The organism is Micromonospora sp. NPDC049201 (assembly GCF_055586805.1).
This window is the reverse complement of record NZ_JBVJHM010000005.1, coordinates 57,672-115,342: the sequence shown is the minus strand read 5'-3', so window position 1 is coordinate 115,342 and position 57,671 is coordinate 57,672. Positions and strand designations below refer to the sequence as shown.

Here is a 57,671-nt window from a genome sequence, read left to right as displayed (position 1 = left end):
GGTTGCGCAGGTCCACCGCGGTCAGCGAGTCGAACCCGAGTTCCTGGAACGCCCGGTCGGCCGGCACCGCGCCGGCCCCGGCGTGGCCGAGCACCTGCGCGACCAGGCCCCGGACCAGCAGGTCGACCTCGGCGCGGGCCTCGTCGTCGGTGAGTCGGGCGAGCCGGTCGGCCCAGCCACCGCTCCCGGCGAGGCGCCGGCCGGCGGGGCGGCCGACGAGCATGGCCAGCATCGCGGGTACGGGTGCGCCGGCGGTCGCCGCGCGCAGCGCCGGCACGTCGATCACGGTGGGCACGAGTTGCGGTCGACCGGTGGCGAGCGCGGCGTCGAACAGGTCCAGACCGGTCTCCACGCTCATCGGCGTCAACCCGGCCCGCGCCGACCGCTGCCGTTCCCCCTCCGACAACGACGCCGCCATCCCGGCGGTGTCCCACATCCCCCACGCCAACGACACCGCCGGCAGACCCTCGTGCCGACGCCACACCGCCAGCCCGTCCAGGAACGCGTTGCCCGCCGCGTAGGCGGCCTGGCCGGGTGAGCCGAGCACCCCGGCGACGGACGAGAACAACACGAACAGGTCCAGGTCGAGATGCCGGGTGGCCTCGTGCAGCCACCACGCCGCCGTGGCCTTCGGCGCGAGCACGTTCGCCAACCGCTCCGCGCTGATCGACGACACCACCCCGTCGTCCAACACCCCGGCGGTGTGCACCACCCCGGCGAGCCGACCCGCCACACCCGCCACCAGACGCGCGACCTGATCCCGATCGGTCACGTCACACGCCACCACCGACACCGACGCACCCAGCCCGGTCAACCGCTCGACAAGCGCGTCCGCACCCGACGCGGCCGGCCCCTGCCGCGACACCAGCACCAGCGACCGCACCCCGTGCCCGGTGACCAGGCGCTCCGCCACCAACGCGCCCAACGCCCCGGTGCCGCCGGTGACCAGCACCGTGCCGGTGCCGATCTCGTGCCCGACGTGGTCCGGCACCGACGCTTCGTCGGTGGCGGCCAGACCGTCGACCGCCGGCGTATGCCCGGCGGGCGCGGCGCGGACCAGGCGCGGCGTCAGCACGACGTCGCCGCGTACCGCCACCTGCCCGCCCGTCGCCGGCAGGTCACCCAGCACACCGGCCAACACCGACAGCACCCCACCGTCGACGTCCCGATCCAGATCGGCCAACACGATCCGCTCCGGATGCTCCGACTGCGCCGACCGCACCAACCCCCACACCGCCGCACCCGCCAGATCGGTCACCCGATCGTCGCCCGCCGCCACCACCGCACCCCGGGTCACCACCACCAACCGCGACTCGGCCAACGACTCCGCCGCCAACCACCCCTGCACCACCGCCAACACATCCGACGCCACCACCCGCACCGCGTCAGGCACCTCCACGTCGGACGGCCCCGCCACCGGCAACACCAGCGTGTACGGCAACCCCTCCCCCGCGTCGACCACCGCCGACACATCCGGATACGACAACAACCCGTCGACGGACGCGCCGAGCACCGCCCACCCGGTCGCCTGACCGGCCGACGTCTCCGCAGACTGCCAGCGCACCTCGTACAGGGACCGGGTCGCGGCGCCGGAGGTGGGCAGGCCGGTCATCTCGCGCAGGACCAGGGAGTCCACCGACACGACAGGTGCGCCGTTCTCGTCGGCGGCGACCAGCCGGACCGCGTCTCCGGTGCGGGACAGTCGGACCCGCAGCAGGGTGGCACCGGTGGCGTGCACCTGGACGCCCTCGAACGCGAACGGCACCCGAGGGCCGCCGGTCCCGCCGTCCGGCAGCAGCCCGATCGGGTGCAGGGCGGCGTCCAGCAGCGCCGGGTGGAGCCCGAACCGGGCCGCGTCGCCGGTCATGTCGTCCGGCAGGGCGATCTCGGCGTACGCCTCGCCGTCGCCGGTCCAGGCCCGTCGCAGACCCCGGAACGCCGGCCCGTACGCCAGGCCGTGCGCGGCGAGCGTGTCGTACCAGCCGGTCAGGTCGACCTCGGTCGCGTCGACCGGCGGCCAGGTCCCGACGGCCGGTTCGGCGGCGGTGGGCGGTTCGAGGATGCCGTCGGCGTGCCGGGTCCAGCCCGCCTCGGGGTCGTCGTCGGGGCGGGAGTGGACGGTGACGGCGCGGCGGGTGCCGGCGCCGTCGACGCGTACCTGGATGCGCAGGCGGCCGGTGTCCGGCAGGACCAGCGGCGTGGCGACGGTGAGTTCGCGGAGCCGGGACACGCCGGCCTCGTCGCCGGCCCGGACGGCGAGCTCGACGAGCGCCGCGCCGGGCAGCAGCGTGGTGCCGGCCACCGCGTGGTCGGCGAGCCAGGGGTGGGTGGCGAGGGAGAGCTGGCCGGTGAGGACCACCTCGCCGTCGCCGGCCAGGTCGACGGTGGCGCCGAGCAGCGGGTGCGCGGCGTCGCTCAGCCCGGCCCCGGACACGTCGCCCCGGCGGCGGCCGGTCGTCGGCCAGTAGCGCCGGTGCGCGAACGCGTAGGTGGGCAGGTCGACGCGGGTGGCGCCGGTGCCGGCGAACCAGGGCGTCCAGTCGACGCGGACGCCGTGCACGTGCAGCTCCGCCAGCCCGGCCAGCAACGCGTCCGACTCGTCCCGGTCCCGGCGCTGCACCGCGGTGGCGACCACGGTCTCGTCGTCCGGCAGGATGCCGGCGGTCATTGCGGTGAGCACGCTCTGCGGGCCGATCTCCAGGAACGTGTCCACCCCGGCCGCCCGCAGCGCGGTCACGCCGTCGGCGAACCGCACCGCCTCCCGCACGTGCCGCACCCAGTAGTCCGGCGTGCGCAGGTCGTCGCCCGCCGCCAGCGCGCCGGTCACGTTGGACACGACAGGCAGCAGCGGCGCGGCGAACGTCAACCCGTCGAGGACCGTGCGGAACTCGGCAAGCATCGGCTCCATCAGCGGGCTGTGGAACGCGTGCGACACCGTCAGCCGGCGCGTCCGCACACCCCGGTCTCGCCACGCCCGGTCGACCTCGTCGAGCGCGTCCAGGTCACCGGAGACCACTGTCGACGAGGGGCCGTTGACGGCCGCGACGCCCAGCGTCAGGTGGTCCGCGATCGACGCGGCCACCTCGGCCTCCGGCGCGGCGACCGCCAGCATCCCGCCACCAGCCGGCAACGCCTGCATCAGCCGACCCCGCGCCGCGACCAGGGCACACGCGTCCGGCAGCGACAACACACCCGCCACGTACGCGGCGGTCACTTCACCGATCGAGTGCCCACCCACGAAGTCCGGGGTGACACCGAACGACTCGACGAGGCGGAACAACGCCACCTCGACCGCGAACAGGCCCGCCTGCGTGAACCGGGTCTGATCCAGCAGCTCACCGTCGCCGAACAGCACCGGCTTCAACGGCTGCGGCAGCAACGGATCAAGCTGCGCGCACACCTCGTCCAACGCGGCGGCGAACACACCGAACGCCTCGGACAACTCCCGGCCCATGCCGGCACGCTGCGCACCCTGCCCGGAGAACAGCACCGCGACCCGGTCCCGCTGCTCCCGACCACCGACGACCACCGCGCCGGACGGCTCACCAGCGGCCAGCGCCCGCAGCCCGGCCAGCAGGCCGTCCCGGTCGGTGACGGCGAGCACGGCGCGCTGTTCCAGCGGGGTACGGGTGGTGGCGGACGACCATCCGACGTCGACCGGGCGGAGCGTCTCGTCGCCGGCCAACCAGGCCGCCCACCGGCCGGCCTGCGCGGCGAGCGCCGCGTCGGTACGCGCCGACAGCAGCACCGGCACCGGCCCACCGGTCGACTCACCAACGCCCGCCGGCTCGATGACGTCCGCCGGCTGTTCCAGGATGACGTGGGCGTTGGTGCCGGAGATCCCGAACGACGACACCGCCGCCCGACGCGGCCGGTCCACCGCCGGCCACGGCGTCGCCTCCGTCGCCAGGCTCACCGCTCCGGCCGTCCAGTCGACGTGCGGGGACGGCTCGTCCACGTGCAGCGTCGACGGCACCACTCCGTGCCGCATGGCGAGGACCATCTTGATGATCCCGGCGACCCCGGCCGCCGCCTGCGTGTGACCCAGGTTCGACTTGACCGACCCGAGCAGCAGCGGCGTCTCCCGGTCCTGCCCGTACGTGGCCAGCAGCGCCTGCGCCTCGATCGGATCCCCGAGCGTGGTGCCGGTGCCGTGCGCCTCCACCGCGTCCACGTCCGACGTGGTCAACCGCGCGTTCGCCAGAGCCTGCCGGATCACCCGCTGCTGCGACGGCCCGTTCGGCGCGGTCAACCCGTTCGACGCGCCGTCCTGGTTCACCGCCGTACCCCGCACCACCGCCAGAATCCGCCGACCCTCACGGCGCGCGTCGGCGAGCCGCTGCACCAGCAGCACGCCGACGCCCTCGGACCAGCCGGTGCCGTCGGCGGACGCGGCGAACGAGCGGCAGCGGCCGTCCGGGGACAGTCCCCGCTGCCGGGAGAACTCGATGAACGTGCCCGGCGTCGCCATCACCGTCACGCCACCGGCGAGCGCCAGGTCGCACTCGCCCGAGCGCAACGCCTGCCCGGCCAGGTGCAGCGCGACGAGCGACGACGAGCAGGCGGTGTCCACGGTGACCGCCGGGCCCTCCAGCCCGAACGTGTACGCGACCCGGCCGGACAGCACGCTGCCGGAGGTGCCGGTGCCGACGTAGCCCTCGGCGTCCGGCGGCAGGTCGGCCAGCCGGGAGGCGTAGTCGTGGTACATGACCCCGGCGAACACGCCGGTCCGCGAGCCGCGCAGCGCCGCCGGGTCCACGCCGGCGGACTCGAAGCTCTCCCAGGACGCCTCCAGCAGCAGCCGCTGCTGCGGGTCCATGGCGACCGCCTCGCGGGGCGAGATGCCGAAGAAGTCGGGGTCGAAGTCGGCGGCGCCGGCGAGGAAGCCGCCGTGCCGGGCGTACGAGGTGCCGGCGTGGTCGGGGTCCGGGTCGTAGAGCGTGTCGAGGTCCCAGCCCCGGTCGGCGGGGAACTCGACGATGCCGTCCCGCCCCGACGACAGGAGCTGCCAGAGCTGCTCCGGGTTGTCGACGCCGCCGGGATAGCGGCAGGCCATGCCGACGATGGCGATCGGCTCGTCGGTGTCGACCGCCCGCACCGCCGCGCGGCGGGCGCTGATCCGGCCGGACACCTGCTCGTAGAGGTGCTCGGCGAGCGCCGCCGGGCTGGGATGGTCGAAGACCAGCGTGGACGGCAGCCGCAGCCCGGTGGCCGCGTTGACCCGGTTGCGCAGGTCCACCGCGGTCAGCGAGTCGAACCCGAGTTCCCGGAACGCCCGGTCGGCCGGCACCGCGCCGGCCCCGGCGTGACCGAGCACCTGCGCGACCAGGCCCCGGACCAGCAGGTCCACCTCGGCGCGGGCGTCCTGCGGGTCGAGGCCGGCGAGCCGGTCGGCCCAGTCGCCGCCCGCGCCGGCCTGCCGTCGGGTCGCGGTCGGACCGACCAGGGTACGCAGCACCGCCGGCACCGGGCCGGCGCCGAGCGCGGACCGCAGCGCCGGTACGTCGACGACGGCCGGCACGAGCGCCGGACGGCCCTCGGCGAGCGCGGCGTCGAACAGGTCCAGACCGGTCTCCACGCTCATCGGCGTCAACCCGGCCCGCGCCGACCGCTGCCGTTCCCCGTCCGACAACGACGCCGCCATCCCGGCGGTGTCCCACATCCCCCACGCCAGGCTGATCCCGGGCAGTCCGTCCTGCCGGCGTCGCGCCGCCAGCGCGTCCAGGAACGCGTTCCCCGCGGCGTAGGCCGCCTGGCCCGGCGAGCCGAGCACCCCGGCGACGGACGAGAACAACACGAACAGGTCCAGCTCACGGTCGCGGGTCGCCTCGTGCAGCCACCACGCCGCCGTCGCCTTCGGCGCCAACACCGCCGCCAGCCGCTCCGGGCTGATCGACGACACCACCCCGTCGTCCAGCACTCCGGCGGTGTGCACCACCCCGGCCAACCGGCCCGGCACACCCGACACCAACCGGAACACCTGATCCCGATCGGTCACGTCACACGCCACCACCGACACCGACGCACCCAGCCCGGACAACCGCTCGACAAGCGCGTCCGCACCCGACGCGGCCGGCCCCTGCCGCGACACCAGCACCAGCGACCGCACCCCGTGCCCGGTGACGAGGCGCTCCGCCACCAACGCGCCCAACGCCCCGGTGCCGCCGGTCACCAGCACCGTGCCGTCCCGCACCACCCGCTCGGCACCGTCCGACGCCGGGTCGGTCGGGGCCGGAACACCAGGCGTCGAGGCGGCGCGGACCAGGCGGGGCACGAACACCCGGCCGCCCCGTACCGCGAGTTGACCGCCGGTCGGGTCGGTGACCGCGTGTGCGAGCACGGCGAGCGTCCGGTCGTCCGGGTCGGCGTCGAGGTCGGCCAGCACGATCCGGCCGGGGTGTTCGGACTGCGCGGAGCGCAGCAGACCCCACACGGCGGCACCGGCCAGATCGGTCACCGGGTCGTCGTCGCCGACGGAGACCGCGCCCCGGGTGAGGACCACGAGCGGGGTGCCGGCGAGCGCGTCGGCGGCCAGCCAGGACCGCACGGTGCCGAGCACGTCGGTGGTGACCGCGCGCACCGCGTCCGGAGTCGGCAGGTCGGCGGCGGGCAGCGGCAGGACCAGGGCCGAGGGCGGCACGTCCGCCTCGACCGCCGCGGCGACGCCCGGGTACGCCGGCAACCCGAGGTCGGACCCGGCCGGGTCGGCACCGGTGCCGAGCACGGCCCAGCCGGCCGGCGCGTCGGCCGGGCTGACGTCCTCGGGCTGCCAGTGGAGCGCGTACAGGGACCGGGCCGCGATGTTCGGGACGACCGTGCCGGTCAGCTCCCGCAGCGCCAGCGTGTCGATCGACACCACGGGCGCGCCGGCGGTGTCCACGGCGACCAGGCGGACGGTGGTGCCGGTGCGGGTGAGCCGCACCCGCAGGGCGCGGGCCCCGGTGGCGTGCACCTGGAGGCCCTCGACGGTGAACGGCACGCGCGGGCCGTCGCCGGTGAGCAGCAGCCCGACCGGGTGCAGCGCGGCGTCCAGCAGCGCCGGGTGGACGCCGAACCGGGACGCCTCACCGGCCGCGTCGTCGCCGAGCGCGACCTCGGCGTACGCCTCGCCGTCGCCGGTCCAGAGCCGGCGCAGGCCCTGGAACACCGGTCCGTAGGTGAGGCCGTGTCCGGCCAGCGCCGGGTACCAGTCGGTGAGGTCCACCTCGGTGAGCCCGGCGGGCGGCCAGGCGTCGACGGCGGGTTCGACGGCGGACGCGGGTTCCAGCACGCCGTCGGCGTGCGCGGTCCACTCGACGTCGCCGTCGGGCTGGGAGTGGATGGCCACGGGACGGCCGCCGGTGGCGTCGGGGGCGCCGACGCTCACCTGTACCCGCACGCCGCCGGTCTCCGGCAGCACCAGCGGCGCGGTGAGCGTGAGGTCGCGTACCCGGGGGGTGCCGGCCTCGTCGCCGGCCCGGACGGCCAGTTCGGTGAGCGCGGTGCCGGGCACCAGGACGGCGCCGGCCACCACGTGGTCGGCGAGCCACGGGTGGGTGGCCGGCGACAGCCGGCCGGTCAGCACCACCAGGTCCGCGCTGGCCACGGTGACGGCGGCGCCGAGCAGCGGGTGGGCGGCGTCGCCGAGCCCGGCGCCGCTGACGTCGCCGCCGCGGGGGCGGCCGGTGGGCAGCCAGTAGCGCTGGTGCCGGAACGCGTACGTGGGCAGGTCGACGCGGGTCGCGCCGGTGCCGGCGAACCACTGCGGGAAGGAGACCGGGACGCCGTGCACGTGCAGGTCGGCCAGCGCGGCCAGCAGGGCGGCGGTCTCGTCGCGGTCCCGGCGCTGGGCCGCGACCGCGAGCGCGTCGGGCAGGATGTCGCCGGTCAGCGCCGTGAGCACGCTCTGCGGGCCGATCTCCAGGAACGTGTCCGCGCCGGCGTCGCGCAGCGCGGTGATCCCGTCGGCGTAGCGGACCGCCTCGCGGACGTGCCGCACCCAGTAGTCGGCGCGGGTCAGGTCGGCCGGGTCGGCGAGCGCGCCGGTCAGGTTGGACACCACCGGCAGCAGCGGCGCGGAGAAGCTCAACCCGTCGAGCACGGCCCGGAACTCGGCGAGCATCGGTGCCATCAGCGGGCTGTGGAACGCGTGCGACACCGTCAGCCGGCGGGTGCGGACGCCCCGTTCCCGCCAGCCGCGCTCGACCTCGTCCAGCGCGTCGAGCGGCCCGGACACCACCACCGACGACGGCCCGTTGACGGCGGCGACGCCCAGCTCGGGAGTGCCGTCGAGGGAGGCCAGGACGTCCGGCTCCGGCGCGGCGACGGCCAGCATCCCGCCGCCGGCCGGCAATGCCTGCATGAGCCGGCCCCGCGCGGCGACGAGCGCGCACGCGTCCGGCAGCGACAACACACCCGCCACGTACGCGGCGGTGACCTCGCCGATCGAGTGGCCGCCGACGAAGTCCGGGGTGACGCCGAACGACTCGACGAGCCGGAACAACGCCACCTCGACCGCGAACAGCCCGGCCTGGGTGAACTGGGTCTGGTCCAGCAGGTCCCCGGCGTCGAACAGCACCGGCTTCAGCGGCTGCGGCAGCAGCGGGTCGAGCTGCGCGCACACCTCGTCCAGCGCGGACGCGAACACACCGAAGGCGGCGTACAGCTCGGCGCCCATGCCGGCGCGCTGCGCGCCCTGCCCGGAGAAGAGGATCGCGAGCCGGCCCCGGGTGGTCGCCGTACCGGTGTGCACGGTGCCGGCCGGCGTGCCGGTGGCGAGCGCGTGCAGCCCGGCGAGCAGGTCGTCGCGGTCGGTGGCGACGACGACGGCGCGGTGGTCCAGGGCGGCCCGGCCGGTGACCGACGACCAGCCGACGTCGACCGGCCGGACGGCGGTGTCGGCGGCCAGCCGGCGGGCCCAGCGGTCGGCCTGCGCGGCGAGCGCCTCCGGGTCGCGGGCGGAGAGCAGCACCGGCGCGGGTCCGCGTGGCGGCTCGGCGGCGACGGGGGCCGGCTCGGCGGGCGGCGCCTCGATGATGACGTGCGCGTTGGTGCCGCTCACCCCGAACGAGGAGACCGCGGCGCGGCGGGGCCGGTGCGACCGCGGCCAGGGCCGCGCCTCGGTGAGCAGGGAGACGTTGCCGGCGTCCCAGTCGATGTGCGGGGAGGGCGCGTCCACGTGCAGCGTGCGGGGCAGCACGCCGTGCCGCATCGCCATGATCATCTTGATGATGCCGGCCGCGCCGGCCGCGGCCTGGGTGTGGCCCAGGTTCGACTTGACCGAGCCCAGCCAGAGCGGTTCGCCGGCCCGCTCCTGCCCGTACGTGGCGAGCAGCGCCTGCGCCTCGATCGGGTCACCGAGCGTGGTGCCGGTGCCGTGCGCCTCGACCGCGTCCACGTCGGCGGTGGTCAGCCGCGCGTTCGCCAGGGCCTGCCGGATGACGCGTTGCTGCGACGGCCCGTTCGGCGCGGTCAGGCCGTTGGACGCGCCGTCCTGGTTGACGGCGGTGCCGGCCACCACGGCGAGGATGCGCCGCCCGTCGCGGCGGGCGTCGGCCAGGCGCTGCACCAGCAGCACGCCGACACCCTCGGACCAGCCGGTGCCGTCCGCCGACGCGGCGAACGACTTGCAGCGGCCGTCGGCGGCGAGACCGCGCTGCCGGGAGAACTCGATGAACGTGCCCGGGTTGGCCATCACCGTCACGCCGCCGGCGAGCGCCAGGTCGCACTCCCCGGACCGCAGCGCCTGCACCGCCAGGTGCAGCGCCACGAGCGACGACGAGCAGGCGGTGTCCACGGTGACCGCCGGGCCCTCCAGCCCGAACGTGTAGGCCACCCGCCCGGAGACGACGCTGCCGGAGTTGCCGGTGCCGAGGTAGCCCTCCACGCCCTCCGGCAGCTCCCCCAACCCGGCGGCATAGTCGTGGTACATCAGGCCGGCGAACACGCCGGTGCGGGAGCCGCGCAGCCGGGCCGGGTCGACCCCGGCGGACTCGAACGTCTCCCAGGACGCCTCCAGCAGCAGCCGCTGCTGCGGGTCCATGGCGAGCGCCTCACGCGGGCTGATGCCGAAGAAGCCCGGGTCGAAGTCGGCGGCGCCGGCGAGGAAGCCGCCCTCCCGGGCGTACGAGGTGCCCGGGTGGTCGGGATCGTCGTGGAACAGCGTGTCCAGGTCCCAGCCCCGGTCGGTGGGGAACGCGCCGATGCCGTCGCCGTCGGCCGCCAGCAGCTCCCACAGCGCCTCGGGGCTGTCGATGCCGCCCGGATAGCGGCAGGCCATGCCGACGATCGCGATCGGCTCGTCCACGCCGGTGACCGTTGCCGCGGCGGCGCGGGTCGCGGCGGTGGCGCCGGTGAGCTGCTCGTGCACGTGCGCGGCGAGCGCGGCCGGGGTCGGGTAGTCGAAGACCAGCGTGGACGCCAGCCGCAGCCCGGTGGCGGCGTTGACCCGGTTGCGCAGGTCCACCGCGGTCAGCGAGTCGAAGCCCAGCTCCTGGAACGCCCGGTCGGCCGGCACCGCGTCCGCGCCACCGTGGCCGAGCACCTGCGCGACCAGGCCCCGGACCAGCAGGCCCACCTCGGCGCGGGCCTCGTCGACGGTGAGTCGGGCGAGCCGGTCGGCCCAACCGTCGGCCGCCGCGCCGGCCTGCCGCCGGGCGGGCGTGCCGGCCAGGGCACGCAACATCGGGGGTACGCCGGCGGCGGCGCGCAGCGCCGGCAGGTCCAGCACGGCCGGCACGAGCGCGGCGGTGTCGGACGCGACGGCGGTGTCGAAGAGCGCGACGCCGACCGCCTCGGTGATCACGCCGAGCCCGGCGCGGGCCACCCGGGAACGGTCGGCGCCGTCGAGGCCGGCGGCCATTCCGTCGGTGTCCCACATGCCCCAGGCCAGCGCGTGCCCGGCCCGGCCCTGGGCACGGCGGTGGACCGCGAGCGCGTCGAGGTAGGCGTTGGCGGCGGCGTACGCGCCCTGGCCGGGGGACCCGAGCACGCCGGCGATCGACGAGTAGGTGACGAACAGGTCGAGGTCGAGGCCGGCGGTGGCCTCGTGCAGGTGCCAGGCGGCGTCCACCTTGGGGGCGAGCACCCGGGCCAGTCGGTCGGCGTCGGTGCCGGTGATCACGGCGTCGTCGAGCACGCCGGCGGTGTGCACCACCCCGGCGAGCCGGCCGGCGCCGGTGAGGTCGGCGACCAGCCGGTCGACCGCGTCACGGTCGGTGACGTCGCAGGCCAGCACCCGGACGTGGGCGCCGAGCGCGGTCAGCTCGTCGACCAGGTCGGTCGCGCCGTCGGCGTCGGGTCCGCGCCGGCTGACCAGGGCCAGCGAGTCGACGCCCCGATCGGTGACCAGGTGCCGGGCGAGCAGCGCGCCGAGCGCGCCGGTGCCGCCGGTGACCAGGACGGTGCCGTCGTAGGTGGCCGGGGCGGTCGCGGGTGGGGCGTCGGCGCGTACCAGTCGGGGGGTGTGGGTGGTGTCGCCGCGGACCGCGAGCTGCGCCGCGGCCGGGTCAGCGGCGGCGGCGAGCAGCGCCAGCACGCCGGCGTCGAGGTCGCGGTCCAGGTCCGCCAGGACGATCCGGCCGGGGTGCTCGGACTGGGCGGAGCGGACCAGGCCCCAGACGGCGGCGCCGGCCAGGTCGGCGGCCCGGTCGTCGGGCGTGGCCGGCATCGCGTCGCGGGTGGTCACGACGAGCCGCGCGTCGGCGGTCGCGTCGGCGGTCAGCCAGGCGCGCAGCGCGGCGAGCACGCCGGTGGTGGCGGCGCGGACCGCGTCCGGCGTCGGACCGGCCGGCGGCACCGGCAGCACCACCAGCGGGGGTACGCCACCGGCGGCGACCAGCGCGGCCACGTCCGGGTGGGCGGCGGCGTCGGGCAGGGCGGGCAGCGGCGCGCCGAGCACCGCCGTGGCGGGCGGGGTGGCCGGGGTGAGCGCCTCGGCCGCCCAGGCGACCCGGAACAGCGACCGGGCGGCGCGGGTGGCGGCCGGCGGCGTGACGCCGGTCAGCTCGCGCAGCACCAGCGCGTCGACGGTGACGACGGGCCGGTCGGTGGGGTCGACGGCGAGCAGCCGCACCGCCGAGCCGGCCCGGGTGAGCCGGACCCGCAGCGTCTGGGCGCCGACGGCGTGCACCTGGACGCCGGTGAACGCGAACGGCGCCTTCGGGCCGGTGGTGCCGTCGCCGGGCAGCAGCGCGGTGGGGTGCAGCGCGGCGTCGAGCAGCGCGGGGTGCACGCCGAACCCGCCGACCTGGTCGGGGCCGGCGGACGGCAACGTCACCTCGGCGTAGACGGTGTCGTCGCCGGTCGTCCAGGCCCGTCGCAGGCCCTGGAACGCCGGCCCGTAGGTCATGCCGTGGCCGGCGAGCGCGTCGTACCAGCCGGTGAGGTCGGTCTCGACCGCGTGCGGCGGGGGCCACGTGCCGAGGCCGGCCCCCTCGGTGGGAGCGGCGGCGCTGAGCAGGCCCTCGGCGTGCCGGATCCAGTCGCCGTCGGGGTCGTCGTCGGGCTGCGAGTGCACCGCGACGGTGCGCCAGCCGGCGTGGTCGCGGGGCCCGACCCGGACCTGCACCCGTACCCCGCCCCGGGCGGGAAGCACCAGCGGCGCGGCGACGGTCAGCTCGCGGACCCGGCAGGGGCCGAACTCCTCGCCGGCGCGCAGCACGAGTTCGACGAGCGCGGTGCCGGGGACGAGGACCGCGCCGGCGACCTCGTGGTCGGCGAGCCACGGCTGGGTCGACAGGGACAGCCGGCCGGTGAGCACGGCGGCGTCCTCGCCGGCCAGCCGGACGGCGGCGGTGAGCAGCGGGTGGCCGGCGGCGCCGAGGCCGGCGCCGGTGACGTCGGCGGCGGGCCCGGCCGGGCGCAGCCAGTAGCGGTCGCCGCCGAACGCGTAGGTGGGCAGGTCGGCGGCGGTGGCCGGGACGCCGGTGAACAGCGGGGTCCAGTCGACGTGCGCGCCGCCGGCGAAGAGTTCCGCCAGCGCGGTGAGTAGCGCGCGGGGCTCGGGCCGGTCGGCGCGCTGGGTGGCGACGGCCAGCCCGGACGGGTCGTCGGCGGTGTCGCGGACCAGCGCGGTGAGGACGCTGCGCGGGCCGATCTCCAGGAACGTGTCCACCCCGGCGGCGCGCAGCGCGGTCACGCCGTCGGCGAACCGGACCGCCTCCCGCACGTGCCGCACCCAGTAGTCGGCGGTGGTGATCTCGGTCGGGTCGGCCAGCGCGCCGGTCAGGTTCGACACGACCGGCAGCAGCGGCGCGGCGAACGTCAACCCGTCGAGGACGGTGCGGAACTCGGCGAGCATCGGCTCCATGAGTGGACTGTGGAACGCGTGCGACACCCTCAACCGGCGGACCCGCACACCCCGCTCCCGCCAGGTCCGCTCGACCTCGTCCAGCGCGTCGACCGGACCGGACACCACCGTCGACGACGGCCCGTTCACCGCCGCGATCCCCAGCGCGGGGTGTGCCTCGATCGACGCGGCCACCTCGGCCTCCGGCGCGGCGACCGCCAGCATCCCGCCGCCGGCCGGCAGCGCCTGCATCAGCCGACCCCGCGCCGCGACAAGCGCGCACGCGTCCGGCAGCGACAACACCCCCGCCACGTACGCGGCGGTGACCTCACCGATCGAGTGCCCGCCCACGAAGTCCGGGGTGACGCCGAACGACTCGACGAGGCGGAACAACGCCACCTCGACCGCGAACAGGCCCGCCTGCGTGAACTGCGTCTGGTCCAGCAGATCCCCGTCGCCGAACAGCACCGGCTTCAGCGGCTGCGGCAGCAGTGGATCGAGTGCCGCGCACACCTCGTCCAACGCGGACGCGAACACACCGAACGCCTCGGACAACTCCCGACCCATGCCGGCACGCTGCGCGCCCTGCCCGGAGAACAGCACCGCGACCGGGCCCCGGTCGGTGGCGCGACCGGTGACCAGGTTGTCGGCCGCCCCACCCGCGGCGAGCGCGCGCAGCCCGGCGGTCAACTCGTCGTGGTCGGCGGCGAGCAGCACCGCCCGGTGCTCCAGCGCGGTTCGCGCGGTCAGCGAGGTGCGGCCCACGTCGGCCAGGTCGGGGCGGTCCGGCGCGGCGAACGCGTCGGCCCAGCGGGCCGCCTGCCGGGCCAGCCCGCCGTCGCCGCGCGCCGACACCAGCACCGGCACCAGCGACGGCGGCGCGGGCCGGTCGGTCACCTCGGGCTCGACGGCGGGCGGCTGCTCGATGATGACGTGGGCGTTGGTGCCGCTGACGCCGAACGAGGAGACCGCCGCCCGGCGGGGCCGGTCCACCGCCGGCCACGGCCGGGCCTCGGTGAGCAGCTCCACCGCGCCGGCCGACCAGTCGACGTGCGGGGTCGGCGCGTCCACGTGCAGCGTGCGGGGCAGCACGCCGTGGCGCAGCGCCTGCACCATCTTGATCACCCCGGCGACGCCGGCGGCGGCCTGGCTGTGCCCGATGTTCGACTTGATCGAGCCCAGCCACAGCGGCTCGCCGGCCCGCTCCTGCCCGTACGTGGCCAGCAGCGCCTGCGCCTCGATCGGGTCGCCGAGCGTGGTGGCGGTGCCGTGCGCCTCGACGGCGTCCACGTCGGCGGTGGTCAGCCCGGCGGCGGTGAGCGCGGCCCGGATGACGCGCTGCTGGGACGGCCCGTTCGGGGCGGTGAGGCCGTTGGACGCGCCGTCCTGGTTGACGGCGGAGCCCCGGACCACGGCGAGCACCCGGTGGCCGTTGCGGCGGGCGTCGGAGAGCCGCTCCACCACCAGCACGCCCACGCCCTCGGACCAGCCGGTGCCGTCGGCGGCGGCGGCGAACGACCGGCAGCGTCCGTCGGCGGCCAGCCCGCCCTGGCGGGTGAACTCGACGAACGCGCCGGGGGTCACCAGCACGTTCACGCCGCCGGCCAGCGCCAGGTCGCATTCGCCCTGGCGCAGCGACTGCACGGCCAGGTGCAGCGCGACGAGCGACGACGAGCAGGCGGTGTCCACGGTGACCGCCGGGCCCTCCAGCCCGAACGTGTAGGCGACCCGGCCGGAGATGACGCTGTGCGCGCCCCCGGTGAGCCGGTAGCCGTCCAGGTCGCGGGTCTCGTCGCCGGCGCCGTAGCCGGACGGGGACGCGCCGACGAACACGCCGGTGGCGGTGCCGTGCAGCGTGTCCGGGTTGAGCGCCGCCTGCTCGAACGCCGCCCAGGTGGCCTCCAGCAGCAGCCGCTGCTGCGGGTCCATGGCGAGCGCCTCGCGCGGGCTGATGCCGAAGAAGTCCGGGTCGAACTCGGTGGCCCGGTCGATGAACCCGCCGTGGCGGGTGAACGAGCGGCCGGGGGCGTCCGGGTCGTCGGCGTAGAGCCGGTCGAGGTCCCAGTCCCGGTCGGTGCGGAACTCGGTGATGCCGTCGCGACCCTCGGCGACCAGCTCCCACAGCCCGTCCGGGTCGGCGACGCCGCCCGGGTAGCGGCAGCTCATGCCGACGATCGCGATCGGCTCGTCGGCGGTCGCCGGGCCGGTGGGGGCGTCGGCGGGGGCGTCGCCGGCGTCGGGCAGCCGCAGCAGCGTGGCGAGCTGACCGGCCAGCACGGCCGGGCTCGGGTAGTCGAAGATGACGGTGGTGGGCAGCGACAGGCCGGTGGCGGCGGTGAGCTGGTTACGCAGCTCCACCGCGGTCAGCGAGTCGAAGCCGAGGTCGCGGAACGCGCGCCGGGGGCGTACCGCGTCGCTGCCGGCGTGGCCGAGGACCGCGGCGGCGTGGTCGCGGACCAGGTCGGTGAGGCGGCGTTCCCGGTCGGCGCGGGGCAGGTCGAGCAGTTCCCGGCGCAGTCCGCCGGCCCGGTCGTCGACGTCGGCGGTGGCGGGCCGCTCGGTCAGCGCGTCCCGGGCCTCCGGGATGTCGGCGAGCAGCGGCCGGGGCCGGGCGGAGGCGTACGCGGGCGCGAACTGGGCCCAGTCGACGTCGGCCACGACCAGCGTGGTCTCGCCGTGCTCGACGGCCCGGCGCAGGGCCAGCAGCGCGGCGGCCGGCTGCATCGGGTTGAGGCCACGCCGGCTGAGCAGCCGCTGCGCCTCCTCGGTGGTGGCCATGCCGCCCTCGGCCCAGGCGCCCCAGGAGATCGAGGTCGCGGTCAGTCCTCGGGCGCGACGCTGCTCGGCGAGCGCGTCCAGGTAGGCGTTCGCCGCCGCGTACGCGCCCTGGCCGCCGCTGCCCCACACGCCGGAGATGGACGCGAACAGCACGAACGCGTCGAGCGGCCGGTCACCGAGCAGCTCGTCGAGGTACGCGGCGCCGGCGACCTTGCCGGCCATCACGTGGTCGAACACGTCCAGGTCGGTGTCGACGAGCGCGGTCAGCCGGGTGATGCCGGCGGCGTGCAGCACGGCGGTCAGCGGCGCGACGTCGTCCAGGCCGGCGACCAGCGCGGCGACCTGGTCCCGGTCGGCCAGGTCGCAGGCGACCACGCTGACCCGTACCCCGTCGGCGGCCAGCTCGTCGGCCAGCTCGCGGGCCCCGGCGGCGGCGAGCCCTCGGCGGCTGGTGAGCACCAGGTGCTCGGCGCCGTTGGCGGCCAGCCAGCGGGCGGCCTGGGCGCCGATCGCGCCGGTGCCGCCGGTGATCAGCACGGTGCCGCGCGGCTGCCAGCCGGTGAGCTGCCCGGCGGTGCGGGCGGTGGTGCGGGCCAGCCGGCGGACGAACGTGCCGAACGGGCGGACCGCGTACTGGTCCTCGTCACCGCCGCCGGTGAGGACGCGGGCCACCTCGGCCCAGGTCGCGGCGTCGGGCGCGGCGGGCAGGTCGAGCACGCCGCCCCACTGCCGGGGGTGTTCCAGGCCGATCACCCGGGCCAGGCCCCCGAGCGCGGCCTGGGCGGCGCTGGTGACCGGTTCGGCCGGCCCGGTGCCCACGCCGCCCTGGGTGACGCACCACAGCGGCGCGGCGCGGCCGGCGTCCTGGGCGGCCTGCACCAGCCGGGTGGTGGCGACCAGGCCGGTGGAGACGCCGGGGTGGCCCGGATGGTCGGCGTCGGCGAGCCCGAGCAGCGACACGATCACGGTCGGTTCGTCGGTGAGCGACGCGGCCAGCTCCGCGCGGGTGGCGTGGACCGGGTCGACGGGCAGCGTGCGCAGTGTCGACCCGTCGGGCAGCGCGGCGGCGAGCGCGGCCGACCAGGCGTCCGCCCGGTCGTCGCCGGCCGGCGACACCACCAGCAGGTCGGCGACGGCCGGGGCGGCGACGGCGGTGGCCGGCTGCCACACCACCCGGTACGACCAGCCGTCCAGCACGGCCCGCTGGAGCCGGGCGCGACGCCAGGACGACAGCAGCGGCAGCGCCGGGGCGAGCACCTCCGGGTCGGCGTCGCCGGCGGTGAGCGCGGCGACGTCGGCGCGCTCGACAGCCGACCAGAACTCCACGTCGACGACGTCCGGGCCGACCGGGCCGGCGGCGGTCGCCGCCATCCGCTCCGGCCAGTAGCGCCGCCGCTGGAACGCGTACGTGGGCAGGCCGGTGAGCACCGGCGCGGGAGCGAGGACCCGGGTCAGGTCCACCGGCAGGCCGTGCGCGTGGGCGTGGGCGATGCTGGTCAGCAGCCGCAGCCGGGCGTCGTCGCCGCGCCGCAGCGTGGACAGCGCGCGGCCGGTGGTGCCGGTGTCGTCCAGGATGGCCGCGACCGACATGGTGAGCACCGGGTGCGGGGACACCTCGACGAAGTCGGTGTGCCCGGCGTCGATCGCGGTCCGCACGGCGGTGTCGAACAGCACCGGCAGGCGCAGGTTGTCGGCCCAGTGGTCGGCGTCGAAGCGGGTGCCGTCGAGCCGGTCGCCGGTGACCGTGGAGATGATCGGCACGTCGCCGGGGCGCGGCGTCAGGCCGGCCAGTTCGGTGCGGAGCCGGTCGGCGACCGGTGCCACGGCCGGCGAGTGGGAGGCGTAGTCGACGGCCACCGGCCGGGCCCGTACGCCGTCGGCGACCAGCGTGGCGATCAGGTCGGCGATGGCCTGCGGCGGTCCGGCGACGGCGGTGGTGGCGGGGCCGTTGACCACCGAGACGGTGACGCCGTCGGGGAGGCGGGCGGCCAGTTCGGCGGCGGGCAGGTCGACGGCGGCCATGGTGCCGGTGCCGGCGACGTCGGCCAGCGCCCGCAGGCGCAGCGCCAGCACCCGGGCCGCGTCGGCGAGGGTGAGCGCGCCGGCCACGTGGGCGGCGACGATCTCGCCCTGGGAGTGGCCGATCACGGCGCGCGGGCTCATCCCGGCGTGCCGCCACAGCCGGGCCAGCGCCACGCCGACCGCGAACAGCGCCGGCTGGGCGATCTCGGAGCGGGTCAGCCACGAGTCGTCGCCGCCGGTGAGCAGGGCGACCACGTCGACGTCGAGCCAGCGGTCCAGTTCGGCCTGGCACTCGGCGAGCGCCTCGTCGAAGACCGGCGCGGCGCCGATCAGCTCGGCGGCCATGGCGGCGTGCTGCGCGCCCTGGCCGGGGAACACCCAGACCGGTCCCTCCCCCGGCTCGCCGGCCTGGCCGGTGACGACCGTGGCGGCGGGCGTGCCGGCGGCGACCGCGTCCAGGCCGGCGAGGAGCTGCTCGGGGTCGGCGGCCACCACGGCGGCCCGGTGCTCGAACACCGACCGGGTGGTGACCAGCGACCAGGCCAGCCGCGCCGGGTCGAGGTCGGCGTGGTCGCGGACGTGGCGGGCCAGTCGGGCGGCCTGCTCGCGCAGCGCGTCGGCGGACCGGGCGGACAGCGGCCACACGGTGGCGGCGCCGGCGACCAGGGGCGGCCGGTCGGTGTCGGGCGCCGGGGTGGGCGTCGGGTCGACCTGTTCCAGGATGACGTGGGCGTTGGTGCCGCTGATGCCGAACGAGGAGATCGCGGCGCGGCGCGGCCGGTCCACCACCGGCCAGTTCCGGGCCTCGGTGAGCAGCTCCACCGCGCCGGCGGACCAGTCGATGTGCGGCGACGGCGTGTCGACGTGCAGCGTGGCGGGCAGCCGGCCGTGCCGGATGGCCTGCACCATCTTGATCACGCCGGCGACGCCCGCGGCGGACTGGCTGTGGCCCAGGTTCGACTTGATCGAGCCCAGCCAGAGCGGGTCCCGGCCGTCGCGGTCCTGCCCGTACGTGGCCAGCAGCGCCTGCGCCTCGATCGGGTCGCCGAGCGTGGTGCCGGTGCCGTGCGCCTCGACCGCGTCCACGTCGCCGGTGTCCAGGCGGGCGTTGCTGAGCGCCTGCCGGATGACCCGCTGCTGGGAGGGGCCGTTGGGGGCGGTGAGCCCGTTCGACGCGCCGTCCTGGTTGACGGCGCTGCCGCGCAGCACCGCGAGGACCGGGTGGCCGTTGCGGCGGGCGTCGGCGAGCCGTTCGACGAGCAGCAGGCCGACGCCCTCGGCCCAGCCGGTGCCGTCGGCGGCGGCGGCGAACGACTTGCACCGGCCGTCGGAGGCGAGACCCCGCTGGCGGGAGAAGCCGACGAACGCGCTGGGGCTGGCCATCACCGTCACGCCGCCGGCGAGCGCCAGGTCGAACTCGCCGGCCCGCAGCGCCTGCGCGGCCAGGTGCAGCGCGACAAGCGACGACGAGCAGGCGGTGTCCACGGTGACGGCGGGCCCTTCCAGGCCCAGCGCGTACGCGATCCGCCCGGAGACGACGCTGGTGACGGTGCCGGTGAGCAGGTAGCCCTCGTCGGCGTCGGTCGCGCCGCCGTCGGCGGCGACGCCGTAGCCGTTGGCGGCGGTGCCGACGAACACGCCGACCTTCTGCCCGCGTACCGACGAGGGGGCGATGCCGGCGGTCTCGAACGCCTCCCACGACGTTTCCAGCAGCAGCCGCTGCTGCGGGTCCATGGCCAGCGCCTCACGGGGGCTGATGCCGAAGAACTCGGCGTCGAAGCCGGCCGCGTCGTAGAGGAAGCCGCCCTGCTGGGTGGTGGAGCGGCCGACCCGGTCGGCGGACGGGTCGTAGAGGTTGGCCAGGTCCCAGCCCCGGTCGGTGGGGAAGCCGGCGATCGCGTCGCCGCCGGCGTCCACCAGCTCCCACAACTGCTCCGGGGTGGACACCCCGCCCGGGTAGCGGCAGGACATCGCGACGATCGCGATCGGTTCCCGGGCGGCGGCGGTGAGCTGCTGGTTGAGCTGCTTGAGCCGGCCGGTCTCCTTGAGGGAGGCCCGAAGCGCCTCGACGACCTTGTCTGCGGACGTGGACATCATCTACTCCGTACGTGGGCGTCAGGACTCGGAGCCGTCGAGGGCCAGCCGGATCAGGGTGTCGGTGTCGAGGTCGTCGAGGTCGACCTCCGCGCCGTCCGGCTCGGGCGCGGGGCCGTCGCCGTCGGCGAGGCCGAGCAGCAGCTCCAGCAGCCCGGCCTCGCGGATGCGGGCGAGCGGGACGGTGGCCAGCGCCTCGCGTACCGCGGTCTCGGCCGGGTCCGCCGTCGGCGTGGTCGACGCCTCGGGCAGCAGCGTGGCGCGCAGGTGGTCGGCGAGCGCGGCCGGGTCGGGGTGGTCGAAGACCAGCGTGGTGGGCAGCGACAGGCCGGTGGCCCGGTTGAGCCGGTTACGCAGCTCGACCGCGGTCAGCGAGTCGAAGCCGAGGTCCTTGAACGCCCGCCGGGGCTTGACCCGCTCCGGGCCGCCGTGGCCGAGCACGGCCGCCGCCTCGGCGCGGACCAGTTCGACGAGCCGCCGGTCCCGGTCCTCGGTGGACAGGTCGCGGAGCTGGTCGCGCAGCGCCGCGCCGCCGTCGGCGGGGACCTCCACGGCGGCGCGGATCGCCTGCCGGGCCTCGGGCAGGTCGGCCAGGAACGGCCGGGGACGGCTCGACGCGTACGCGGGGGCGAACGTCGCCCAGTCCACGTCGACCACGGTGAGGGTGGCGTCGCCGCGCCCGACCGCGACGCGCATGGCGTGCACCGCGTCGGCCGGGGCCATCGCCCGCAGGCCGCGGCGGGCCAGTTCCCGCTGCGCGTCGTCGGTGGCCATGCCACCGTCGGCCCACGGTCCCCAGGCCACCGAGGTGGCGGCGAGGCCGCGGGCGTGCCGCCGGGCGGCCAGCGCGTCGAGGTGGGCGTTGCCGGCCGCGTAGCCGGCCTGCCCGCCGCTGCCCCACACCCCGGCGATGGACGCGAACAGCACGAACGCGTCGAGCGGCCGGTCGCCGAGCAGCTCGTCGAGGTGCACCGCGCCGGCGGTCTTGCCGGTCAGCACCCCGGCCAGCCGGTCCGGGTCGGTGTCGAGCAGCGGTGCCACGTCGTTGAGCCCGGCGGCGTGCACGACGGCGGTCAGCGGCACCGGGTCGGCGTCGAGGCGGGTCAGCAGCGCGGCGACCGCGTCCCGGTCGGCCACGTCGCAGGCGGCGATCGTGACGCGTACGCCGGACGCGGTCAGCTCGTCGCGCAGCTCGGCCGCGCCGGGGGCGGCGTCGCCGCGCCGGCTGGTGAGCACCAGGTGCTCCGCGCCGGCGCCGGCCGCCCAGCGGGCGACGTGCGCGCCGAGCGCGCCGGTGCCGCCGGTGACCAGCACCGTGCCGCTGGGCTGCCACCGGTCGGCGGCGGCCGGCGCGGCCGGGGTGGCGCGGACCAGGCGGCGCGCGTAGAGGCCGCCGCCGCGCAGCGCGAACTGGTCCTCGTCGCCGTCGCTGGTGAGCGCGGCGGCGAGCTGGGCCGGGTCGGTGTCGCCGGCGGGCAGGTCGAGCAGGTTGACGCGCAGCCGGGGCAGTTCCAGCCCGGCGACCCGGGCCAGGCCCCACAGGCCGCCCTGGGCGACGCCGTGCACCGGGTCGCCGCCGTCGGTGGCGACCGCGTCCCGGGTGAGGCACCACAGCGGCGGCGTGTCGCCGGTGTCGTGCAGCGCCTGGATCAGCAGCAGCGTGGCGGCGGTACCGGCGGGCAGCGCCGGATGGTCCGGGTGCGGCGCGTCGTGCAGGCCGAGCAGCGAGACCACGCCGTCGACCGGCCCGTCCGCGAACGCCTTGCCGAGCGCGGCGGCGAGGTCGGCCCGGGTGGTGCCGGCCGGGTCGACGGTGACCGGGCGCAGTTCCGCGCCGGCCAGCGCGGCGGCGACGTCGGCGGTGGCGGGTTCGCCGGCCGGAGCGACGACCAGCCAGGCGCCGCCGGCAACGGGCCGCTCGTCGCGGTCGAGCCGCTTCCAGGTGACCTGGTACGCCCACCGGTCGGCCGGGGTACGCCGGGTACGGGCCCGCCGCCACGTGGTGAGCGCGGGCAGTGCCGGGGCGAGCGTGTCGAGGGCGTCGTCGGCGAGGTGACCGGCGAGCGCGGTGAGGTCGCCGCTCTCCACGGCGGCCCAGAACTCGGCGTCGGAGGCGTCGGTGCGGGTCGGCGTGTCCGGCCAGAACCGCTCGTGCTGGAACGCGTACGTGGGCAGGTCGACGCGGGTGGCGCCGGTGCCGGCGAACCAGGGCGTCCAGTCGACGCGCACACCGTGCACGTGCAGCTCCGCCAGCCCGGCCAGCAACGCCCCGGTCTCGTCCCGGTCCCGGCGCTGCGCCGCCACCGCGACCACGGTCTCGTCGTCGGGCAGGATCTCGGCGGTCAGCGCGGTGAGCACACTCTGCGGACCGACCTCCAGGAACGTGTCCGCCCCGGCGTCACGCAACGCGGCGACCCCGTCGGCGTAACGCACCGCCTCCCGCACGTGCCGCACCCAGTAGTCGACGCTGGTGATCTCGGTCGGGTCGGCCAACGCGCCGGTCACGTTCGACACGATCGGCAGGGCCGGCGCGGCAAACGTCAGCCCGTCGAGGACGGCCCGGAACTCGGCAAGCATCGGCTCCATCAGCGGGCTGTGGAACGCGTGCGACACCGTCAACCGACGAACCCGCACACCCCGCTCCCGCCAGACGCGCTCGACCCCGTCCAGCGCGTCGACCGGACCGGACACCACCGTCGACGACGGCCCGTTCACCGCCGCGACCCCCAACGCGGGGTGCGCCCCGATCGACGCGGCCACCTCGGCCTCCGGCGCGGCGACCGCGAGCATCCCGCCGCCGGCCGGCAACGCCTGCATCAACCGGCCCCGCGCCGCGACGAGGGCGCACGCGTCCGCCAGCGACAACACACCCGCCACGTGGGCAGCGGTCACCTCACCGATCGAGTGCCCGCCCACGAAGTCCGGGGTGACGCCGAACGACTCCACCAGACGGAACAACGCCACCTCGACCGCGAACAGACCCGCCTGCGTGAACTGCGTCTGATCCAACAGCTCGGCATCACCGAACAGCACCGGCTTCAACGGCTCCGGCAGCAACGGATCAAGCTGCGCGCACACCTCGTCCAACGCGGACGCGAACACACCGAACACCTCGGACAACTCCCGACCCATGCCGGCACGCTGCGCGCCCTGCCCGGAGAACAACACCGCCAGTCGCCCGCGCGGGCCGGCCGGGCCGGTGGTCACCGCGCCGGAGGACGTGCCACCGGCCAGCGCGCGCAGCGCGGTCAGCAGTTCGTCCCGGTCGGTGACGCCGAGGACGGCCCGCTGCTCCAGCGTCGGCCGGGTGGTGAGCGCGGACCATCCGACGTCCACCGGGCGGAGCGTCCCGTCGGCGGCGAGCCAGCGCGCCCAACGGTCGGCCTGCGCGGCGAGCGCCGCGTCGGTACGCGCCGACAGCAGCACCGGCACCGGCCCGCCCGCGGTCGCGTCGCCGGTCCGGTCAGGAACCGCCTCGCCGGTCCGGTCCGCGCCTTCGGGCAGGGCGTCGCCGGCTCCGGGCATGCCACCGTCGGCCGTCGGACTCGCCGGCTCGATGACGTCCGTGGGCTGCTCCAGGATGACGTGCGCGTTGGTGCCGGAGATCCCGAACGACGACACCGCGGCCCGACGCGGCCGGTCCACCGAGGGCCACGGCGTCGGCGCCGTCGCCAGCGTCACCGCCCCGGCCGTCCAGTCGATGTGCGGCGACGGCTCGTCCACGTGCAGCGTCGGCGGCATGATCCCGTGCCGCATGGCGAGGACCATCTTGATGATCCCGGCGACGCCGGCGGCGGCCTGGGTGTGCCCGATGTTCGACTTCACCGACCCGAGCAGCAGCGGCGTCGACCGTTCCTGCCCGTACGTCGCCAACACCGCCTGCGCCTCGATCGGATCCCCGAGCGTGGTGCCGGTGCCGTGCGCCTCGACCGCGTCCACGTCGGCCGTGCTCAGCCGCGCGTTGGCCAGGGCCTGCCGGATCACCCGCTGCTGCGACGGCCCGTTCGGCGCGGTCAGGCCGTTCGACGCGCCGTCCTGGTTCACGGCCGTGCCCCGCACCACCGCGAGGACCCGGTGGCCGCGACGGCGGGCGTCGCTGAGCCGCTCGACGAGCAGCATGCCGACGCCCTCGCCCCAACTCGTGCCGTCGGCGCCGGCGGCGAACGACTTGCACCGCCCGTCGGGGGCCAGTCCACGCTGGCGGGAGAAGCCGACGAACGCGCTGGGCGTGGCCATCACGGTCACGCCGCCGGCCAGTGCCAGGTCGCATTCCCCGGCCCGCAGCGCCTGGGCGGCCAGGTGCAGCGCGACAAGCGACGACGAACACGCGGTGTCCACCGTGACGGCCGGTCCTTCCAGCCCGAAGACGTACGCGACGCGGCCGGAGGCGACGCTGCCGGCGGTGCCGTTGACCAGGTAGCCCTCCAGTTCCGCGGAGGCGTCGAGCCGGCCGGCGTAGTCGTGGTGGATCAGTCCGGCGAAGACGCCGGTGGTCGTGGTGCGGTCGTGCGGGTCGAGGCCGGCGGACTCGAACGCCTCCCACGAGGTTTCCAGCAGCAGCCGCTGCTGCGGGTCCATGGCGAGGGCCTCGCGGGGGCTGATGCCGAAGAACGCCGGGTCGAAGTCGGCCGCGTCGGCGAGGAACCCGCCGTAGCGGGTGGTGGAGGTGCCGGCGCGGTCGGCGTCCGGGTCGTAGAGTGCGTCGAGGTCCCAGCCCCGGTCGGCGGGGAACTCGGCGATCCCGTCGCCGCCGGTGGAGACCAGGTCCCACAGTTGGTCCGGGGTGGTGACGCCGCCGGGGAGCCGGCAGGCCATGCCGATGATGGCGATGGGGTCGTCGTCCTCGGTGGCGGTGGCCCGGGTCGCGGCGGCGACGGCGGCCGGCCGGTGGCCGAGTCGTTCGTGCAGGTGTTCGGCGAGGCGTTCCGGGGTGGGGTGGTCGAAGACCAGCGTGGCGGGCAGCCGCAGCCCGGTGGCCGACGCGAGCCGGTTACGCAGCTCCACCGAGGTCAGCGAGTCGAACCCGAGGTCCTTGAACGCCCGGGTGCCGGGCACCGCCTGCGCGGACGCGTGTCCGAGCACCGCCGCGGCCTGCGCCCGGACCAGCTCGACGAGCAACGCGGTCGCCTCGTCCGGGGCCAGGTCGGCGAGCCGCTCGGCCCAGCCGGCGGTGTTCGTGTCCGCGGTGCGGGCCTGCCGGCGTACGCCGGTGGGGGCCAGCAGCCGCAGCAGCGGCGGGAGCTGCGTCCGGTCGCCGGTGATGCGCAGCCGGGCGGCGACCACGGCGGGCAGCGGTTGCGCGGCGGCGGCGTCGAGCAGGGTCGCCCCCTCGGCGACGCTGAGCCCGGTCATGCCGATCCGGCCGAGTCGCTGCCGGTCGCCGGCGTCGAGCCGCCCGGCCATGCCGCCGGTGGCCCACGCGCCCCAGCCGATGCTGGTGGCGGGCAGTCCGGTCGCGTGGCGGTGGGCGGCGAGCGCGTCGAGGAACGCGTTCGCGGCGGCGTAGTTGCCCTGCCCGGGTGAGCCGAGCGTCGCCGCGATGGACGAGAACAGCACGAACTCCGCCAGGTCGTGACCGGCGGTGGCCCGGTGCAGCGCCCAGGCGGCGTCCACCTTGGGCCGCAGCACCCGGTCGACGGCGTCGGCGTCCAGCGACGAGATCGTGGCGTCGGCGACGACGCCGGCGCAGTGGTGGACGGCGGTCAGGTCCACACCGGCCAGCAGCGCGGCGACCTGGGTGTCGTCCGCCACGTCGACGGTGGCGACCCGGACGGTCGCGCCGGCCGTCTCCAGCTCGTCGACGAGGGCCGCGTAGGTCGGGTCGTCGGCCGGCGCGCGGCGGGCCGCGAGGAGCAGGTTCCGGGACCGGCCGGTGGCGACGAGGTGCCGGGCGACGATGCCCGCGAGGGCGCCGGACGCGCCGGTCACCAGCGTGACCCGGTCCGGGTCGACCGGCGCGGGCACGGTGAGCACCACCTTGCCGACGTGCCGGGCCTGGCTGAGGTGCCGCAACGCGGTCCGGGCCTGCCGCACGTCCCAGGTCCGGACCGGCAGGGGCCGCAACGCGCCGCTGGTGAACAGCGCGAGCAACTCGCCCAGCATCTGGCCGATGCGCTCGCCGCCGGCCTCGTTCAGGTCGAACGACCGGTACGTGACGCCCGGATGTTCCCGCGCCACCACCGCCGGATCCCGCAGGTCCGTCTTGCCCATCTCGACGAACCGGCCGCCGCGCGGCAGCAACCGCAACGACGCGTCCACGATTTCACCGGCGAGGGCGTCCAACACCACGTCCACACCGGCACCACCACTGGCGGCCAGGAACCCGCCCTCGAACTCGGTGGTCCGCGACGACGCGATCCGCTCGGCCGCCACGCCCAGCCCCCGCAACGTCCCCCACTTACCGGGACTCGCCGTCGCGTACACCGTCGCACCGAGATGACGAGCGATCTGGATCGCCGCCATCCCCACCCCACCAGCACCGGAGTGAATCAACACCGACTCACCCGAACACAGGTCCGCCAGATCCCGCAACGCGTACCACGCCGTCAGGAACACCACCGGCACCGACGCCGCCTCGACGAACGACCAACCCGCCGGCACCCGCGCGATCCGATCCCGCCGCGCCACCACCACCGGACCGAAACCCGGCTCGAACAACCCGAACACCCGATCACCCACGGCCAACCCGGACACCCCCGGACCGACCTCCAGGACCACGCCCGCGCCCTCACTGCCCATGACCGCCGACGCATCCGGATACATGCCGAGCGCGATCAACACGTCCCGGAAGTTCACCCCGGCCGCCCGCACCGCCACCCGCACCTCACCGGCCGCGAGTGGGGCCGGCGTGGCCGGCACGATCTCGACGCCGTCGAGCGTGCCGGGCCGGGCGGCGGCGACGTGCCAGGCACCCGCCGCCGGCGCCGCCAACTCCGCACCCGCCGGTCGCGTCAACCGGGGTACGCACACCAGGTCGCCGCGCAGCGCGAGCTGACCGCCCACGGTGGCGGGGTCGGCCACCACGGCGGCCAGCACGCCGAGCGCGTGGCGGTCGAGGGCGGCGTCGGCGTCCACGAGCACGATCCGGTCCGGGTGTTCGGACTGCGCCGAGCGCAGCAGTCCCCACACCGCCGCGGCGGCCGGGTCGACGGCCCGGTCGTCGCCGGTGGTCACCGCGTTCCGGGTCACCACCACCAGCCGCGATTCGGCGAGCGCGTCCGCGGCCAGCCACGCCTGCACGGCCGCCAGCACCGCCGCCGTCAGCGACCGCACCCGAGCCGGCAGGTCCCCGTGGACGCCCGCCCCCTCGGCCGCCCGATCGACCGCACCGTCCACGCCCGCCACGCCGTCGGCCACCGCATCGACCACGCCGCTGCCCGCCGTGCCGGTCAGGGCGTCGGCGGTGCGCGCCGGGAGACCGATCGGCAGCAGGATCGCGTCGGGGGCGGGCGTGCCGGCCTCGACGGCTGCCACCAGCGCCACGACGTCCGGGAACGCCGGCACCGCCCCGGCCGGGTCGAGCCAGCCGGCGTGCGGGGATCCGGTGTTCGGCCGGGCCGCGTCGCGTCGGGTCGCCTTCCGGCCCCGGGCCGGTCGGTCCGCGGCGGCGTCGTCCGGGCGGGCCGGGGCGAGCGCCGCCCAGGTCAGATCCGCCTCGGCCGGCGGGATCTCCTCGACCGGCCAGGTCACCGCGTACAGCGAGCGGGAACCCGCGCCGGGGGCCGGGGCGCCGGCCAGTTCGCGCAGCACCAGCGAGTCGACCGACACCACAGGCACGCCGGTCTCGTCGACCGCCACCAGGCGTACCCCGGCACCGGCGCGGCTCAGCCGGACGCGCAGCAGCCGGGCGCCGGCGGCGTGCACCTGGACGCCCTCGAACGCGAACGGCACGCGCGGCCCGGTCGTCCCGGTCCCGCCCGGCAGCAGGCCGATCGGGTGCAACGCGGCGTCCAGCAGCGCCGGGTGCACCGCGAACCCGGCCACCGTGGTGTCCGGGAGCGCCACCTCGGCGTACACCTCGTCGCGGCCGGTCCAGGCCCGGCGCAGGCCCTGGAACGTCGGCCCGTAGGTCAGGCCGTGGCCGACGAGCGTCTCGTACCAGCCGGTCAGGTCCGTCTCGGTGACGCCCGACGGCGGCCAGGCGGCGAGGCCGGGCTCGTCGGCGGCGGCCGGTTCCAGCACCGCCTCGGCGTGCCGGGTCCACTCCGCGTCCGGGTCGTCGTCCGGCTGGGCGTACACGGCGGCGTCCCGGCCGCCGGTGTCGTCGGCGGCGCCGACCCGCACCTGCACCCGGACACCGCCGGTGGCGGGCAGCACCAGCGGCGCGGTGACGGTGAGGTCGCGTACCCGGGGCGCACCGGCCTCGTCGCCGGCGCGCACCACCAGCTCCACCAGCGCGGTACCCGGCAGCAGCACCGCGCCGGCCACGACGTGCTCGGCCAGCCAGGGCTGCGCGGACACCGCGAGCCGGCCGGTCAGCACCGTCTCGTCCGCGCCGGCCAGCCGCACCGCGGCGCCGAGCAGCGGGTGACCGGGCGCGGCCAGCCCGGCGCCGGTCAGGTCACCGGCCCGCCAGCCGGTGGCGTCGGGCCAGAAGCGCCGCCGCTGGAACGGGTACGTGGGCAGGTCGAGCGGTGCCCCGCCGCCGGTCAGCGGCGTCCAGTCCACCGGCACGCCACCGGCGTACGCCTCGGCGAGCGCGGTGAGCAGCGCGGCCCCCTCGGCACGCCCGGCGCGCAGCGTCGGCACCACCACCGGCGTCGCGTCGTCGCCGAGGCAGTCGCGGATCATGCCGGCGAGCACCCCGTCCGGCCCGACCTCCAGGTACGTGCCGACGTGGCGCTGCCGCAGGTCGGCGATGCCGTCGGCGAAGCGGACCGCGTCGCGGACGTGCCGCACCCAGTAGTCGGGATCGCGCAGCGCGTCCGGCTCGGCGACGCCGCCGGTCAGGTTCGACAGCACCGGCAGGCGCGGCGGGTCGAGGGTGAGCCCGTCGACGACGGCCCGGAACTCGTCCAGCATCGGCGTCATCAGCGGACTGTGGAACGCGTGGCTGACGCGCAGCCGGCGGGTCCGCAGCCCGCGCTCCCGCCAGGCGCGTTCCAGTTCGTCGAGGGCGTCGAGGGCACCGGAGACGACCACGGCCGACGGGCCGTTGACGGCGGCGACGCCGACCCGGTCGGCGTACCCGGCGAGCGCGGCGGTCACCTCGTCCTCGGGCGCGGCGACGGCGAGCATGCCGCCGCCGTCGGGCAGCGCCTGCATGAGCCGGCCGCGCGCGGCGACCAGCGCGGCGGCGTCGGGCAGGGAGAGCACCCCGGCCACGTACGCGGCGGTGATCTCGCCGACGGAGTGCCCGCCGACCACGTCGGGGGTGATCCCGAACGACTCGATCAGGCGGAACAGCGCCACCTCGACGGCGAACAGCGCCGGCTGGGTGAACTCGGTGCGGTCCAGCAGCGCCGCTTCCGGAGCCCCTTCGGGCGCGAAGAGCACCGGGCGCAGCGGGCGGGGCAGCAACGGGTCGAGGTGCCGGCAGACCTCGTCCAGCGCGGCGGCGAAGACCGGGAACGCCCGGTACGCCTCGCGGCCCGTGCCGGGGCGTTGGGCCCCCTGACCGGAGAAGAGCACGGCGAGCCGGCCGGTGCCGGCGGTGCCGCGTACCACGGTGGACGACGGCTCGTCGGCGGCGACGGCGGCGAGGCCGGCGAGCAGGCCGGCCCGGTCGCGGGGCAGCAGCACGGCCCGGTGTTCGAACGCGGACCGTCCGGTGGCGAGCGCGTGTGCGAGGTCGGTCAGCGGCACCGCCGGGTTCGTCTCGATCCAGGCGGCCAGCCGGTCGGCCTGGGCGCGCAGCGCGTCCGGGGTGCGGGCGGAGAGCACACACGGGGTGCCGAGGTCGCCGGTGACGGCCGGGGGCGTGGTGGGGGCGGCTGCCGGTTCGGGGGCCTGTTCCAGGATGGCGTGCACGTTGGTCCCGGAGATGCCGAACGAGGAGACGGCGGCGCGGCGGGGCCGGTCGACGGCCGGCCAGGGCGCCGCCGTCGTGGCCAGCGTGACCGCGCCGGCGGTCCAGTCGACGTGCGGGGACGGCTCGTCGGCGTGCAGCGTCGGCGGCACCACCCCGTGCCGCATGGCCAGGACCATCTTGATGATGCCGGCGACGCCGGCGGCGGCCTGGGTGTGGCCGATGTTCGACTTGACGGAGCCGAGCAGCAGCGGCGTGGACCGGTCCTGCCCGTACGTGGCGAGCAGCGCCTGCGCCTCGATCGGGTCACCGAGCGCGGTGCCGGTGCCGTGCGCCTCGACCACGTCCACGTCGGCCGGGGACAGCCGGGCGTTGGCCAGCGCGGCCCGGATGACCCGCTGCTGGGAGGGGCCGTTGGGGGCGGTGAGGCCGCTGCTGGCGCCGTCCTGGTTGACCGCGCTGCCGCGCAGCACGGCGAGGATCCGGCGATTGTTGCGGCGGGCGTCGGAGAGGCGTTCCAGCAGCAGCATGCCGACGCCCTCGGCGAAGCCGGTGCCGTCGGCGTCGGCGCCGAACGCCTTGCACCGCCCGTCCGGGGACAGGCCGCGCTGGCGGGAGAACTCGGCGAGCATGCCGGGGCTGGACATGACCGTGACGCCGCCGGCCAGGGCCAGGCCGCACTCCTGCTGACGCAGCGCCTGGGCGGCCAGGTGCAGCGCGACGAGCGACGACGAGCAGGCGGTGTCGACGGTGACCGCCGGGCCTTCCAGGCCGAGCAGGTAGGAGATGCGGCCGGAGGCGACGCTGCCGGCGCTGCCGTTGCCCACGTACCCGTCGAGTTCGTCGTCGGCGCCGACGGCGGTGCCGGCGTAGTCGTGGTAGATCAGGCCGACGTAGACACCGGTGCTGCTGCCGCGCACGGTGGCCGGGTCGACGCCGGCACGCTCCAGCGCCTCCCACGACGTCTCCAGCAGCAGCCGCTGCTGCGGGTCCATGGCGAGCGCCTCGCGCGGGTTGATGCCGAAGAACGCGGCGTCGAAGTCGGCGGCGTCGTAGAGGAAGCCGCCGTGTCGGGGCGCGGGCCGGTCGTCGCCGTCGTTCAGCAGGCCGGCCAGGTCCCAGCCCCGGTCGGTGGGGAACGGTGCGATCACGTCCGCGCCGGCGGTGACCAGGTTCCACAGGTCCTCGGGGCTGCGGACGTCGCCGGGGAACCGGCAGGCCATGCCGACGACGGCGATCGGCTCGTCGACGGCGGTGGTCGCGGTGCCGGCCGGCGCGGCGGCCGGTGCGGCCCGGCCGCCGATCTCCCGGTCGAGGTGCTCGGCGAGCACGACCGGGGTGGGGTGGTCGAACGCCACGGTGGCGGGCAGTCGCAGCCCGGTGGCGGCGGCGAGCCGGTTACGCAGCTCCACCGAGGTCAGCGAGTCGAAGCCGAGTTCCTTGAACGGGCGTTGCGGGTCGACGCCTTCGGCGGACCGGTGGCCGAGCACCGCGGCGACGCTGCCGGTGACCAGGTCGAGGAGCTGGTTGTGCCGGGCGGTGGGGTTGAGCGCCGCGAGCCGGTCGGCCAGCGACAGCTCCCCTCCGGTACGCGCGGCGGCCCGCCGCCGGGCCGGGCGGATCAGCTCGCGCAGCAGTTCCGGCACGCGGGCCGGGTCGGGGCTGGTCGGCACGTTCATGAGCACGGTGTGCGCGCCGCCGTGCCGCTGGGCGGCGTCGAGCAGCGCGAGCCCCTCGGCGTCGGTGAGCGGGGCGCTGCCGGCGCGGATGGCGCGGCGGTGCTCGCCGTCGTCGAGGTGGGCGGTCATGGTGCTGGTGGTGGCCCAGAGTCCCCAGGCGAGGCTGGCCGCCGGCAGTCCGGTCGCCCGGCGGTGGACGGCGAGCGCGTCGAGGAACGCGTTCGCGGCGGCGTAGTTGCCCTGCCCGGGCGAGCCGAGCGTGGCGGCGATCGACGAGAACAGCACGAACGCGGTCAGGTCCTGGCCGGCGGTGGCCTCGTGCAGCGCCCAGGCGGCGTCCACCTTGGGCCGCAGCACCCGGTCGACGGCGTCGGCGTCCAGGGAGGTGACGGTGGCGTCGGCGATGGCGCCGGCGCAGTGGTACACGGCGGTCAGGTCCACGCCGGCCACCAGCTCGGCGGCCCGGCCGGGTTCGGTCAGGTCGACCGGGACGGCGCGGACCGTGGCCCCGGCGTCGGTCAACTCGTCGACGAGCGCCGCGTACGCCGGGTCGTCGGCCGGGGACCGGCGGGCTGCGAGGAGCAGGTTGCGGGTCTGGCCGGTGGCGACGAGGTGGCGGGCGACCAGGCCGGCGAGGGTGCCGGACGCGCCGGTGACGAGCGTGACGCGGTCCGGTTCGGCGGGCGCGGGCACGGTGAGCACGACCTTGCCGACGTGCCGGGCCTGGCTGAGGTGCCGCAGCGCGGTGCGGGCCTGCCGGACGTCCCAGGTCCGGGTGGGCAGCGGCGTCAGCGCGCCCGTCTCGAACAGGTCGAGCAGTTCGGTGAGCATCTGGCCGAGGCGTTCGCCGCCGGCCCCGTTGAGTTCGAACGCCCGGTACGTCACGCCGGGGTGCTGGGCGGCGACCTGGTCCGGATCCCGCAGGTCCGTCTTACCCATCTCGACGAACCGGCCGCCGCGCGGCAGCAACCGCAACGACGCGTCCACGAACTCACCGGCGAGGGCGTCCAACACCACGTCCACCCCGGCGCCACCGCTGGCAGTCAGGAACGACTGCTCGAAATCGGTGGTCCGCGACGACGCGATCCGCTCGTCCGCCACGCCCAGGCCCCGCAACGTGCCCCACTTCGGAGGGCTGGCAGTGGCGTAGACCGTCGCGCCGAGATGCCGGGCGATCTGGATCGCGGCCATGCCGACCCCACCGGTCCCGGAGTGGATCAACACCGACTCACCCGAACGCAGCCCGGCCAGGTCGCGCAACGCGTACCACGCCGTCAGGAACACCACCGGCACCGACGCCGCCTCGACGAACGACCAACCCGCCGGCACCCGCGCGATCCGATCCCGCCGCGCCACCACCACCGGACCGAAACCCGGCTCGAACAACCCGAACACCCGATCACCCACGGCCAACCCGGACACCCCCGGACCGACCTCCAGGACCACGCCCGCGCCCTCACTGCCCATCACCGCCGACGCATCCGGATACATCCCGAGCGCGATCAACACGTCCCGGAAGTTCACCCCGGCCGCCCGCACCGCCACCCGCACCTCACCAGCCGCGAGCGGCGGTGTGTCGGTCGGCCGCAGGGCGACACCGTCGATGGTGCCGGGCTCGACGGCCGCCACGTGCCAGCGTTCGGTCGACGGGACGAGCCGGTCACCGGCCGGGCGGACCACGCGCGGCACGAGCACGTCGCCGCCGCGCAGCGCGACCTGCCCGCCGGCCGGCGCGGCGGCGAGCAGCGCCAGCACGTCGGCGTCAGGCGTCCGGTCCAGGTCAGCCAGGAGGATCCGGCCCGGGTGCTCGGACTGCGCGGACCGCAGCAGTCCCCACGCCGCCGCGCCGGCCAGGTCGGCGATCCGGTCGCCGTCCCGGGTCGCCACCGCGCCCCGGGTGGTCACCACCAGTCGCGAGTCGGCCAGGTCGTCGGCGGCCAGCCAGCCCCGCACCGCCGCCAGCACCGCCAGCGTCACCGACCGCACCCGGTCCGGCAGATCCCCGCCGGCCGTGCCGGTCCGGCCGTCGCCGGCCGCACCGTCGACGGTCTCTTGACCGCCCCCGACCGGCAGCAGCACCGCCTCGGGGGCCGGCGTGCCAGCCGCGACGGCGGCCACCAGCGCGTCCATGTCGGGGTACTCCGCGCCGTCGACGCCGGCCAGCGTCGCCCAGGCCGTCGGCCGGTCCGCCGGCGTGACGTCCCGCACCGTCCAGGTCACCTCGAGGACGGACCGGTCGACGGCGGCCGGTACGACGGACGCGCCCAGCTCCTTGAGCACCAGCTCGTCCACCGACACCACAGGCGCGCCGGTCTCGTCGGCGGCGACCAGCCGCACCGCGTCACCGGCGCGGGACAGCCGCACCCGCAGCACCGCCGCGCCGGCCGCGTGCACCTGCACGCCACCGAACGTGAACGGCACCCGCGGTCCGGGCGTCGCGTCGCCGCCGGGCAGCAGGCCGATGACGTGCAGCGCGGCGTCGAGCAGCGCCGGGTGCACCTCGAACCGGCCGGCGCGGTCGGCCGGCCCGTCCGGCAGGGCGACCTCGGCGCAGACCGTGCCGTCGACGGTCCAGGCCCGGCGCAGGCCCCGGAACGCCGGCCCGTACGCCAGGCCGTGCCCGGCGAGCGTGTCGTACCAGCCGGTGAGGTCCGCCTCGGCGGCGCCGGCGGGGGGCCAGGCGTCGAGCGTCGACTCGTCGCCGGTGGCCGGTTCCAGCACACCCTCGGCGTGCCGGGTCCACCCGTCGTCGATGGTCCCGTCGGGTTGGGCGTGCACGGTCACCGGGCGCGTACCGGCGTCGTCGGGCGCGCCGACGCGTACCTGCACCCGGACGCCGCCGGTGTCCGGCAGGGCCAGCGGGGCGACGAGCGTCAGTTCACGGACCCGGGCCGCGCCGACCTCGTCGCCGGCCCGGACCGCCAGCTCGACGAGCGCGGTGCCGGGCAGCAGCACGGTGCCGGCGACCGTGTGGTCGGCCAGCCACGGCTGCGCCGCGAGCGAGAGCCGTCCGGTCAGCACCACCTCGTCCGCGTCGGCCAGCCGGACCGCGGCGCCGAGCAGCGGGTGCCCGGCGGCGCCGAGGCCGGCGCCGGTGACGTCGCCGCCGTGCGTCGCGCCCGGTTCGGGCCAGAACCGTTCCCGCTGGAACGCGTACGGGGGCAGGTCGACCCGGGCGGTCCCGGAGCCGGCGAAGACGGCCGCCCAGTCGACCGGTACGCCGGCGGTGTGCAGGCCGCCGAGCGCGGTGAGGAGCTGGCGGGGGCCGTGCTCGTCGCGGCGCAGCGAGCCGACGACGACGCCGGGCGTCCCGGCGGGCGTCCGGTCGAGCGCGTCCTGCACCACGACCTTGAGCACCGGGTGCGGGCTGATCTCGACGAACGCCCGGTGTCCGGTGTCGATCAGCGCGTCCACGACCGGCGCGAGGCGGACCGGTTCGCGCAGGTTACGGAACCAGTAGTCGGCGTCCAGTTCGGCGGTGTCGATCGGCTCGCCGGTGACGGTGGAGTGGAACACCACCCGGCTCGGGCGCGGCGTGAGCGTGCCGAGCGCGGCGGCCAGGTCGTCGCGGACCGCGTCGACGTGCGCGCAGTGCGAGGCGTAGTCGACGGCGATCCGCCGGGCCCGCAGGTCACGGTCGGCGGCGACGGCGAGCAGCTCGTCGACGGCGTCGGCGTCGCCGGAGACGACGGTGACGGTGGCGCCGTTGAGCGCGGCGACGCCGAGCCGGTCGCCCCAGGGCGCGACGAGGTCGGCGGTGTCGGCGGCGGACAGCGGCACGGAGACCATGCCGCCGCGGCCGGAGAGGGCGAGCAGCGCCCGGCTGCGGGCCACCACGAGCCGCATCGCGTCGGGCAGGGTGAGCGCGCCGGCCACGCAGGCGGCGGCGATCTCGCCCTGCGAGTGGCCGATCACCGCGTCGGGGCGTACGCCGCAGGAGCGCCACACCTCGGCCAGCGACACCATCACGGCGAACAGCAGCGGCTGGACCACGTCGACCCGGTCCAGCGGCGGGGCGTCGGGTGCGCCGCGCAGCACGTCCTCGGGCGTCCAGTCGACGAGTCCGGCCAGCTCGGCGGCGCACTCGCGCATCCGGTCCCGGAAGGCCGGGGAGCTGTCGAGCAGGTCGAGCGCCATGCCGGGCCACTGGGAGCCCTGGCCGGGGAAGACGAAGACGACCTTCGGCGGACCGTCGGCGGGGGCGGTCGGCGGCGCGGCGACGGTGAGCGCGGCGAGCGCGTCGTCCCGGCCGGCGGCGACGGTGACCTGCCGGTACGGGTGGTGGGCGCGGCCGGTGGCCAGGGACCAGCCGACGTCGGCGAGGTCCAGGTCGGGGTGGGCGTCGAGGTGGTCGCGCAGCCGGGCGGCCTGGGCGGGCAGCGCGCGGGCACTGCGCGCGGACAGCAGCAGCGGCACGGCGTCGGCGGCGACCAGGCCGGGGCCGGCGGCGGGCGCGGGACCGGCTGGCGGCGCGGCGGGGGCCGCCTCGATGACGGCGTGCGCGTTGGTGCCGGAGATGCCGAACGAGGAGACGGCGGCGCGGCGGGGCCGGTCGACGGCCGGCCAGGGCGCGGCGTCCGTGACCAGGGTGACCGCGCCGGCGGTCCAGTCGATGTGCGACGAGGGCGCGTCCACGTGCAGCGTCGGCGGCACCACGCCGTGCCGCATCGCGAGGACCATCTTGATGATGCCGGCGACGCCGGCGGCTGCCTGGGTGTGCCCGATGTTCGACTTGATCGAGCCGAGCAGCAGCGGCGTCTCGCGGTCCTGCCCGTACGTGGCGAGCAGCGCCTGCGCCTCGATCGGGTCGCCGAGCGTGGTGCCGGTGCCGTGCGCCTCGACCACGTCCACGTCGGCCGGGGACAGCCGCGCGTTGGCCAGCGCGGCGCGGATGACGCGTTGCTGCGACGGGCCGTTCGGCGCGGTCAGGCCGTTGGACGCGCCGTCGGAGTTGACGGCGGTGCCGCGTACCACGGCGAGGACGTGGCGTCCGTCGCGGCGCGCGTCGGCGAGGCGCTGCACCAGCAGGATGCCGACGCCCTCGCCCCAGCCGGTGCCGTCCGCGCCGGCGGCGAACGCCTTGCACCGGCCGTCCGGGGCCAGGCCGCCCTGCCGGGAGAACTCGGAGAACATGCCGGGCGTGGCCATCAGCGCCACACCGCCGGCGAGCGCCAGGTCGCACTCGCCGGAGCGCAGCGCCTGCGCGGCCAGGTGCAGGGCGACAAGCGACGACGAGCAGGCGGTGTCGACGGTGACGGCCGGCCCCTCCAGGCCGAACGTGTAGGCGAGCCGGCCGGAGGCGACGCTGCCGGCGGTGCCGGTGAGCAGGTGGCCTTCGAGCCCTTCGGCGCCGTCGGCGGCGTACCCGGAGGAGGCGGCGCCGACGAAGACGCCGGTGGCGGTGCCGGCGCGGGTGGCCGGGTCGAGGCCGGCGGACTCGAACGCCTCCCACGAGGTTTCCAGCAGCAGCCGCTGCTGCGGATCCATGGCCAGGGCCTCGCGCGGGCTGATGCCGAAGAACGCCGGGTCGAAGTCGCCGGCGTCGGCGAGGAACCCGCCGTGGCGGGTGGTGGACGTGCCGGCCCGGTCGGCGTCCGGGTCGTAGAGCGCGTCGAGGTCCCATCCCCGGTCGGCGGGGAACCCGCCGATCGCGTCCCCGCCGGCGGCGACCAGGTCCCAGAGCTGCTCGGGGGTGGCGATGCCGCCCGGGTAGCGGCAGGCCATGCCGATGATGGCGAGCGGTTCGTCGGCGCGGGCGGGCCCGGCGGTACGGGTGACCGGCGCGGCGGGCGCGGCGGCGGCGAGCTGCCCGTGCAGCAGGCCGGCGACGCGTTCCGGGGTGGGGTGGTCGAAGACCAGCGTGGCGGGCAGCCGCAGCCCGGTGGCCGACGCGAGCCGGTTACGCAGCTCCACCGACGTCAGCGAGTCGAACCCGAGGTCCTTGAACGCCCGCGCACCGGGCACCGCCTGCGCCGACGCGTGTCCGAGCACCGCCGCCGCCTGCGCCCGGACCAGCTCGACGAGCAACGCGGTCGCCTCGTCCGGGGCCAGGCCGGCGAGCCGCTCGGCCCAGCCGCTCTGGCCGCCGCCGGTGGCCTGCGCGGCGGCGCGGCGGGTGCCGGCGCGGGCCAGTCCGCGCAGGATCGCCGGGTAGCGGTCGGCGTCGCCGGTGAGCCGCAGCCGGGCCGCCGCGACGGCGGGCCGGGCGCGGCGGGTGGCGGCGTCGAGCAGGGCGGCGCCCTCGGTGGCGGTGAGCGGGGTCATCCCGAGGCGGCGCAGCCGGCGCGCGTCGTCCCGGTCGAGGTGGGCGGTCATGGCGCTGCTGGTGGCCCACATGCCCCAGCCGATGCTGGTGGCGGGCAGTCCGGTCGCGTGGCGGTGGGCGGCCAGCGCGTCGAGGAACGCGTTCGCGGCGGCGTAGTTGCCCTGCCCGGGCGAGCCGAGCGTCGCCGCGAACGAGGAGAACAGCACGAACTCCGCCAGGTCGTGACCGGCGGTGGCCCGGTGCAGCGCCCAGGCGGCGTCCACCTTGGGCCGCAGCACCCGGTCGACGGCGTCGGCGTCCAGCGACGCGATCGTCGCGTCGGCGACCAGACCCGCGCAGTGGTAGACGGCGGTCAGGTCCACACCGGCCAGCAGCGTGGTCACCTGCGCCGGGTCGCCGAGGTCCACCGCGACGGCCCGGACGGTCGCACCGGCCTCGGTCAGCTCGTCGACGAGCGCCGCGTACGCCGGGTCGTCGGCCGGGGACCGGCGGGCGGCCAGCAGCAGGTTGCGCGACTGGCCGGAGGCGACGAGGTGCCGGGCGACGATGCCCGCGAGGGCGCCGGACGCGCCGGTCACCAGCATGACCCGGTCCGGATCGGCCGACGCGGGCACGGTGAGCACCACCTTGCCGACGTGCCGGGCCTGGCTGAGGTGCCGCAACGCGGTCCGGGCCTGCCGCACGTCCCAGGCCCGCACCGGCAGCGGCGACAGCACACCGCGCTCGAACAGCGCCAGCAGCTCGGCCAGCATCTCCCCGATCCGCGCCCCGCCCGCGTCGTTCAGGTCGAACGACCGGTAGCCGACGCCCGGATGCTCCCGCGCCACCACCGCCGGATCCCGCAGGTCCGTCTTGCCCATCTCCACGAACCGGCCGCCGCGCGGCAGCAACCGCAACGACGCGTCCACGAACTCGCCGGCCAGCGCGTCCAGCACCACGTCGACACCGGCGCCGCCGCTCGCGGCGGCGAACACGCCCTCGAAGTCGGTGGTCCGCGACGAGGCGATCCGCTCGTCCGCGACACCCAACCCACGCAAGGTCCCCCACTTACCGGGGCTGGCCGTCGCGTACACCGTCGCGCCGAGGTGGTGGGCGATCTGGATCGCCGCCATGCCCACGCCGCCGGCACCGGAGTGGATCAGCACCGACTCACCGGCACGCAGGTCGGCCAGGTCCCGCAACGCGTACCAGGCGGTGAGGAACACCAGCGGCACGGACGCCGCCTCGGTGAACGTCCAGCCGGCCGGGATGCGGGCCACCCGCTCGCGGGCGGCGAGGACCTCCGGCCCGAAGCCGGGCTCGAACATGCCCAGCACCCGGTCGCCGGGGGCCAGGTCGGTGACGTCCGGGCCGACGGCCAGGACCATGCCGGCGCCCTCGCTGCCCATCCGGGCGGCCGGATCGGGGTACATGCCGAGCGCGATGAGCACGTCGCGGAAGTTCACGCCGGTGGCCCGCACCGCGATGCGGACCTGGCCGGGTCCCGGCTCGGCGACCGACGCCGACACCGGCGCGACGCCGTCCAGCGTGCCGGGCGCGACCGCCGCGAGATGCCAGCGGCCGTCCGGCGGGTTCAGCTCGTCGTCGGCCGGGCGCGCCAACCGGGGTACGCGCACCGCGTCGCCGCGCAGCGCCACCTGACCGCCGGTCGCCGTCGGGTCGGCGACCACTCCGGCCAGCGCCGACAGCGCCTCGGCGTCCGGCTCCCGGTCCAGGTCGACAAGCACGATGCGGCCCGGATGCTCCGACTGCGCCGAGCGCAGCAGCCCCCACACCGCCGCGCCGGCCAGGTCGGTGATCCGGTCGTCGTCGGTGGCCGCGACCGCGCCCCGGGTGAGCACCACCAGACGCGAGTCGGCGAGCGCGTCCGCGGCCAGCCAGTCCTGGAGCGCCGCCAGCACGGCGGTGGTCACGGACCGGACCCGGTCCGGCAGGCCGGTGCCGTTCGCGGCTGCCGTCGTGCCCGCGGCGTCGGCGGTCAGGTCGCCGGCCGGGCCGGCGTCGGCGGTCCGGTTGTCGGCCGGGCCGTCGCCGGTGGACCGGTTGTCGGTGGGGCCGGCGGGCAGTCGCAGCAGCACTGCCTCCGGGGCCGGGCCACCGGCCGGCACGGCGGCGACGAGCGCCGCCACATCCGGATACTCCGCCACGTCACCGCTGTCGGACGCGGACGCGCCGGACCCGGCAGGGCCGGCCGTGTCCCCGTCGGTCAACCGCAGCGCCGCCCACACCGGCGCGGTGGCCGGCGCGGTGACCGGCTCGACCGGCCAGGTCAGCGCGTACAGGGACCGGTCGGCGGCGGTGACCGGCGCGGACCCGCCCAGCTCCCGCAGCGTCAAGGCGTCCACCGAGACCACCGGTGCGCCGGTGGCGTCCACCGCGACCAGCCGCACCGACGAGCCGGCGCGGGTCAGCCGCACCCGCAGCACCCGGGCGCCGGCGGCGTGCACCTGCACGCCCTCGAACGCGAACGGGACCCGGGGACCGTCGCCGGAGCCGGCGTCGAGCAGGCCGATCGGGTGCAGCGCCGCGTCGAGCAGCGCCGGGTGCACGCCGAAGCCGGTCGGGTCGGCCCCGTCGGGAAGCGTCACCTCGGCGTACGCCTCGTCCGGGCCGGAGAAGACCCGACGGACGCCCCGGAACACCGGCCCGTACGCCAGGCCGTGCGCGGCGAACGCGTCGTACCAGTCGGTGACGTCCACCTCGGACGCCCCGGCGGGCGGCCACGCGCCGACCGTGGGTTCCCCGGCGGCGGCCGGTTCCAGCAGGCCCTCGGCGTGCCGCACCCACTCGGCGTCCGGGTCGTCGTCGGGCTGGGCGTGCACGGTCACCGGTCGACCGCCGGTGTCGTCGGCGGCGCCGACCCGCACCTGCACCCGGACCGCGCCGGCGGCCGGCAGCGTGAGCGGGGTGGCCACGGTCAGCTCGCGGATCCGGCTGGCGTCGGCCTCGTCGCCGGCACGCACCACCAGTTCCAGCAGCGCGGTGCCGGGCACCACCACCGCGCCGGCGACCACGTGGTCGGCCAGCCACGGGTGGGTGGACACGGACAGCCGCCCGGTGAGCACCACCTCGTCGTCGCCGGCGAGCCGGACGGCGGCGCCGAGCAGCGGGTGTCCGGCCACGCCGAGCCCGGCCCCGGACACGTCCCCGGCCTGCCAGGCCGGCGCGTCCGGCCAGAACCGCTCCCGCTGGAACGCGTACGTGGGCAGGTCGGCCGGGCGGGCGCCGGTGTCGGCGAACCAGGGCGTCCAGTTCACCGGCACGCCGTGCACGTGCAGTTCGGCGAGCGCCGCGAGCAGCGCCTCGGTCTCCGGCCGGTCGCGTCGCTGGGCGGCGACGGTGAGCACGCCGTCGGCGTCGGGCAGCGCCTCGGCGGTCAGCGCGGTGAGCACGCTGCGCGGGCCGATCTCCAGGAAGGTGTCCGCGCCGGCGGCGCGCAGCGCGGCCACGCCGTCGGCGTACCGGACCGCCTCGCGGACGTGCCGCACCCAGTAGTCGGGGGTGCACAGGTCGTCGCCCTCGGCGAGCGCACCGGTCAGGTTGGACACCACCGGCAGCGTCGGGGCGGCGAAGTCCAGCCGCGTCAGCACCGCGCGGAAGCGGTCCAGCATCGGCGTCATCAGCGGGCTGTGGAACGCGTGGGACACGGCGAGCCGCCGCACCCGGACGCCCTGCCCGGTCCAGCGCGCGGCCAGTTCGTCGAGCGCGTCGACCGCGCCGGAGACCACCACCGACGACGGACCGTTGACCGCGGCGATCCCGACCCGGTCGGCATGTCCGGCCAGGTCGGCGCGGACCTGCTCCTCGGTGGCGGCGACGGCGAGCATGCCGCCGCCGGCCGGCAGCGCCTGCATCAGCGCGCCCCGGGCCGCCACCAGCAGGCAGGCGTCCTTCAGCGACAGCACCCCGGCCAGGTACGCGGCGGTGACCTCGCCGATCGAGTGGCCGGCCAGCAGGTCCGGGGTGACGCCGAACGACTCGACGAGGCGGAACAGCGCCACCTCGACCGCGAACAGACCGGCCTGGGTGAACGCGGTCTCGTCCAGCAGCGTCGCCTCGGGCGTGCCCTCGGCCGCGAACAGCACCTCTCTCAGCGGCCGGGGCAGCGCCCGGTCCAGGTGCGCGCACACCGCGTCCAGCGCGGCGGCGAACACCGGGAACTGCGCGTACAGCTCGCGGCCCATGCCGGCGCGTTGCGCGCCCTGCCCGGAGAAGAGCATGGCGGTGGGGCCGCGGTCGGTCGCCTCGCCGGTGACCAGCGCGCCGGCCGGTTCACCGGCGGCCAGTGCCCGCAGCGCGGCCCGCAGGCCGTCCGGGTCGGCGGCGGCGAGCACGGCCCGCCGGTCCAGCGTGGTCCGGGTGGTGACCGACGCGTACGCGACGTCCACCGGCCGGGGCGCGGCGTCCGCGTCCAGCCGGGACGCCCAGCGGCCGGCCTGCGCGGCGAGCGCGGCCGGGTCGGCGGCGGAGAGCAGCACGGGCACGACCGGCCGGTCCACGGTGGCCGTCGGCTCGGGGGCCGGCTCGACCGCCGGGGCCTCCTCGATGACCAGGTGGGCGTTGGTGCCGCTCATGCCGAACGAGGAGACGGCGGCCCGGCGGACCCGCTCCGGGTCGGCCGGCCAGGGTCGGGGCTCGGTGAGCAGCGCGACCGCGCCGGCCGACCAGTCGACGTGCGGGGTGGGCTCGTCGGCGTGCAGCGTGGCGGGGAGCAGGCCGTGGCGCAGCGCCAGCACCATCTTCATCACGCCGGCGACGCCGGCGGCGGCCTGGGTGTGGCCGAGGTTCGACTTCAGCGAGCCGAGCCGCAGCGGCCGGTCGGCGGGCCGGTCCCGGCCGTACGTGGCGAGCAGCGCCTGCGCCTCGATCGGATCGCCGAGCGTGGTGCCGGTGCCGTGCGCCTCGACCACGTCGACGTCGGCCGGGGTGAGCCCGGCGTTGTCCAGGGCCTCCCGGATGACGCGCTGCTGGGCGGGGCCGTTGGGGGCGGTGAGCCCGCTGCTGGCACCGTCGGAGTTGACCGCGCTGCCGCGGATCACGGCCAGCACCGGGTGACCGAGCCGGCGGGCGTCGCTGAGCCGTTCGACGAGCACCAGGCCGGCGCCCTCGGCCCAGCCGGTGCCGTCGGCGGCGGCGGAGAACGCCTTGCACCGGCCGTCGGCGGCCAGGCCGCGCTGGCGGGAGAACTCGACGAAGCCGCCCGGGGTGGCCATCACGCTGGCGCCACCGGCGACGGCCAGGGTGCACTCGCCGTCGCGCAGCGCCTGCGCGGCCAGGTGCAGCGCGACGAGCGACGACGAGCAGGCGGTGTCGATGGTGACGGCCGGCCCTTCCAGGCCGAACGTGTAGGCGAGGCGGCCGGAGATGACGCTGGCGGCGGTGCCGGTCAGCACGTAACCCTCGACGCCGGCGGGCAGCCGGCGCAACACGGACGCGTAGTCCTGCCCGGCGGTGCCCACGAACACGCCGGTGCGGCTGCCGCGCAGCGTGCCGGCGTCGATGCCGGCCCGTTCGAACACCTCCCAGGTGGTCTCCAGCAGCAGCCGCTGCTGCGGGTCCATGGCGAGCGCCTCGCGCGGGCTGATGCCGAACGGGGTGGGGTCGAAGTGCCCGGCGTCGGTGAGGAAGCCGCCCCGGTCGCTGTACGAGGTGCCCTGGTGGTCCGGGTCCGGGTCGTACAGGTCCGCCAGGTCCCAGCCGCGGTCGGTGGGGAACGGTCCGGTGGCGTCGGTGCCGGCGGCGACCAGGTCCCAGAGCTGTTCCGGGGAGCTCACGCCGCCGGGGAACCGGCAGGCCATGGCCACCACGGCGATCGGCTCGGGCTCCTCCAGCTCCCGCAGGCGCCGGTGCGCCTGACGGAGCTCGGTGGTCACCCACTTGAGGTGTTCGAGAAGCTTCTCTTCGTCCGCCATGATCCACCCGCCCGCAGTTGCTGCCGATCGATTCCGTCGAACACCGAGGTAGCCGCCGGTGCGGCACACGGGGGTACGCCGGCACCCGGCCCGTCACCGTGAGTGGACGCTACTGAGCGCTGACCTGGGACCCAACCCCTAGGGACCCCTCATTCACCGGCCCCGGCAGGTGTCCGAGCCGGGCCGGCGGACCGTCAGCGGAGCTGCCCGGCGAGCGCCGGGAGGATGGCCCGGGGCCGGCCCGCCGGGGTGGCGCGGCGACGCCACTCGCGGGGATAGCCGACGGACACCTCCTCGAACCGGACGCCGTCGTAGCGGGTGCTGCGCGGGATGTGCAGGTGCCCGTAGACGGCGACGCGAGCGTCGTAGTGCAGGTGCCAGTCGGCGGTGAGGTCGGTGCCGCACCACTGGGCGAACTCGGGGTGGCGCAGGATCCGGGTCGGCTCGCGGACCAGCGGGTAGTGGTTGACCAGCACGGTGGGCAGGCCGTTGCGCTCGGCGTCCAGCCGCCGTTCGGTGCGGATGACCCGGGCCCGGCACCACGCGTCCCGGCTCGGGTACGGGTCCGGGTGCAGCAGGATCTCGTCGGTGCACACCACCCCGGTCTCGTACGCCAACGCCAGCGCCTGCGCCCGGTTGTAGGTGCCCGGTGGCCGCCACGAGTGGTCGTACCCGACGAACAGCGGCACCACCAGCACCGGGTCGCCGTCGGCGTCCCACACCGGGTAGGGATCCTCGGGCGTGAGCACGCCGAGCCGCCGGCACAGCGCCACCAGGTGCCGGTAGCGGGCCTCGCCGCGCAACTGCACCGGGTCGTCGCGGGGCGTCCACAGCTCGTGGTTGCCGGGTGCCCACACCACCCGGGCGAAGCGCCGCGCGAGCAGGCCGAGCGCCCATTCGACGTCGTGCAGGTACTCGCCGACGTCCCCGGCGACGATCAGCCAGTCGTCGTCGCTGTCGGGGCGCAGCCGTTCGACCAGCTCACGGTTCTCGGCGTACCCGACGTGCAGGTCGCTGATGGCGAGCAGCCGGCCACCCCTAGCCCCGTCCGCACCCCTAGCTCCGGCACCGGTCACGACTTGCCGAACTCTCGCTGGATGATGGCGAAGATGTCGTCCTCACCGGCGTCGGCCAGGTCGTCGGCGACCGGGGCGGCGGCCGGCGGCGCGGCGTCACCCCGCCAGCGGGACAGCAGCTCCTCCAGCCGGTGGGTGACCTGGGCGTCACGCCGCTCGTCCGGCACCGCGTCGAGCAGCCGCGCCAGGCGGTCGATCTCGGCGGTGACGCCGTCCGCCCCGGGCCGCAGTTCCCGGCCCAGGTGTTCGGCGAGCGCGGCCGGGGTGGGGTGGTCGAAGACAAGTGTGGTGGGCAGCGCCAGACCGGTTGCGGCGGTGAGCCGGTTGCGCAGCTCGACCGCGGTGAGCGAGTCGAAGCCGAGGTCCAGGAAACCGCGTCCGGCCCGGACCGTGGCCGGGGTGCGGTGCCCGAGCACGGTGGCGGCTTCGGCGCGTACCAGGTCGAGCAGGATCCGGTCCCGTTCCGTGGGGCCGGCGGCGGCGAGGCGGTCGCGCAGCGCCGCCGGGGCGTCCGCGTCGGCCGCCGGGGTGCCGGCGCGGTCGGCGGTGGCCTCCGGGATGCCGGTGAGCAGCGGGCTGGGCCGGCGGGCGGTGAACGAGGCGGCGAACCGCTCCCAGTCGACGTCGGCGACGACCACCGCGGTGTCGTCCCGGTCGAGCGCGCCCTGGAGGGCGGTCACCGCGAGGTCCGGGTCGAGCGCGGGCAGGCCGCGTCGGGCGAGCTGGTCCCGCTGTTCGCCCTGGGCCATGCCGGCGCCGGCCCACGGTCCCCAGGCCACGGCGGTGCCGGCCGCGCCACGGGCACGCCGCCGGGCGACGAGGCCGTCGAGGTACGCGTTCGCGGCGGCGTAGCCGGCCTGCCCGGCGGAGCCCCACACCCCGGCGATGGAGGAGAACACCACGAACGCGTCCACCTCGGGCAGCAACGCGTCCAGGTTCGCCGCGCCGTCGACCTTGGCGCGCAGCACGTCGGCCAGTTCCGCGCCGGTCATCGCGGCGAGCGGGGTGGCCTGGGCGGCGCCGGCGGCGTGCACGACGGCGCGAACCGGCTGCCGGTCGGCGGCCAGGCCGTCGAGCAGCCCGGCCAACGCGGCCCGGTCGGCCACGTCACACGCCGCCACCGTCACCCGCACCCCACCGGCACCCAGACGCTCGACCAACTCCGCCGCACCCGGCGCGTCCGGCCCACGCCGGCTCGTCAACACCACGTGCTCGGCACCGCTGTCGGCCGCCCACTGCGCGACCCGCGCACCCAACGCACCGGTGCCACCGGTCACCAGCACCGTCCCGGCAAGGCGGAACTCCCGCCGCACCGGATCATCCGAAGCCCGCACCAACCGCCGGGCGAAGATTCCCGACGACCGCACCGCCACCTGATCCTCACCACCACCGGCCAACACGCCACACACCCGACGCACCGCCCGGTCATCCAGCACGGCCGGCAGATCCACCAGACCACCCCAACGGCCCGGCTCCTCCAACCCCGCCACCCGGCCGAGCCCCCAGGTCCCGGCCGCGATCGGATCAACCGGCCCGTCGGTGGCACCCACCGCCACCGCACCCCGCGTCACCCACCACACCGGACCGGAGAGGCCGGCCTCCGTGGCGGCCTGCACGGTGGCCAGCGCCGCGCCGGCACCGGCGCCGCCGAGCGCGAGCAGCGACACCACGCCGGCGGCCGGGTCGGCGTCGCGCAGCGCCTTGGCGAGCAGTTCCCGGTCGTCGTCCGGCCCGTCCAGCCGGACCGGCCGCACGCTCGCACCGGCCGAGGTCATCCCGTCGGTCAGGGCCGCGACAAGCGTGTCGTCGATGCCGGCGTACGGCACCAGCAGCAGCCACGCCCTGGTCAGCGTCGCGGTCCGCTCGGATACGCCCGTCCAGTCGACCCGGTAGCGCCACGAGTCGGCGGTGGCGCGTCGCCGGCCGGCGGTCCGCCACCGGGCGAGCGCCGGCAGCAGTTCGGCAACCGGCCGTTCGGCGCGGAACTCCGGGTCGAGGGCGGTGAGGTCGGCCTGTTCGACGGCGGCCCAGAACTCGGCGTCCGTCTCGCCGCCTCCGCCCGGCGCCGGCTGCGGGGTGTCCTCCTCGGACAGCCAGTACCGGGTGCGCTGGAACGCGTAGGTGGGCAGGTCGACGATGGCCGGCCGCCGCCCGTCGCGGGTGAACCAGGCCGCCCAGTCCACAGGCGTGCCGGCCACGTGCAGCCGAGCCACCGCCGTGGTGAGCGCGGTGACCTCGTCCTGGTCCCGCCGCAACGCTGGAATGTGATGGACGGGTCGGTCGGCCGGGGTGTCGGCGGCCATCGCCGTCAACGTCGCGTCCGGACCCACCTCCAGGAACGTGGACACGCCCAACTCGTGCAGCGTGGCGACACCGTCGGCGAACCGCACCGCGTCCCGGACGTGCCGCACCCAGTAGTCCGGACCCGCGATCTCGGCGGGGTCGGCGAGCCGGCCGGTCAGGTTCGACACGACCGGCAGACGCGGGGCCTGCCAGTCCAGACCACTGATCGCGGCCCGGAACTCGCCCACCATCGGCTCCATCAACCGCGAATGGAACGCGTGACTGACCGTCAACCGCTTCACCCGCCAACCTTCAGCGGCGCACTCCCCCGCGATCCGGTCCAGCTCCGCCACCGGCCCGGACAGCACCACCGACGACGGCCCGTTCACCGCCGCCACATCCACCCCGGAACCAGGAACCGCCCCCAGGCCGACTCCCGACTCCGCACCACCACCGCCGGACGACAGCAGCTCCCGGACCTGCGACTCCGACGCACCCACCGCCAACATTCCGCCACCGGCCGGCAACGCCTGCATCAACGACCCACGCGCTGCCACCAACACACACGCATCAGACAGTGACAGGACACCCGCCACATGGGCGGCGGTCACCTCACCGATCGAATGCCCCGCCAGATAGTCAGCCGTCACCCCCCACGACGACAGCAACTCCCACACGGCCACCTCCACCGCGAACAGGCCCGCCTGCGCATAGACGGTCTGGTCCAGCAGGTCACCGCCGTCGAACACCACCTCCCGCAGCGAACGGTCCAAGCGACCCTCGAACCCGGCGCACACCCGGTCGAACACGTCCGCGAACACCGGAAACGCCGAGTACAGCTCCCGACCCATGCCGGCCCGCTGCGCACCCTGACCGGTGAACAACACCGCCCGCCGGCCCGACGACGCCTCACCGGTCACCACGCCGGGCGCGGACGCATCCTCCGCGACGGCCGACAGGCCGGTCAGCAGCGCGTCCCGATCCGTACCGACCACCGCCGCCCGGTGCGTCAACCCGGCCCGTGCGGTCGCCAACGAGAAGCCGACCTCGACCGGCGACACCTCGGGGTGCCGCCGCAGGTGGTCGCGCAACCGGGTCGCCTGACCCGCCAGGGCCTCCGCCGACCGGCCCGACACCAGCCACGGCACGACCGGCACCGCGACGGCGGCACGAGCCTGCTCGGCCTCGACCGACGGTGGCTCCTCAAGGATGACGTGGGCGTTGGTGCCGGAGATGCCGAACGAGGACACCGCCGCGCGGCGCGGCCGGTCCACCGCCGGCCAGGGGCGCGCCGACGTGACGAGGTCCACCGCGCCGGCCGACCAGTCCACCTTCGACGACGGTCGGTCGACGTGCAGCGTGGCCGGCACCACGCCGTGCCGCAGCGCCAGCACCGCCTTGATGACGCTTGCCGCGCCGGCCGCTGCCTGGATGTGCCCGATGTTGGACTTGATCGAGCCCAACAGCAGTGGTTCGGTGCGGTCCTGCCCGTACGTGGCGAGCAACGCCTGCGCCTCGATCGGGTCACCGAGCGTGGTGCCGGTGCCGTGCGCCTCCACCATGTCCACGTCGGCGGTGGTGAGGCGCGCCGAGGCGAGCGCGGCCCGGATGACACGCTGCTGGGCGGGCCCGTTCGGCGCGGTGAGCCCGTTCGAGGCGCCGTCGGAGTTGACCGCCGAGCCACGCAGCACGGCGAGGATCCGTCGGCCGTCGCGCTGGGCGTCGGAGAGTCGTTGCACCAGCAGCACGCCGACGCCCTCACCCCAGCCGGTGCCGTCGGCGCCCTCGGCGAACGACCGGCACCGCCCGTCCGGGGCGAGCCCGCCCTGCCGGGAGAACTCGACGAACGTGGCCGGTGACGCCATCACGGTCACGCCGCCGGCCAGCGCCAGCGTGCACTCCCCGCTGCGCAGCGACTGGGCGGCCAGGTGCAGCGCGACAAGCGACGACGAGCAGGCCGAGTCCACGGTCACCGCCGGCCCTTCGAGGCCGAGCGCGTACGCCACCCGGCCGGACAGCACGCTGGTGGCGGTACCGGTGAGCAGGTGCCCGCCGACGTCCTGGTCGCGGCCCATCGCGGTCGAGGCGTACCCCTGGAAGCTGGCGCCGGCGAAGACGCCGACGCGTTCCCCGCGCAGCCGGGCCGGGTCGATGCCGGCCGACTCGACCGCCTCCCACGACGTCTCCAGCAGCAGCCGCTGCTGGGGGTCCATCGCGAGGGCCTCGCGGGGGGAGATGCCGAAGAAGTCGGCGTCGAACGCCGCCGCGTCGTAGACGAATCCGCCCTGCCGGGGGAACGAGGTGTCGGAGAGACGGCCGGCGAGGAACCGGTCCCAGCCCCGGTCGAGCGGGAAGTCGGCGATGCCGTCCCGTCCGGCGGCGAGCAGCTCCCACAGTTCGTCCGGGCCGGTCACGCCGCCGGGGAGGCGGCACGCCATGCCGACGACGACGATCGGGTCACCGTCGACCGCGACGGCGGCGCCGGGCGCCTCGGTGTCCGCCGGCTCCCCGGTCAGCGTGGCGGCCAGGTACGTGGCCAGGGCCGCCGGGGTCGGCTGGTCGAAGACGAGCGTGCTCGGCAGCGTCAGGCCGGTCTCGGCGGTGAGCCGGTTCCGCAGCTCGACGGCGGTGAGCGAGTCGAAGCCCTGCTGCTGGAACGCCCGGTCCGCGGCCACCGCGTCGGCGGCCGGATGGCCGAGCACCGCCGCGGCCTGGGTCCGGACCAGGTCGAGCAGGTGGCCGGCGCGTTCGGCGGGGGTGAGCGTGGCGAGCCGGCGAGCGAGCGGGGACGGGCCCTCGGCGGGCGTGGCCTGGGCGGGCCGGGCCTCGGGGAGTTCGTCGAGCAGCGGGCTGGAGCGCAGCGCGGTGAACGCGGCGGCGAACCGGTCCCAGGCGACGTCGGCGACGACCACGGTGCTGTCGTCCCGGTCGAGCGCGCCCTGAAGGGCGGTCACCGCCAGGTCCGGGTCCATGGCGGGCAGGCCGCGTCGGGCCAGGTGCTCCCGCGCCTCGCCGCCTTCCGCCATGCCGCCACCGGCCCACGGTCCCCACGCCACGGCGGTGCCGGCCGCGCCACGGGCACGCCGCCGGGCGACGAGGCCGTCGAGGTACGCGTTCGCGGCGGCGTAGCCGGCCTGCCCGGCAGAGCCCCACACCCCGGCGATAGAGGAGAACACCACGAACGCGTCCACGTCCGGCAGCAACGCGTCCAGGTTCGCCGCGCCGTCGACCTTGGCGCGCAGCACGTCGCGCAGCTCGTCGGCGGTGACGTCGGCAAGCGGGGTGAACTGCGGCGCGCCGGCGGCGTGCACGACAGCGCGGACCGGTTCGGCGGCCAGCCCGTCGAGCAGCCCGGCCAGCGCGGTCCGGTCGGCCACGTCACACGCCGCCACCGTCACACGCACCCCACCGGCACCCAGACGCTCGACCAACTCCGCCGCACCCGGCGCGTCCGGCCCACGCCGGCTGGTCAACACCACATGCTCAGCACCGCTGTCGACCGCCCACTGCGCGACCCGCGCGCCCAACGCACCCGTGCCACCGGTCACCAACACCGTCCCGGAGAACCGGAACTCCCGCCGGACCGCGTCGTTCCCGGCCCGCACCAACCGCCGGGCGAACACCCCCGACGACCGCACCGCCACCTGGTCCTCACCACCACCGGCCAACACGCCACACACCCGACGCACCGCCCGGTCATCCAGCACGGCCGGCAGATCCACCAGACCACCCCAACGGCCCGGCTCCTCCAACCCCGCCACCCGGCCGAGCCCCCAGGTCCCGGCCGCGATCGGATCGGTTTCGGTGTCCGTGGCGCTCACCGCGACCGCGCCCCGTGTCACCCACCACAGCCGGCCGGTGACGTCGCTGTCGGCGAACGCCTGCACCGTGGCCAGTGCCGCCCCGGGCTGCGGGTCGAGCAGCGTCAGCACCCCGGCGACGTCGCCGCCGGTGGCGGCGGCGCGGAGCCGGTCGGCCGTCTCCCGCCGATCGGTGGGCGCGTCGAGCACCACCGGCACGACGTGGGCGCCGTGCGTGGCCAGGCCGGCGACCAGCGGGTGATCGACCTGGTCGGCCGTGGTCAACACCAGCCACGTCCCGGTCAGTCCGGTCGGGGGTACGGGGGCCAGTGGCCGCCACTCCACCCGGTAGCGCCAGGAGTCGACGGTGGCGCGGTCCCGTCCTGCCCGCCGCCAACGGGCCAACGCCGGCAGCAGGTCCCGCAGCGGTTGGTCGGCGGTGAGCCGTAGCTCGTCGCCGAGGCCGGTGAGGTCCTCCCGTTCCACCGCCGCCCAGAACCGGTCGTCGAGGTCGCCGCCGCCGGTCCGCGTGACGGGCGCGGTCTCCGGCCAGTACCGGGTGCGCTGGAACGCGTAGGTGGGCAGGTCGACGATGGCCGGCCGCCGCCCGTCGCGGGTGAACCAGGCCGCCCAGTCCACAGGTGTGCCGGCCACGTGCAGCCGAGCCAGCGCGGTAGTCAGCGCGGTGACCTCGTCCTGGTCGCGCCGCAATCCGGGGATGTGGTGCACCGGCCGGTCGGCCGGGGTGTCGGCGGCCATCGCCGTCAACGTCGCGTCCGGACCGACCTCCAGGAACGTGGACACGCCCAACTCGTGGAGCGTGGCGACCCCGTCGGCGAACCGGACCGCGTCCCGCACGTGCCGCACCCAGTAGTCCGGACGCGCGATCTCGGCGGGGTCGGCGAGCCGGCCGGTCAGGTTCGACACGATCGGCAGACGCGGGGCCTGCCAGTCCAAGCCGGCGATGGCGGCCCGGAACCCGGCCAGCATCGGCTCCATCAACCGCGAGTGGAACGCGTGACTGACCGTCAACCGCTTGACCCGCCAACCCTCGGCGGCGCACTCCCCCGCGATCCGGTCCAGATCCTCCACCGCGCCGGAGAGCACCACCGACGACGGGCCGTTCACCGCCGCCACATCCACCCCGGAACCAGGAACCGCCCCCAGGCCGACTCCCGACTCCGCGCCGCCACCGCCGGACGACAGCAGCTCCCGAACCTGCGACTCCGACGCACCCACCGCCAACATCCCGCCACCGGCCGGCAACGCCTGCATCAACGACCCACGCGCCGCCACCAGGACACACGCGTCCGCAAGCGACAACACCCCCGCCACATGGGCGGCGGTCACCTCACCGATCGAATGCCCCGCCAGGAAGTCAGCCGTCACCCCCCACGACGACAGCAACTCCCACAACGCCACCTCCACCGCGAACAGGCCCGCCTGCGCATAGACGGTCTGATCCAGCAGCTCACCACCGTCGAACACCACCTCCCGCAACGGCCGCTCCAGCCGGCCCGCGAACGACGCGCACACCCGGTCGAACGCATCCGCGAACACCGGAAACGCCGCATACAGCTCCCGACCCATACCGGCCCGCTGCGCACCCTGACCGGTGAACAACACCGCCCGCCGACCCGACAACTCCGCCCCGGTCACCACACCCGGGGCGGCATGCCCGTCGGCCACCGCGGACAGGCCGGTGAGCAGCGACCCCCGGTCCGGAGCGACGACGGCCGCCCGATGCTCCAACGCGGCGCGCGTGGCGACCAGCGACCACCCGACCTCGGCCGGGGTGACCTCGGCGTGCTCGCGCAGGTGGTCGAGCAGCCGGGCCGCCTGCCCGGCGAGCGCCGGGGCCGAGCGGGCCGACAGCAGCCACGGCGTGACCGGCAACGGGGCGACCGCGTCCGTCGTGGGTGCGTCCTCGACTGATGTGGGCGCTTCCAGGATCACGTGGGCGTTGGTGCCGGAGATGCCGAACGACGACACCGCCGCCCGCCGCGGCCGGTCCACCGCCGGCCAGGGACGCGCCGACGTGACGAGGTCCACCGCCCCGGCCGACCAGTCCACCTTGGACGAGGGGGCGTCCACGTGCAGCGTGGCCGGCACCACGCCGTGCCGCATGGCCAGGACCGCCTTGATGATCCCGGCGACGCCGGCCGCGGCCTGGGTGTGGCCCAGGTTCGACTTCACCGACCCGAGCAGCAGCGGCTCGGCCCGCTCCTGCCCGTACGTGGCCAGCAGCGCCTGCGCCTCGATCGGGTCACCCAGCGTGGTGCCGGTGCCGTGTGCCTCCACCACGTCCACCTCGGCGGCGGACAGCCGGGCGTCGGCGAGCGCGGCCCGGATGACCCGCTGCTGGGCGGGCCCGTTGGGAGCGGTCAACCCGTTCGACGCGCCGTCCTGGTTCACCGCCGAACCCCGCAGCACCGCGAGGACCCGCCGGCCGTCGCGCTCGGCGTCGGAGAGTCGTTGCACCAGCAGCACGCCGACGCCCTCACCCCAGCCGGTGCCGTCGGCGCCCTCGGCGAACGACCGGCACCGCCCGTCGGCGGCGAGCCCGCCCTGCCGGGAGAACTCGACGAACGCGCCGGGGGTGGCCATCACGGTCACCCCACCGGCGAGCGCCAGGTCGCATTCGCCGGCGCGCAGCGACTGGGCGGCGAGGTGCAGCGCCACCAGCGACGACGAGCAGGCGGTGTCCACGGTCAGCGCCGGCCCTTCGAGGCCGAGCGCGTACGACACGCGGCCGGAGAGCACGCTGGCGGAGGCGCCGGTCGCACCGTAGCCGGCGAGGTGTTCGCCGCCGTACCGGATGAGGTGGTCGAAGTCCTGCCCGTTGGTGCCGGCGAAGACACCGACCCGGCTGCCGCGCAACGAGGACGGGTCGATCCGGGCGTCCTCGATCGCCGCCCAGGACGTTTCCAGCAGCAGCCGCTGCTGCGGGTCCATGGCGACCGCCTCGCGGGGCGAGATGCCGAAGAACTGTGCGTCGAACGCGCCGGCGTCGTCCAGGAACGCGCCCCGGGTGACGTCCGGCGGCAGCGCGGCCAGGTCCCAGTGCCGGTCGCGCGGCAGGTCGGTCATGGCGTCGACGCCGTCGGCGAGCATCCGCCAGAACTCCGTCGGGGAGGCGGCCCCGGCGGGGAAGCGGCAGCCCATGCCGACGATGACGATCGGGTCGTCGTCGACCGGACGTACCGCCGTGGTGGTGGTCCCGGCGGGCCCGCCGGCCAGCTCGGCGCGCAGGTGGGCGGCGAGGGCCTCGGGGTTGGGATGGTCGAACGCCAGCGTGGCGGGCAGCGTGAGTCCGGTCGCGGCGTCGAGCCGGTTGCGCAGCTCGACGGCGGTGAGGGAGGTGAAGCCGAGGTCCCGGAACGCGCGCCGGTGCGGCACCTGGTCGGCGCCGCCGTGTCCGAGGACGGCGGCGATCTCGCCCCGGACCAGTTCACCGAGGGCGTCCTGCTGTTCGGCCGGGGTACGGCCGGCGAGGCGACGCCGCAGCGCGGCGGAACGGTCCTCGTCGGCGATGACGGGGGTGGTGGTGAGCAGGTCGCGGAGCAGCGGGTCGGGTCGCTGGCCGGGGGCGGCGGCGATCCGGTCCCAGTCGACGTCGGCGACGACGAGGTGGGTCTCGTCGCGGTCGAGCGCCCGGTGGAACGCGCGGATCGCGCGGTCGGGGTCCATGGCGCGGACGCCGCCACGGGCCATCCGGCGTTCGAACTCGCCGGCGCTGACGCCGCCGTCGGCCCAGAGCCCCCAGGCGACGGCGGTGGCGGGCAGCCCCTCGGCGCGACGGCGGTGGGCGAGCGCGTCGAGCCAGGCGTTTCCGGGCGCGTAGTTGCCCTGGCCGGGGCCGGCCATGGTGCCGGCGAGGGAGGAGAAGAGCACGAACGCGGTGACGTCGTGGTCGCGGGTCAGCTCGTCGAGGTGGCGGGCCGCGTCGACCTTGGCGCGCAGCGCGGTGGCCATCCGGTCGACGGTGAGCGCGTCGGTGACGGTGTCGTCGAGGGCGGCGGCGGTGTGCACGACGGTGCGCAGCGGCGCGTCGGCGGGGACGGCGGCGAGGAGGTCGCGCAACGCGTCCCGGTCGGCGGCGTCACAGGCCGCGATCGTGACGCGGGCGCCCTGGGCGGTCAGTTCGTCGCGCAGCTCGGCCGCGCCGGGCGCGTCGGGACCGCGCCGGCTGATCAGCAGCAGGTGCTCGACGCCGGCGGCGGCGAGGGCCCGGGCGACGTGCGCGCCGAGCGCGCCGGTGCCGCCGGTGACGAGCGCGGTGCCGCGCGGGGTCCAGCCCCGCGGCGCGGCGGCGGGTCGGGTGTCCCGGACCAGCCGTCGGGTGTACGCGCCGGCCGCGCGCACCGCCACCTGGTCCTCGGCCGGCTCGCCGCCGAGCAGCCGGCGCAACCGGGGTACGGCGCGCGGGTCGGGCGTCGGCGGCAGGTCGACGAGGCCACCCCAGCGGTACGGGTGTTCGGCGCGCAACGCGCCGCCGAGTCCCCAGAGCAGCGCCTGGTCGGGGTCGACGGCCGGGTCGGTGGGGTCGACGGCGACGGCGTCGCGGGTGGCGATCCAGAGCCGGGCGGTGCTGCCGGCGTCGCCGAGCGCCTGCGCGAGCGTGACCGTGCCGGCGAGCCCGGCGGGCACGGAGACGCTGTCCGGGTGGGTGCCGGTGGCCAGGCCGAGCAGCGACAGCACGGTCCCGGCCGGCGGCGAGGCGGTGAGTTCCCGGGCCAGGTCGGCGCGACCGTGAACGGCCGGCACGGTCAGGACCCGGACGCCCGGCCCGGTCAGCGCGTCGACCCACCGCCGGCCCGCCTCGTCCACCTCGGCCGGTACGACGAGAAGCAGGTCATCGACGTCGGACCCGGTGGGGTCCGGCAGTGGCTGCCAGGTGACCCGGTAGTGCCAGGAGTCGAGCGTGGCTTCGCTCTCCCGGCGGCGTCGCCACGCGGAGAGCGCGGGCAGCACGTCGGCGAGCGGCGTGTCGGGGTCGACGGCGAGCGCGGCGGCGAGGCCGTCCACGTCCTCGTTCTCGATCACCTGCCAGAACGCCGTGTCGTCGGGGTCGCCGCCGTGGTGGCGGGTGCGGGCGTCGAGCCAGTACCGCTGGTGCTGGAACGCGTAGGTGGGCAGGTCGACGGTGGCCGGCCGCCGCCCGTCGCGGGTGAACCAGGCCGCCCAGTCGATGCGGGTGCCGGCCACGTGCAGCCGAGCCAGCGCCGTGGTCAGCGCGGTGACCTCGTCCTGGTCCCGCCGCAACGCCGGAATGTGGTGCACCGGCCGGTCGGCCGGGGTGTCGGCGGCCATCGCCGTCAACGTCGCGTCCGGACCCACCTCCAGGAACGTCGACACGCCCAACTCGTGGAGCGTGGCGACCCCGTCGGCGAACCGGACCGCGTCCCGCACGTGCCGCACCCAGTAGTCCGGACCCGCGATCTCGGCGGGGTCGGCGAGCCGGCCGGTCAGGTTCGACACGATCGGCACACGCGGGGCCTGCCAGTCCAAGCCGGCGATCGCGGCCCGGAACCCGGCCAGCATCGGCTCCATCAACCGCGAGTGGAACGCATGACTGACCGTGAGCCGCTTCACCCGCCAACCCTCGGCGGCGCACTCCCCCACGATCCGGTCCAGATCCTCCACCGCGCCGGAGAGCACCACCGACGACGGGCCGTTCACCGCCGCCACATCGACGCCGGCCGCCAACTCCCGGACCTGGGCCTCCGACGCGCCCACCGCCAGCATCCCGCCACCGGCCGGCAACGCCTGCATCAGCGACCCACGCGCCGCCACCAGCGCACACGCGTCCGCCAGGGACAGCACACCCGCCACGTGGGCGGCGGTCACCTCACCGATCGAATGCCCGCCGAGGAAGTCGGCCGTCACGCCCCACGAGGAGAGCAGCTCCCACAACGCCACCTCCACCGCGAACAGGCCCGCCTGCGTGTGAACCGTCTGATCGAGCAGGTCACCGCCGTCGAACACCACGTCCCGCACCGGCCGGTCCAAGCGACCCTCGAAACCGGCGCACACCCGATCGAACGCGTCCGCGAACACCGGAAACGCCGCGTACAACTCCCGACCCATGCCGGCCCGCTGCGCACCCTGACCGGTGAACAGCACGGCCCGCCGGCCCGGCGACGCCTCGCCGGTCACCACACCGGCCGCCGACGCACCGTCGGCGAGCGCGGACAGGCCGGTGAGCAGCGACTCCCGGTCCGGGCCGAGCACCACCGCGCGGTGTTCCAGCGCGGCGCGGGTCGTCGCGAGCGACCAGCCCACCTCGGCCGGGGGCAGCTCGGCGTGCGCCCGCAGGTGGTCGGCCAGCCGTGCGGCCTGGCCGGCGAGGGCCGCCGTCGACCGCGCCGACAGCACCCACGGGGTGGTCGGTGGCAACCCGGCCGGTGGCGTCTCCGGCGACGGCTCGGGTTCCGGGGCCTCGATGATGACGTGGGCGTTGGTGCCGGAGATGCCGAACGAGGACACCGCCGCCCGACGCGGCCGGTCCACCGCCGGCCAGGGACG

General features: G+C 76.5%; 4 protein-coding genes (2 of these 4 cut by a window edge). All 4 read right to left on the bottom strand.

Features of this window, described 5'->3' with window-relative positions; translation table 11 throughout:
- Window positions 1–20,161: the 5' portion of a type I polyketide synthase gene (locus ACZ6O5_RS12855; protein ID WP_465976816.1), read on the bottom strand. Its footprint begins 9,398 nt before the window's first position; only the first 20,161 of its 29,559 coding nucleotides appear in the window; its start codon is at window positions 20,159–20,161; its stop codon lies off the left edge, out of view.
- 21 nt (window positions 20,162–20,182) lie between these two features.
- On the bottom strand, window positions 20,183–43,987 hold the full coding sequence (locus ACZ6O5_RS12850) for a type I polyketide synthase (protein WP_465977224.1): 23,805 nt from the start codon (window positions 43,985–43,987) through the stop codon (window positions 20,183–20,185).
- A 191-nt stretch (window positions 43,988–44,178) separates the two neighbouring features.
- Entirely contained in the window at window positions 44,179–45,060 is an 882-nt protein-coding gene (locus ACZ6O5_RS12845) for a metallophosphoesterase family protein (RefSeq protein WP_465976814.1), read from the bottom strand.
- Window positions 45,057–57,671, bottom strand: the 3' portion of a protein-coding gene (locus tag ACZ6O5_RS12840) for a type I polyketide synthase (protein ID WP_465976813.1). It continues 1,281 nt past the right edge of the window; only the last 12,615 of its 13,896 coding nucleotides appear in the window; its start codon lies off the right edge, out of view; its stop codon occupies window positions 45,057–45,059. The genes ACZ6O5_RS12845 and ACZ6O5_RS12840 overlap by 4 nt, the downstream gene beginning before the upstream one ends.